The organism is Neobacillus rhizosphaerae (assembly GCF_050477885.1).
Lineage (GTDB): Bacteria > Bacillota > Bacilli > Bacillales > Cytobacillaceae > Neobacillus > Neobacillus rhizosphaerae_A.
Genome location: NZ_JBCNAC010000001.1, coordinates 1 through 40,463 on the forward strand (window position 1 = coordinate 1; position 40,463 = coordinate 40,463).

44 protein-coding genes and 1 pseudogene are annotated in these 40,463 nt (G+C 36.8%); 29 read left to right on the plus strand and 16 right to left on the minus strand.

Annotated features, from left to right (window positions below; all coding sequences use genetic code 11):
* Positions 1-217 precede the first annotated feature (217 nt).
* Positions 218-421, minus strand: a complete 204-nt coding sequence (locus tag ABES03_RS00005; protein WP_430114059.1) for a YbdD/YjiX family protein — start codon at positions 419-421, stop codon at positions 218-220.
* Entirely contained in the window at positions 414-2,489 is a 2,076-nt protein-coding gene (locus ABES03_RS00010; protein ID WP_430114062.1) for a carbon starvation CstA family protein, read from the minus strand. Before ABES03_RS00010 ends, ABES03_RS00005 begins: the two co-directional genes overlap by 8 nt.
* Before the next feature lie 244 nt (positions 2,490-2,733).
* Here ABES03_RS00010 and ABES03_RS00015 point away from each other — a divergent pair, with 244 nt between their 5' ends.
* Positions 2,734-3,285, plus strand: coding sequence for an N-acetyltransferase family protein (locus tag ABES03_RS00015; RefSeq protein WP_430114065.1), 552 nt, complete (start codon positions 2,734-2,736; stop codon positions 3,283-3,285).
* Between the two features lie 60 nt (positions 3,286-3,345).
* Here ABES03_RS00015 and ABES03_RS00020 read toward each other — a convergent pair whose 3' ends face one another.
* Positions 3,346-3,864 (minus strand): hypothetical protein, encoded by a 519-nt coding sequence (locus ABES03_RS00020; protein WP_430114066.1) that lies wholly within the window; start codon positions 3,862-3,864, stop codon positions 3,346-3,348.
* A gap of 239 nt (positions 3,865-4,103) precedes the next feature.
* Here ABES03_RS00020 and ABES03_RS00025 point away from each other — a divergent pair, with 239 nt between their 5' ends.
* The 4 genes from ABES03_RS00025 (at position 4,104) to ABES03_RS00040 (ending at position 7,560) form a co-directional block, all read left to right on the plus strand.
* On the plus strand, positions 4,104-4,679 hold the full coding sequence (locus ABES03_RS00025) for a DeoR family transcriptional regulator (protein ID WP_430114067.1): 576 nt from the start codon (positions 4,104-4,106) through the stop codon (positions 4,677-4,679).
* Positions 4,680-4,694: 15 nt separating this feature from the next.
* Complete coding sequence (locus ABES03_RS00030; RefSeq protein WP_430114071.1) at positions 4,695-6,350, plus strand: copper resistance protein CopC; 1,656 nt, start codon at positions 4,695-4,697, stop codon at positions 6,348-6,350.
* Positions 6,351-6,375: 25 nt separating this feature from the next.
* A complete protein-coding gene (locus ABES03_RS00035) occupies positions 6,376-7,005 on the plus strand; it encodes a YcnI family protein (RefSeq protein WP_430114073.1) in 630 nt (209 codons plus the stop codon).
* Positions 7,006-7,104: 99 nt separating this feature from the next.
* Positions 7,105-7,560 carry a hypothetical protein gene (locus ABES03_RS00040; RefSeq protein WP_430114074.1) on the plus strand — a complete coding sequence of 152 codons (456 nt, stop codon included), beginning with the start codon at positions 7,105-7,107 and terminating at the stop codon, positions 7,558-7,560.
* Between the two features lie 148 nt (positions 7,561-7,708).
* Here ABES03_RS00040 and ABES03_RS00045 read toward each other — a convergent pair whose 3' ends face one another.
* The gene (locus ABES03_RS00045; protein WP_430114076.1) at positions 7,709-8,440 is read right to left on the minus strand and encodes a YhcN/YlaJ family sporulation lipoprotein; all 732 of its coding nucleotides are present in this window, start codon (positions 8,438-8,440) and stop codon (positions 7,709-7,711) included.
* A 172-nt stretch (positions 8,441-8,612) separates the two neighbouring features.
* On the opposite strand from ABES03_RS00045, the gene ABES03_RS00050 reads away from it, so the two are divergent.
* Positions 8,613-9,401, plus strand: coding sequence for an alpha/beta fold hydrolase (locus ABES03_RS00050; protein ID WP_430114078.1), 789 nt, complete (start codon positions 8,613-8,615; stop codon positions 9,399-9,401).
* A gap of 135 nt (positions 9,402-9,536) precedes the next feature.
* On the opposite strand, the gene ABES03_RS00055 is transcribed toward ABES03_RS00050, so the two are convergent.
* Entirely contained in the window at positions 9,537-10,445 is a 909-nt protein-coding gene (locus ABES03_RS00055; RefSeq protein ID WP_430114080.1) for an MBL fold metallo-hydrolase, read from the minus strand.
* Positions 10,446-10,538: 93 nt separating this feature from the next.
* Positions 10,539-11,111, minus strand: coding sequence for a phosphatase PAP2 family protein (locus ABES03_RS00060; RefSeq protein WP_430114083.1), 573 nt, complete (start codon positions 11,109-11,111; stop codon positions 10,539-10,541).
* A gap of 169 nt (positions 11,112-11,280) precedes the next feature.
* Here ABES03_RS00060 and ABES03_RS00065 point away from each other — a divergent pair, with 169 nt between their 5' ends.
* The 5 genes from ABES03_RS00065 to ABES03_RS00085 all read left to right on the plus strand — a co-directional run bounded on the left by ABES03_RS00065 (position 11,281) and on the right by ABES03_RS00085 (position 15,858).
* A complete protein-coding gene (locus ABES03_RS00065; RefSeq protein ID WP_430114084.1) occupies positions 11,281-12,714 on the plus strand; it encodes an amino acid permease in 1,434 nt (477 codons plus the stop codon).
* Between the two features lie 704 nt (positions 12,715-13,418).
* Positions 13,419-13,883 carry an alpha/beta fold hydrolase gene (locus tag ABES03_RS00070; protein ID WP_430114086.1) on the plus strand — a complete coding sequence of 155 codons (465 nt, stop codon included), beginning with the start codon at positions 13,419-13,421 and terminating at the stop codon, positions 13,881-13,883.
* Positions 13,884-13,945: 62 nt separating this feature from the next.
* On the plus strand, positions 13,946-14,434 hold the full coding sequence (locus ABES03_RS00075) for a hypothetical protein (RefSeq protein ID WP_430114087.1): 489 nt from the start codon (positions 13,946-13,948) through the stop codon (positions 14,432-14,434).
* Positions 14,435-14,530: 96 nt separating this feature from the next.
* Entirely contained in the window at positions 14,531-14,920 is a 390-nt protein-coding gene (locus ABES03_RS00080; RefSeq protein WP_430114089.1) for a VOC family protein, read from the plus strand.
* A 116-nt stretch (positions 14,921-15,036) separates the two neighbouring features.
* Positions 15,037-15,858 (plus strand): STAS domain-containing protein, encoded by an 822-nt coding sequence (locus ABES03_RS00085; RefSeq protein WP_430114092.1) that lies wholly within the window; start codon positions 15,037-15,039, stop codon positions 15,856-15,858.
* A 27-nt stretch (positions 15,859-15,885) separates the two neighbouring features.
* Here ABES03_RS00085 and ABES03_RS00090 read toward each other — a convergent pair whose 3' ends face one another.
* Both ABES03_RS00090 and ABES03_RS00095 read right to left on the minus strand, forming a co-directional pair.
* Complete coding sequence (locus tag ABES03_RS00090) at positions 15,886-16,074, minus strand: hypothetical protein (RefSeq protein ID WP_430114093.1); 189 nt, start codon at positions 16,072-16,074, stop codon at positions 15,886-15,888.
* A 65-nt stretch (positions 16,075-16,139) separates the two neighbouring features.
* Entirely contained in the window at positions 16,140-16,685 is a 546-nt protein-coding gene (locus ABES03_RS00095; protein WP_430114095.1) for a hypothetical protein, read from the minus strand.
* Positions 16,686-17,370: 685 nt separating this feature from the next.
* Between ABES03_RS00095 and ABES03_RS00100 the strand changes: the two genes are divergently transcribed.
* A complete protein-coding gene (locus tag ABES03_RS00100; protein WP_430114097.1) occupies positions 17,371-17,769 on the plus strand; it encodes an iron chaperone in 399 nt (132 codons plus the stop codon).
* Between the two features lie 88 nt (positions 17,770-17,857).
* On the opposite strand, the gene ABES03_RS00105 is transcribed toward ABES03_RS00100, so the two are convergent.
* The gene (locus ABES03_RS00105) at positions 17,858-18,298 is read right to left on the minus strand and encodes an Rrf2 family transcriptional regulator (RefSeq protein WP_430114098.1); all 441 of its coding nucleotides are present in this window, start codon (positions 18,296-18,298) and stop codon (positions 17,858-17,860) included.
* Positions 18,299-18,507: 209 nt separating this feature from the next.
* Here ABES03_RS00105 and ABES03_RS00110 point away from each other — a divergent pair, with 209 nt between their 5' ends.
* From ABES03_RS00110 to ABES03_RS00120, 3 genes are all read left to right on the plus strand, one after another.
* Entirely contained in the window at positions 18,508-19,377 is an 870-nt protein-coding gene (locus tag ABES03_RS00110) for an SDR family oxidoreductase (protein ID WP_430114100.1), read from the plus strand.
* An 817-nt stretch (positions 19,378-20,194) separates the two neighbouring features.
* Complete coding sequence (locus ABES03_RS00115) at positions 20,195-21,184, plus strand: aldo/keto reductase (RefSeq protein ID WP_430114101.1); 990 nt, start codon at positions 20,195-20,197, stop codon at positions 21,182-21,184.
* A 371-nt stretch (positions 21,185-21,555) separates the two neighbouring features.
* Positions 21,556-22,002, plus strand: coding sequence for a YfmQ family protein (locus tag ABES03_RS00120; RefSeq protein WP_430114141.1), 447 nt, complete (start codon positions 21,556-21,558; stop codon positions 22,000-22,002).
* Positions 22,003-22,495: 493 nt separating this feature from the next.
* Here ABES03_RS00120 and ABES03_RS00125 read toward each other — a convergent pair whose 3' ends face one another.
* Positions 22,496-24,277, minus strand: a complete 1,782-nt coding sequence (locus tag ABES03_RS00125) for a multicopper oxidase family protein (RefSeq protein WP_430114103.1) — start codon at positions 24,275-24,277, stop codon at positions 22,496-22,498.
* 467 nt (positions 24,278-24,744) lie between these two features.
* Complete coding sequence (locus ABES03_RS00130; protein ID WP_430114104.1) at positions 24,745-26,181, minus strand: PLP-dependent aminotransferase family protein; 1,437 nt, start codon at positions 26,179-26,181, stop codon at positions 24,745-24,747.
* Between the two features lie 107 nt (positions 26,182-26,288).
* Between ABES03_RS00130 and ABES03_RS00135 the strand changes: the two are divergent.
* A pseudogene (locus ABES03_RS00135) lies at positions 26,289-26,447 on the plus strand (DUF4440 domain-containing protein); the annotation flags it as partial.
* A 135-nt stretch (positions 26,448-26,582) separates the two neighbouring features.
* Here the strand turns inward: ABES03_RS00135 and ABES03_RS00140 are convergent.
* Together ABES03_RS00140 and ABES03_RS00145 are read right to left on the minus strand one after the other, a co-directional pair.
* On the minus strand, positions 26,583-27,152 hold the full coding sequence (locus ABES03_RS00140; RefSeq protein WP_430114106.1) for a dihydrofolate reductase family protein: 570 nt from the start codon (positions 27,150-27,152) through the stop codon (positions 26,583-26,585).
* Between the two features lie 56 nt (positions 27,153-27,208).
* Entirely contained in the window at positions 27,209-27,934 is a 726-nt protein-coding gene (locus tag ABES03_RS00145; protein WP_430114108.1) for a MurR/RpiR family transcriptional regulator, read from the minus strand.
* 228 nt (positions 27,935-28,162) lie between these two features.
* On the opposite strand from ABES03_RS00145, the gene ABES03_RS00150 reads away from it, so the two are divergent.
* Together ABES03_RS00150 and ABES03_RS00155 are read left to right on the plus strand one after the other, a co-directional pair.
* Positions 28,163-29,599, plus strand: coding sequence for a glycoside hydrolase family 1 protein (locus ABES03_RS00150; protein ID WP_430114110.1), 1,437 nt, complete (start codon positions 28,163-28,165; stop codon positions 29,597-29,599).
* Between the two features lie 232 nt (positions 29,600-29,831).
* Complete coding sequence (locus ABES03_RS00155; protein ID WP_430114112.1) at positions 29,832-30,386, plus strand: GNAT family N-acetyltransferase; 555 nt, start codon at positions 29,832-29,834, stop codon at positions 30,384-30,386.
* 56 nt (positions 30,387-30,442) lie between these two features.
* On the opposite strand, the gene ABES03_RS00160 is transcribed toward ABES03_RS00155, so the two are convergent.
* Complete coding sequence (locus ABES03_RS00160; RefSeq protein ID WP_430114114.1) at positions 30,443-30,616, minus strand: hypothetical protein; 174 nt, start codon at positions 30,614-30,616, stop codon at positions 30,443-30,445.
* 153 nt (positions 30,617-30,769) lie between these two features.
* Here ABES03_RS00160 and ABES03_RS00165 point away from each other — a divergent pair, with 153 nt between their 5' ends.
* Positions 30,770-31,330 (plus strand): class I SAM-dependent methyltransferase, encoded by a 561-nt coding sequence (locus ABES03_RS00165; protein WP_430114116.1) that lies wholly within the window; start codon positions 30,770-30,772, stop codon positions 31,328-31,330.
* Between the two features lie 128 nt (positions 31,331-31,458).
* Positions 31,459-32,325 carry a D-alanyl-D-alanine carboxypeptidase family protein gene (locus ABES03_RS00170; RefSeq protein WP_430114118.1) on the plus strand — a complete coding sequence of 289 codons (867 nt, stop codon included), beginning with the start codon at positions 31,459-31,461 and terminating at the stop codon, positions 32,323-32,325.
* A gap of 85 nt (positions 32,326-32,410) precedes the next feature.
* Here the strand turns inward: ABES03_RS00170 and ABES03_RS00175 are convergent, their stop codons facing one another.
* On the minus strand, positions 32,411-33,052 hold the full coding sequence (locus tag ABES03_RS00175) for a hypothetical protein (protein WP_430114120.1): 642 nt from the start codon (positions 33,050-33,052) through the stop codon (positions 32,411-32,413).
* Between the two features lie 481 nt (positions 33,053-33,533).
* On the opposite strand from ABES03_RS00175, the gene ABES03_RS00180 reads away from it, so the two are divergent.
* Together ABES03_RS00180 and ABES03_RS00185 are read left to right on the plus strand one after the other, a co-directional pair.
* Entirely contained in the window at positions 33,534-34,370 is an 837-nt protein-coding gene (locus tag ABES03_RS00180) for a pentapeptide repeat-containing protein (RefSeq protein ID WP_430114122.1), read from the plus strand.
* A 144-nt stretch (positions 34,371-34,514) separates the two neighbouring features.
* Positions 34,515-34,784: a DUF3949 domain-containing protein gene (locus ABES03_RS00185; RefSeq protein ID WP_430114124.1), complete on the plus strand. Its 270-nt coding sequence runs from the start codon at positions 34,515-34,517 to the stop codon at positions 34,782-34,784.
* A 43-nt stretch (positions 34,785-34,827) separates the two neighbouring features.
* On the opposite strand, the gene ABES03_RS00190 is transcribed toward ABES03_RS00185, so the two are convergent.
* Positions 34,828-35,796, minus strand: a complete 969-nt coding sequence (locus ABES03_RS00190) for an NAD(P)-dependent alcohol dehydrogenase (RefSeq protein WP_430114126.1) — start codon at positions 35,794-35,796, stop codon at positions 34,828-34,830.
* Between the two features lie 251 nt (positions 35,797-36,047).
* Here ABES03_RS00190 and ABES03_RS00195 point away from each other — a divergent pair, with 251 nt between their 5' ends.
* The 7 genes from ABES03_RS00195 to ABES03_RS00225 all read left to right on the plus strand — a co-directional run.
* Complete coding sequence (locus ABES03_RS00195; RefSeq protein ID WP_430114129.1) at positions 36,048-36,593, plus strand: GNAT family N-acetyltransferase; 546 nt, start codon at positions 36,048-36,050, stop codon at positions 36,591-36,593.
* Positions 36,594-36,870: 277 nt separating this feature from the next.
* Positions 36,871-37,908, plus strand: coding sequence for a threonine aldolase family protein (locus ABES03_RS00200; protein WP_430114132.1), 1,038 nt, complete (start codon positions 36,871-36,873; stop codon positions 37,906-37,908).
* Positions 37,909-38,363: 455 nt separating this feature from the next.
* Positions 38,364-38,801 carry a VOC family protein gene (locus ABES03_RS00205; RefSeq protein ID WP_430114134.1) on the plus strand — a complete coding sequence of 146 codons (438 nt, stop codon included), beginning with the start codon at positions 38,364-38,366 and terminating at the stop codon, positions 38,799-38,801.
* Between the two features lie 69 nt (positions 38,802-38,870).
* Positions 38,871-39,158 carry a hypothetical protein gene (locus ABES03_RS00210; RefSeq protein ID WP_430114135.1) on the plus strand — a complete coding sequence of 96 codons (288 nt, stop codon included), beginning with the start codon at positions 38,871-38,873 and terminating at the stop codon, positions 39,156-39,158.
* 147 nt (positions 39,159-39,305) lie between these two features.
* The gene (locus ABES03_RS00215) at positions 39,306-39,464 is read left to right on the plus strand and encodes a hypothetical protein (protein WP_430114137.1); all 159 of its coding nucleotides are present in this window, start codon (positions 39,306-39,308) and stop codon (positions 39,462-39,464) included.
* Positions 39,461-39,880: a hypothetical protein gene (locus ABES03_RS00220; RefSeq protein WP_430114139.1), complete on the plus strand. Its 420-nt coding sequence runs from the start codon at positions 39,461-39,463 to the stop codon at positions 39,878-39,880. The genes ABES03_RS00215 and ABES03_RS00220 overlap by 4 nt, the downstream gene beginning before the upstream one ends.
* 96 nt (positions 39,881-39,976) lie before the next feature.
* The coding region (locus ABES03_RS00225) for an AraC family transcriptional regulator (protein ID WP_430114140.1) at positions 39,977-40,463 on the plus strand (487 nt) is incomplete at its 3' end.

Consider the following 40,463-nt stretch of genomic DNA (forward strand, 5'->3'; position numbering starts at 1 on the left):
TGAATGAAGGAACACTGTCAGAAGTTGGCTCATGTTCTGACAAAGAAGCCCATGAATGAAGGAACACTGTCAGAAGTTACCTTTGGTTTGATTGCCATGATTTTGCCAAACGAGCAGAAGCTGGCTCAGGTGAGAAAGTTGCTATCACTTATATAAAACATAAATATTAGACTGTAAAAATAAAAAGCCCATATCCATAATGGATATAGGCAATAAGCTAACAGCACCTCGATACTTTTCCACCCTTACCATTGTACCGGGCTTCCTGTGCTTCACAAAAGAATTCCTTCCTTGATTTAATCGGATCCTTTGGATGGTGTGTTCTCATATGTTCCACGTACTTTTCATAACTTGGGACACCAACCAGCAGGGATAAAAATTGCTTTCGGTATGAAAAAACCTCTCTTATTATATTAAGCATAATGCTTTATGTCTCCATCATCCCTAGGAACATAAGGGGATTCATGTAAATCCATTTTGTGATTTTTTAATACCTTAATCCAAATTCGGAAGGAAGCAATAAGCACGGCTATAACCACTACCATAAAAAATCCACACAGGGCAGCATCAATATAGTCATTGAGCAAAACCTGCTTCATTTGCTCTTTATTTGCCGCTGGGGCCAGGACTTTACCAGCATCTAATGATTCCTTGAAAACCTTCGAGTGTGCCAAAAAGCCAATTTTGGGATTTTCGTGGAAGAGCTTTTGCCATCCGGCAGCCATTGTAACAATCAAAATCCAGGTGGTTGGAACGAGCGTTACCCATACATATGCTTTTTTTCCCATTTTTAAAAGGACCGTCGTTCCAAGGAGCAGGGCGATTGCTGCGAGCATTTGGTTTGCAATCCCAAAGAGAGGCCATAACGTATTGATTCCTCCAAGTGGATCAATAACACCTTGGTAGAGAAAATATCCCCAACCAAAAACACAGAGAGTTGTTGCGATAATATTTGGTATAAGTGCCTCTGTTTTTGCGAATGGTTTATAGGCAGTGCCAAGAATATCCTGAATCATAAAGCGTCCTACTCTTGTTCCAGCATCAATTGTTGTTAAAATAAACAAGGCTTCAAATAGAATGGCAAAATGGTACCAGAAGGCCATCAAAGTCTTGCCACCGATTACATTTGAAAAAATAACGGCCATTCCAATCGCAAGGGTAGGTGCACCACCAGTCCGTGAAAGAACGGTTTGTTCCCCAACATCATTGGCCAGCTTGGTCAAATCATCAGGTATAATAGTGAATCCCCAACTAGAAACAGTCTGGGCAGCCTGGACTGCATCCGTTCCAATAACAGCAGGGGGGCTGTTGATCGCAAAGTAAATACCCGGGGTCAGTACACAGGCAGCAATCATGGCCATTACAGCAACGAAGGATTCTGTTAACATGGCACCGTATCCGATTGGTTGGGCGTGAGACTCTCGCTCGATCATTTTTGGCGTTGTTCCTGAAGAAACAAGTGCATGGAATCCTGATACGGATCCACAAGCAATAGTGATAAATAGGAAAGGAAACAGATTTCCTGCAAATACAGGGCCAGTACCATCAATAAACTTTGTCATGCTTGGCATTTGTAAATCAGGAGCAACAATGATAATCCCTAAAGCAAGTCCAACAATGGTACCGATTTTTAAGAAGGTACTTAAATAGTCACGAGGTGCAAGAAGCATCCAGACGGGAAGAACTGAAGCAATGAATCCATAAATAATCATCATGATGGCAATGGTTTCACCTGAAAAGGTAAACATCTTTGCTAACTCGACGTGCTGAGAAACATATTGTCCGCCATAAATAGAGAGCAGGAGAAGGACTACCCCGATTAGAGAGGCCTCACCGATACGACCAGGACGAATATAACGCATATAAAATCCCATCAGGATGGCAATAGGAATCGTTGCCGCAATCGTAAACATTCCCCACGGGCTACCGGTAAGCGCTTTCACGACAACGAGTGCTAAAACGGCCAATAAAATAATCATAATACCTAATATGCCAATCATTGAAATCAAGCCAGTGATTGGTCCAATTTCTTCCTTAATCATTTCACCAAGTGATTTACCATTCCGACGCATGGAGCCAAATAAAATGATAAAGTCCTGAACTGCACCGGCAAGAACTACACCGACCACAATCCAGATTGTTCCAGGCAAATAACCCATTTGCGCTGCAAGAATAGGTCCGACTAACGGTCCTGCCCCCGCAATAGCTGCAAAGTGATGTCCGAAAAGAACCCATTTGTTTGTAGGAACATAGTCTTTACCATCATTGTTGATTTCTGCTGGTGTTTTTCGGTGGTCATCCAGTTCAAATACTTTCCTAGCCATAAACTTGCTGTAAAACCGATAGGCTACGGCATAAACACAGATAGCGGCAGTAACGAGCCAGATGGCATTAATGCTTTCACCGTTGTTCAAGGCCATGACTGCAAAGCCTGAAGCACCGAGTGCAGAAACAATCCCCCAGATAATAATAGATTTTAATGCTTTCATAATAACTACCCACCTTTTAAAATTTTTGTATTTCTCTTGAATTATATTTTAATAGTCCCATTATTTGTATAAATAGTTATTCGATTTTTCTGAAAAAGAACAAAATGATTCTTTTTACTTATGCTAAGATATGGAAAATAGAGACTTTTAGAGTGGTTGGGAAATTTATGTAGATTATATTGGCATTTCCAGTCGGAATAAAGTATCCTATTTTGGTGTCAACTTTTTCCAAGGGGGAATTGGAATGATTGTGAATCCAAAAGAATTTGATGTTAATAATTTACGTTATATTGTGAGGTCTGCAGAAGAGAAGGATGCCAAAAACTTATCAGAAGTAAGATTACAGATTGATGGTGAAACGGAAAACCTTGAGAGAGAAAGAGGCGAGGCATACATAGATGAGGCGGGGTTTAAACAAATCATTAAAAATGATACAGAGAGTAAGAATAACCTGTTCTTAGTTGCTGAGGCCGATGGTAAAATTGTTGGTTTTTCAAGATGTGTAGGAAGCATTTTAAAAAGGAATGCTCATAAAGCTGAATTTGGTGTTTGTGTGTTAAAAGAGTATTGGGGTTATGGGATTGGAAAGAGATTTTTAATTGAATCGATAAATTGGGCAGATTCAATAGGAATCAAGAAAATCACCTTGAATGTTCTTGAAACGAATGATAAAGCGATCCAGTTATATGAAAAGTATGGTTTTGAAGTAGAAGGGGTCCTTAAGAAAGACAAACTTCTGTCAGATGGAAATTACTATAATATGATATTGATGGGACGGTTTAATGAATTAAATTAAGATATATTAACAGTTTAATAATTGGCTACCAAAACAAGAAAACCGGGTAGCCAATCATCTTCAATTAAAAAGGAAGAGGAAATTTAGCCAAACAAGAAGGCCAATCAATACCAATACGAAAATGAATGGTAACAACTTACTTATAGTTTTACTTGAATTGGTTTCCTCAGCTATTACACGAAACAGGACTATGTACACCAATAAATACACAACATCAATAAAGCATACAATAACCTCAGTATTATTGGGCGGTACCATAACCCCTAACATGGCTCCCATCATCCCACCCATGACCCCAGCAGTCATTCCCTCTAACGAAACAATCAGAGAAATGGGTCTTCCTGTGATATACCCTATAAACATCCCAATGGATACAGCTATTATGGTGGGAAGCGTTAAATCCTTTTCAAGTATATAAATCCCTAAGAATGTTCCTAACGCCACACTCGTCAACATTGAACTGGTCATGCTGATGACCATCGCAGCCATAGGACTTAGGCGTTTTCTTAATAAATATGTATTGTAGACAATTAAACTAGTAAGTAGAAAAATGAACATAATACTAACACAAAGTAACATAATAGCTCCGCCTCCTTCTTCATTTCTTTATGAAAAAAGAATCTAATTTAATGTAATACTTTTAGCAATATATGAAAAGAGGAGCCTGTCTCATACTATTACGTGTTATTTTTTGTGAAAAACTGTGAAAACGATAAAAAATTTCACAAGAAATTCACATTTGTATCTTGTTAATGTAGTTTAAATATCTTAATGTATTCTTGTGAAGGAATTATTAAGGAAGAAGAGGAGGGCCTAATTTGCTTCCAATTGAAAGACAGAATCAAATATTAACTTGGCTGAATGAAGAAGGAACACTTTCAATTGCCGACATTAGTAAGCGTTTAAATGTATCTGAAATGACTGTGTACCGGGATATTAAGCCCTTACTAGAGGAAAATAAGATTAACAAGACATCTGGCGGGGTATCGTTAGTTAGCATGGCGAATGTTTCACCAAATGCTTGTACCTACTGTTTAAAAGAAATGAACAACCGACACCCAATGCAAATCATCACGAATTATCAAGTGGTCGAGCAATTTTGTTGCCCACACTGTGGGTTGTTACGATACAAAGATATTGAAAAAAATGTATCTCAAATCATTTGTCGTGACTTCCTTCAAAATACAACGATTAGTGCAAAATTGGCTTATTTTCTACTTGATGCAGATTTTAATTTGAACTGCTGTCAACCACAAGTTCTCACCTTTGATTCAATAAAATATGCTCAGCAATTTCAAAAAGGTTTTGGGGGAACAATATTTCGCTTTGAGCAAGCAGTAGAAGAGATTTCGAAAAGAATGAGTGGAGAGTTTGGCTGTGGATGCAACAAATAGAGAGGACGTGCTAAATTGAGTTTTAAAAAAAGCTGCATTGTTTTTGCTCTCATATTTTATCTTTTTCTATTTTTGCATCCTTCATTTCCTTCCGCTCATGCATACATAAAAAAATCAACACCTTCCGAGAATGAAACACTCTCAAAGCAACCTGAGAAAGTAATGATTGAGTTTGATGAACCAATTCAGCCGGCCTATCATTCGATAGAAGTGTTTGATTCAGAAGGGAATCGTGTAGATCAAAAAAACGGGCATGTTGATACGGAAAATTCATCGGTTATCGAATGTGGCCTTAACGATCATCTTCCAAACGGTACGTACCGGATACAATGGAGAGTTGTTTCTAGTGATGGTCATCCTGTTCAAGGGGTGATTCCCTTTCAGATAGGGGACTTAGAGAGCAATCAAAAGAGATCCAATATCAATCAAGAGTCAAAGGGTTATACGCCTAAATGGGACCTTCTTAGCATTCGCTGGCTTCAATATGTAAGTAATGCATGTTTGGTTGGAGCACTCTTTTTTTACATGTTTATTTTACATAAGGAATTAGTAACAGATTTATGGGTAAAAGCTGCAGTTAGAAAAATAGTCAAGTTTTCGTTCCTGATTTTAAGTTTAAGTATTCTTTTGAGTTTACCGTTACAAGCCACTATAGAATCAGGTTTACCTTGGAATGAGGTTCTAAGTATCCAAGTATTAAGGGAAATGATAGAGAACACTCTCTTTGGAAAAACATGGATCATCCAAATCGATGGGGTGTTTTTGCTTTCTATTTCCACCTATCTGGTTATAAAGAAACGATTGGATAAGCCAATATTACTTTGGATGACGCTTATACTTGGAATAGGACTTTTATTATCAAAGTCCTTTACCAGTCATGCGGCATCATCCACAAATACGTTTTACAGTATTTCCTTGGATTTCGTTCATTTATTATCCGCCTCCATTTGGATTGGAAGTTTACTGCCTTTAGCAACTTTGATCCCTTTAAGCCAAAAGAAGGAATCAAAGACTTTGTTTATAGCAACCATAAAAAGGTTTTCAAAATGGGGAATAGTGCTTGTAATTGTTCTAGCAATAACAGGCTTTATGAGTAGTCTTTCATACGTTCCTAATCTTAGAACGCTTGTTTCCACTGATTACGGAAGAGTATTGTCAGGTAAAATCCTACTATTTGTTTTGATGATCATTTTTGCAATGGCAAACTTTTTTAAAGGAAAGAGTAGTAGGGAAACAGGATGGAGTTCAACCTTATGGGGTGAGTTAACACCAGGACTACTTGTTTTGGGACTTTCTGTTTTATTAACAAATCTACCAACTGCTATGGCATCTCCTGGACCTTTTATAGAAACAAAAACTATTCAACAAGGAACTAGAATGACATTTGAAGCGACTCCGAACGTTATTGGAGAAAACTCTTTCGTAGTAGGTTTGAAGGACGAAAAGGGTAGGCCCATAACGAATATTGAACAAGTAACACTTACTTTTACTTCATTAGAAATGGATATGGGAAAAGATTCTAAGATATTAGAGAAGGTCAAGGATGGAAAATATGGAACAAGAGGGTTGAATTTTAACATGTCCGGTCAATGGGACGTCCAAGTTCATGTCCTTACCAAAGACTTAGAAACCCTCGATACTCATTTCAATGTCCTAGTAGGAAGTAATTAAACAACAACATAGAGGAGAAAGTATAATGAAAAAAATCTCAAAAGTATTTCTACCAACTATTTTAGGGTTATTTTTGTTCACGAGCGTGGCCAGTGCACATGTCACGGTGACACCAAAGACATCAACAACAGGGGCATGGGAAACTTATACGGTTAAGGTCCCAGTTGAAAAAGATATTCCAACAACTAAATTCACTTTAAAAGCACCTGAAGGGGTTGAAATTATGTCCTATCAGCCCGTACCAGAATGGACTTATACTGCTGACAAGGATGCGAATGGAAAAGTTAAATCAATCACATTTGAGTCTACTGGTGAAGGAATACTACCAGGACAATTTCAACAGTTTACTTTTGTTGCTAAAAACCCAGAAAAGGCAACAAAGGCTGCATGGGATGCGTTTCAATACTACAAAGATGGTAGTATCGTTGAATGGACAGGGGATGAAGGGGCAGATTCCCCACATTCTATTACAAATATTGTTGTAGGGACATCAACAGCGGATCATCATCAAGCTACAACTGAAGACACTCACAAAGACGACACAAAAACAACAGATGTTGAGACTACGTCCACTAATCTACCTTTAGTTTTATCGATTGTATCAGTTATTCTATCACTAGCTGCATTTGTATTGGCATTACGTAAAAGGAAATAAATATTAAAAAGAAGCGCTGCAATGAATGCCAAACTATTGTCAATTTTATTTGCAACAATAACAATATTACATCGTCTATTTCTATAAGGGGGGATGTAATTGAGGAAGATAATAAGTTTATTTTTCATTTTTCTAATCGGTTCTACTTTTCTTATAAGTACAACTTATGCAAGTTGGGCATATGCCTTTGTTGTCTACGATGGTAACATTTATATTATTTCAGAAGCTCATATTGAACCCAAGCAAATTGGTAAGAAAATAGGTAAGGTAACTAAGTATTCTGACATAGAAGGTACTTATAGTGGTAATTTTTCAAATCAGTTTCCAAAAGGAACTGAATACTACGAAATCAAAGGTATAACAACAAAAGAAGCAATCGCCATTAAAGAAAGCAAAGGATCATTTATTAAAGCAAAATATGATGGCAAATATGCTGGTTTCGACGAAAGTGACCATAAGAAATATATTGCAAAAAAATTATCATTATACTTTTTTGTAATCATTTTGTTTTTTGGTAGTATTTATTTATTTAATAAGAGAAGAAGAAAAAAATGAACCAAAAAGGATGTCAAAAGACATCCTTTTTGGTTCATTTATTTTTAGCAATCGCAAAAGTACTGTCAAATTAATTTTTCCACCTTCTAACTGAACCCGTTAGAATATGAGGCAGTGCTTTTTTTATGTCTACTGCGTTCGGTCATAATCAGAAGGAACGTTTAATCGAATTCGTTATGTCGTTCCAAAGTCCATCCCTGTTTCGAGCATTGCCAGTGTCGGTTGTGTAGTCTGTTAGTCGATTAAAGAAGTCTACATCGTATGTTACATATACATTGTTAACATTTTTTTCAGCTGTACGAACTTGTTTCGCAATTTCTCTTTCTAGGTGGTTAGATGCCTTCCTGAAGTTTGCCCCACCGTTAACACCAGTATCCCGAACGCCGGTCGTACCGCCAATGTTGGTCCCATTAGTAGTGCCGGGATTTAGAGCGTTGCCTGTATTGTCAGTACTAGTCACGCCTGTTGTACTTGGGTAATTACCATTTCTGCCTGTACCTGCCCCACGGGCGCTGATATCATTTGCGCGAGTCGTATCAACAGTGCTCATGCTGGTGCCGCGTGTAGTGCCCATACCCATATTTGTTTGGTTCGTTCGATTGTGTAGTTTCACCGCCACATATGCATCATGATTGCGGATGATAACATGTGCCAAATCAACGGCCTGTAATTTCTCTACACTTTTTCCTGCGCGATTAGAAACACGGAAGCTTTTATTGGAAACATTCGTTAAATCAAGACCATCATTGTTATTGTACCTAACATTGTTAGTATTTAAATTGTTTCTAGTTACATTATCTGTTCGATCGTTCATTCCACAGCCTGTTAAACCTAATAAGGTAGTTGCTAAAACGAAAGTTGCTAAACCTTTTTTCGTCAAAATTTCCACTCCCTTAAAAACATTGTCTTACATACATATAGTTGCCTTTTTAAGTTGAACTATTCGAGATTTTGGACAGGTAAAATATGTTCAATTCGGTATGAAGGAGTATAAGCACCTGAAGTGGTGTTAAGCTAAAAATAAAATACAGGGATTGTGAGGTGGCTGAACTATGGCAATTTTAACAACAGTTGGGAACGGCCTTTATTACAGTGAAAAGGGTGAAGGAACATCGATTATATTTGTTCATCCACCTCTTCTCACAAGTGCTAATTTTACGTATCAAGTAGAAGAGTTATCACGTGATTTTAAGGTGATAACATTTGATATTAGAGGTCACGGTCGGAGTCCTTATTCCGAGCAGACCTTAACCTATCAGCTCATTTCAGATGATATGATGCATCTTTTGGATCATCTAGGCATTGAAAAAACGTATCTTTGTGGCTATTCCACGGGTGGGGCGATTATATTGGAGTTTTTGCTGCGACATCCTAATCGTGCTTTAGGAGGCATTATTGTAAGTGGAATGTCAGAAGTGGGGGACAGTTATAACAAAAGAAGAATATCAATAGCAAGGTTTTTGACAAAAACAGGGGGACTTCCTATTTTAGGTCTTTCTGTTTCATGGAGTAACTCAGATACAATTCGTAATTTCAAGAATATCTATCGCGAAGCACTAAAGGGGAACAGAAAAAACATTGAGCAGTATTATCATGCTTGTTTAGAGTATAACTGTACAAATCAACTACAAACCATTGATAAACCGGTTTTGTTGGTATATGGAGAGGAGGATAGACACTTTCAACCTTATGCGAAGCTTTTACATAAAAAGCTACCGAATAATGAATTAAAGTTTATCAATGAAAAGCATCGCATTCCGACGAAATCGGCAGAGGAGTTAAATCAATTTATTCGGGAGTTTATCGAGGCTAGGCAGCAGAATTCGCTCATTAAAGGGTAACATTCGCTCATAAAAATCGAAATTCGCTCATATTACATTATGATTCGCTCATAAAACTAAAAAATTCGCTCATAAGCAGTTGGTCCGATAAAAAAAACTGGGGATCATCCAATTAAAATGGATGTCCCCAGTTAATTACATTACCGTTTCACCAAGCAATAACACCTTTAATTGTTCTTCAGGAAGATGTTGCTTTTTCCATTCCTTCAAGAGTCGTTCTAATGCTTCCGGCCCCGTGTCATCCGCTAAACGATACGCTCCATAATGCATCGGGACAAAGGTTTTTGCCTTTAATTCAACAAAAGCTTTCACACTATCCTCTGGTGAGATATGTGAATCCGCCATAAACCATTCTGGCTCATATGCGCCGATTGGCATAAATACCGTGTCAATGTCAAATCGTTCCGCAATTTGTTTAAAACCATCAAAATAGCCGGTATCCCCAACAAAATATAATGTATCTTGCTCTGTTTGGAAGATCCAGCCCCCCCAATGGGAGGTGTTCATATCCCTCAGGGACCTTCTTGTCCAATGCTGCGCGGGAACGAAATGGACAGTTAATCCATCATGTGTGGTACTTTCCCACCAATTCATTTCCGTTACTTTTTGATAGCCCTTTCTGTTAAAAAGGGACTTTAAGCCGGCAGGGACATAATATTGAGGGCTTCCTTTTAGTTTTTTTAACGTAGGGAAGTCCAAATGATCATAATGACCATGAGAAATCACAACGATATCAATCTCTGGAAGTTCTGAAAAAGAAAGCCCCGGTTCCGTTAATCGTTTTTGAAATCCCATCCGCTTCGCCCAAACAGGGTCAGTTAAAATATTGATTCCATTTAGCTGAATCAAAAAAGTAGAATGGCCAATCCAAGTATAAGAAGTATGGCTTCTGTTGGCGTTAATTTCTTTTATTTTTTTTGCAGGAAATTGTTCAATATTAACAGATAAATCCTTTACTTTACTTCGTCTTTCTTTCTGCCATTTCCTCATATCATTGAACGATTTGTTGTTTGTGACATTATTCAAGTTTACGTATCTTTTCATATTCACCTTGTTCTCCTCAAATACACTCTATTCTAATGCTGAGTATAGCATTTAAACCGATTATCCAGCAAAAATGTGGAAATGATTCCCGGTTTAATCTTTAATTTGTCGGGAAGAAAGACGGAAATGAGTATAGGAGCGAAGGGTCCTTTCAAGAAATGGCCTCCAATACTTTTCAGTAATCTTGACCACAAATGCGGTAAGATTTCCAAGGATGGCGCTCCCTACAATATCAGAAGGATAATGCTGACCCATCCAAATACGAGAAATGCCAACTAAAAGGGATAACAACCACAGACCCAAGCCCCAAGTCCGATGATAAACAAAAACAAAAGCGGAAACTGCAAATGCAAGAGCAGTATGTTTACTTGGAAACGAAGAATCCTTTCCAGAAGGTACTGGTGGTAATAAATGAACTGCTTGCTTCAAGAAAGGCCTAGGTCTATAAAAAAATCTCTTCATTAACATGCTAAGTAGATAGGTTACACTTATGGTTACCCCAGCAATTAGAGTTTTTCTTTTATTAAATTTAGCTTGAAATAATAGTAAGATTAATACATAAAGATAGACATAGCGCGTTCTCGTGGAAAGGGTAACCATGATGAAATCTACCAGTCGAGAATACCCGGACCATCTGTTAATGGACTTGAAAATCCGATCATTCATAAAAATACTCCTTTATTTGACCTATATAGTAATACTATTTTTCTCCTCTAGAAACCTAAATATGTACTTGATAAAGCCGCTTTATTCCCTGCCATTCAATACAGAATCATTTTGTAAAGCATAGTAAATAATAATCTCACCAAATACATGTTATAGGAGATAACATTTAATGGAGAAATCAAGCAAAGGGCTGTCAGCGTGGCAGCTTACTATGATGGCATTGGGAAGTGTGATCGGGGGTTCCTTTTTTCTAGGGTCGTCCATCGCGATTCATGCTGCAGGCCCATCAATTTTACTTTCATATATTATTGCGGGTGTACTGGTTTTTTTCATTCTTTATGCACTGTCAGAAATGACCGTGGGAAATCCTACTGTCGGTTCCTTTAGTACATACGCAGCACAAGAACTAGGTGAAGGAACGGGATTTGTTGTTGGATGGCTTTATTGGACAGGCATCGTACTTTCCATGTCGAGTGAAGCAACCGCTATTTCCATCCTATTTCAAGAATGGTATCCGAATGTATCAATAGCCATACTAGGAAGCGCCATTCTAATTGGAGTAACGTTGCTTAATCTTTTGGGAGCAGATAAGTTGGGCAAGTTGGAAAGCGGCCTTTCAGCAGTCAAAATATTTGCCATAATCTTCTTTATCCTAACGGCTATAGTGCTTATTTTCGGAATTATGCCAGGGAAGCCTGCTATCGGGTTAGGTGAATTAGCAAGAGAGCCCTTAATGCCTGGAGGGATAAAAGGGATTGCTGGAAGTATGTTAATTGTCATTTTTGCCTATGCAGGCTTTGAGATTATTGGATTAGCGGCTTCAGAAGCCAGTAATCCAACAGAAACCATACCTAAAGCGATTCGCTACACGGTGTTTTCACTCGTAGGTTTGTATATCCTTTATGCGTTAGTATTACTTCCGTTAATTCCAACTTCAACACTGAATGAAACCATAAGTCCGATGGTGGCATCCCTTGATCGCTGGGGGATAGGTTGGGCTGGTACGGCTCTAAACATCGTGTTAATTTCGGCCATTCTTTCTGCCATGCTGGCTGCTATCTTTGGGCTGGGAAGGATGATTCGATCTCTTGCAGATGAAGGGCATGCGCCAGGATGGTTGAAGGATTCAAAGGATGTTCCGTATCGCGGAATCTTATTTTCGGGGTTTGCCATGCTCGTGGGGCTTGGTTTTGGTCTATTGTTCCCGAGGGTGTACCTGGTTTTGATCACGTCGGGTGGTTTTGCCTTGATCTTTACCTATGCCGTGATAATGGCTAGTCACATCCGGTTTCGAAAAAGAAATGGGTGTCCGCCAGGGGGAATCTGTCAAATGCCCGGCTTTCCGTATACTTCTTGGATTACCTTAATCAGCATGATTATTGTTTTGGTAAGTATGCCATTCATTCCAGGCCAAGGAACAGGGCTTGTTGCAGGGATAGGGATGGTTGTCATTTATTCACTTATTTATTTTGCGATGAGATACCGGACTCGTTCGCGTTCGCAAGCGAGTGATAGCGGCGTACCAACAATTGATTATCGATCGGGAATGTTAACCGAATTCGCAGAAGAGCTGACAGATAAAGTGAATGATGAGGAAAAATAAGATACATTTAATGGGGTTGCTTGAAAGCTTTACCGGTTATGAAGGACAAGTATCGGTTGGATTGCAAGTAAAATGTCCTTCATTGGGGTAATGAAGGACAAAAACCGGTTGGCAAACAAGAAAAATGTCCTTCATTCGGGTTATGAAGGACAAAAACCGGTTGGCAAACAAGAAAAATGTCCTTCATCCGGGTAATGAAGGACAAAAACCGGTTGGTAAACATGAAAAATGTCCTTCATCTGGGTTATGAAGGACAAAAACCGGTTGGCAAACAAGAAAAATGTCTTTCATTCAGGTAATGAAGGACAAAAACCGGTTGGCAAACAAGAAAAATGTCCTTCATTCAGGTAATGAAAGAAAAATCCTACTGTGATTTTTCCTGCGAATGACCCGCACCATTAAATTTTTCACAAGAAAAGAAGGGATTCTATAATGATGAAACGAAAAGATAGTTACCTAACACTCTTATTAACGGATTAGTGCCGTGGGGTCTTTATCTCATTTGTGTTCGCACTAACTACAGCCAGCTATCTAGCGGTTTCGAGCATCGTGTTATATGGATTTATTGGTAGACTGCTGTTTTTCTGCACAGAAATTAAAAGTTATCATAAATAATAAAGTTTGCTAGTCTTACGAATTGTTAAACATGAATATAAGTAGATTAAGTTTTTTATTTTTGAAAAACAGGAAAGCAGGAAAAAGCAATGGTAGTTATCTATATTGTATCAGCAATTGGTCTCTGTTTGATTCTTGGGAGCCTCTATCAATGGCTGGCCACTAAGTCTGATGAAAAACAGTACCCAGCACCTGGCCAGTTTGTGGAGATTAACGGACGGAGGCTTCATTATCAAAGTTTCGGTGTGGAAAAGGGACCAATAGTTATCTTTGACCATGGATGTGGAATCGGCTCATCTTCACTCATTTGGAAACTGGTTACGGATAAAGTCTCACAGTTTGCGAGAGTCATTACGTATGATCGAGCAGGCTATGGCTGGAGTGACCCGGGGTTCTACCCGAGGACAAACGAAGCAGCGGTTGAAGATCTTCGTATTCTTATAGAAAAGGTCAATATGAAAGGACCGATTGTATTAGTCGGTCACTCTTATGGAGGGCTAAACGTTCGTTTATTTGCAAAAAAATACCCAACCTGGCAGCGGGAATCGTCTTAGTTGATGCCACCCACGAAGCCGAATTAACAAGTCGATTTCCGGCTAAATATGTTAAGGGGCAAATGATGGGAAGGAAAGCATTTAAGCTTCTTAAGTATATGTGTTATTTTGGTGTTTTAAGAATCATGGGTAAACTGCATGCCTTTTCCCAGATTGAAGAAATACTTAAGAGGTTTCCAAAGCAACTACAATCAATCTATCACTCTACACTCTTTTTAAATAAAACCGCAAAGGCTGTTGCAAGCGAGTTTTCAAATCTAGATGCTGGATATAACGCCGTAAGAGGTTCATCTCTTAGCCATGTCCCTTTAGTGGTGATTAAAAGTGGAAATGTTGAAAACCTAAATGGATTTTCAGAGATAGAAGTGGTTGAAACGAAAAAAGCCTTGCAAGAAGTAGCAGAAGAAATGTCTAAGTTATCAACAAATGGAGAACTATGGATTGCCGAAAATAGCGGTCACAATATTCATGTCGAGGATCCAGATCTTGTTGTAAAAGCAATAAATAAAGTTTGTCAAAATCAAGTTGGTGCCTTCCCCTTTGTTCGATAAACTGGGGTAGGTGTTTTTTTTTGTAAAAAAAAGGTTTTAACTTTTTAGAATAGAAATACTTAATATGGAAATGAAGGACAGGAAAGGATGATGGTAATGAATAGTTCGAAGGTAACCCCTATCAAAAATGAGATGGGAGCTGTATTTGTACACGTAAGTGATTTGAAAAAATCAGTGGAATGGTACAGTAGATTATTAGGAATTGATGTTGAGTATAGTGAAATAACATCACCGGTTTATAATATACCCATTCGTGGGACAACTGGATTAACCTTGGATGATCACACATTTGATCCTAACTTTAAGCATCAACCAGGATCAGGTCCAATCTTTAATTTCAGGGTCGAAGATATTGATATGGCTTATAGTTTTATACAAGCAAGTGGCATAGAAATTGTAAGAGAAATTGAGAGAATTGGGGAGCAATTTGCTTGGTTTAACTTCGCTGACCCTGATGGAAATGTACTTATGGCTTGTACTTGTTAAATAAAGAAAAAAGTTTTTTAAAAATATATGTTTATTTGTCAAAATAGTGGGTATTAACAAAGTGGGGTAATAACTTAATGGAGCTTTAAATAATTTACATAGGGGAGGAACTATCTTTGAGTACCTTTTATGACACAAGAAATATTTCGGAATATCTTATCAATAACAATGGGGATTTTCAAAAGAAACTTTTATCTGAGGCAGTTAATGTTGCATCAAATATCGAAAGTATTTTAAAAGCTGGAAATATTGATCTATTAAAAAATGCTCAAAGGCTAGCACTTTATGTTGTGGAAAATACTAAAGATGAACTCATTATTTTTGCTAAAGAAGAGGGTGTCGCTTGGGCGAAACATTCTTTAACCCTTTCTTTTAAACTAGAATGGGTACATGCCATAAGACGTGCTTTATGGCATTTCATAAAATTATATGATGCGTTAGATGAAAATGATAGTTATATTGATGATTTTTACGAAATGGAAAAGAACGTTAATGACGGGATAGATGAATTTTTAAATACCTTTTTTATTAGCTATTCAGAGTATAAAGATGAATTAATACGTTCTCAAAGGAAATTAGTTGAACATCTTTCGGTACCCATCATACCGGTTAGTGAAACGGTAGCTGTCTTACCATTAATTGGTTCGTTTGATCCGTATCGAATGGAAATTATTGAAGAGAAAGTATTAACAGATATTTCAAAGCTAAGAATACTAACATTGATTATTGACCTCTCTGGAATTTCGGACATGGATGAATTAACCATTTCTCATTTTCAAAAGGTTTTGATTGGTATTACGTTGATGGGGGCAAAATCAATCATAACTGGATTACGTCCAGAACTTGTTAGAAAAATGGTTCATTTAGGAATTGATCTTCACACTTACACAGAAACAAAAGCAACGTTACAGCAAACATTAAATACTCACCTTGTTTAGCAAGCACAATAAAGGAATTCTATCAATTTAGTACTGATAAATAGTATTAATCTTTATTTCTGCATCAAATACATATGGCTGCTGAGGAATATCAATTTTGGAAATCTGATTTATTTTTAACCCAGAAGCATCCACTGCACAGCAAGTAATTCCAAATAATTTTATAGTAATAGGAGCACGTAAAAATGACATCCATGGAAGGAATGTCTTTTTCACGTGCTTTATTTTTTGTAGTTTATATTTGTTCCGTCTCAATAATGAGCTGTATTTTTGTAAAGGTTTTAGTCTACATTCCCCGAATTTGCATGTGACGAAGCCTTAAGATATTCTTGATTACTTTCAGTATTCTTTAGTAATTTTAGAAGGTAAATATTGGTGTAATAAACTAACAAATATACTGGAATGGAATAATATACTTTCCAACCATTATATTCATAGACATTTAACAAGACTGCTACATATTCAAAAACTGTATTTAGGAGTGATATGAATAAAAGATATAAAACCTTTTTTATATATGATTTTTGGTAAACCCATTTGTCGTAAATGTAAATAAAGGAATAGGTGGCAGGTCCATAGATAAATATATATATAATTAAATCGAACAACTCGAATTCCTTTAAATCCATAACATCATATAAATCAAGTGGAGGGCCTGCAAGAAAATGATCAACGGTTATTCCAATTGAAATATTAAACAAAAATAATATTATGCTGGTTGAATAAGTAAATCGTTTAGGAAGTAATTTTACAAAAATAAAGGAGTAAAGAACACAGAGAATGAGTATAAAAATCTCATTTTCATCAAATTTATTTGGTAGGGGCATTGTTTATACTACTCCTTGTTAGCTTATCAAATGTATATGACATGATAAGGGACAAAATAATAATGGAGCTTCCCATATATGCTGATTTATAAAGAGTCCATTTATTTAGCTTTACTATATTAAACTGTTCATTTAAGGTTTCAAGATAATAACAGAGAAATATCCATCCAATTGATAACAACATTTTCAAGAATAATGCCCGATAAATCTTCTGTGAAAAAAATAAAGATAAGGGTAAAAGAAAACTTCGATCAATAATTTTATGTATAAGATTTCCCGACGAATCCGTAAATGTAATTATTTTTTGATTAAGTGCGAAAATATCATAAAATAAAGTAACAATAAAAAGGATGAAAAAAAAGTTACCTAGAGTTTGAATTAAGTCCTTTTTACAAGCTCTAAGCCAAAATAACATTAGGACAGTACATATTAGAATTTTAATAAATAAAAACATACGTCCCTCCTTAACCAAGGAATATAACATGATTATTCCCTAATTTTTTAAGAATTATCCTTTTCGATCATAATGATGAATCCATCAATTGGATGGTTAATTATCAATAAATTTAGGTTTATGATTAAATTAATTAATAGACAAAAAGACTGATGTTCATTCAAAGCTGAATGATTAGGAGGTTACGCATCTTGATAAGAAAATGATGAATGATTTGTGAAAGGAGAAATCATGGAAGAAATCAAAAAGAAGTTTAATTCAATTGACGAATACATACTACAATTTCCTCTTGAGGTTCAGGAAAAACTGCAAGCCTTAAGAAAGGTTATAGTGGAGACTGCACCAGATGCAAAAGAAAAGATAAGCTATAAAATGCCAACTTTTGTTTTACATAGAAATCTAGTGCATTTCGCTGCCTATAAAAATCATATCGGTTTTTATCCAACTTCAAGTGGAATCGAGGCTTTTAAACATAAAATTTCTGATTATAAAAGTTCAAAAGGAGCGGTACAATTTCCTTTAGATCAGATACTACCATATGAATTAATAAGTGAGATCGTTAAATTTAGAGTTGCTGAAGAAATAAAGAAAGAAGCAGAAAGGAAATTGAAAAAGAAAAAAATATATTAAAATAAGGTCTTTAAATTATTAGTTCAAAGAAATAGTTTTAGCACATAAAAAAACATCCCGAAAAGGAATGTTTTTTTATGTGCTTATTTTAAGTAATGTTTAATTGGTCTTTCTCTTTAATGCCGTTTACAACATCTTCAATTGTTACATTTGCAAGTGTTTTCTCCAAAGCTAGTTGAGCAGCTGAAAACAGTGGAACAATAGTGTTTTGGATGTTCCTGCCAACTGGACACGATGGATTTGGATTATCGTGCACACTAAACAATTCTTTATCTTGTACAACATTTACAGCTTTATAAACGTCAAGTAATGTAATTTCAGATAAATCCTTAGCAAGTTCAGCACCTGCAACCCCAGGGCGAACGGTAATTAACCCCGCATTTTTTAGCATTCCCATTAGTTTTCTAATAACAGCTGGATTTGTATTTACGCTTCCAGCTAAAAATTCAGAAGAGCTTACTCCATCTTTATTATACTCAATAAGAGATAATATATGAATTCCCACAGCAAAGCGACTGCTGATGGACATCGGTGATCACCTTCCTTCTGTCATTCTCAAGCTTTATGATGTAATTAAAATGATTACAACCTTATTATACCTAAAAATTTGATAAAAATATCAAAATAAATTTCGTTTTAATTGATTGACAAAAACACAAGAAGTAACTATTATAGTTACAGGTAATCAAAATAGTTACAAGATAATTGAATCACATAAATAACTTGGAGGAACAGAATATGAAAATGTTAGTAACAGGCGCCACAGGGAAATTAGGAACGAAAGTTGTTGAAGCATTATTAAAAACTGTACCCGCAAGTAATCTTGCAGTCAGTGTCCGCAATCCAGAGAAAGCGGAAAGGTTTAAATCTCGTGGTGTAGAAGTTCGACGAGGAGATTTTGATCAGCCGGAAACCTTAGATTCTGCTTTTGCAGGTATTGACCGTTTATTAATTATTTCTGCAGATGGGGACAATGAAACAAGAATTCGTCAGCATACAGCTGCAGTAAAAGCGGCAGAGCGTGCTCAAGTGAAATTCATTGCCTATACAAGTCTAGCAAATGCAAGAGAAACTTCGATGTTCCTTGCACCACCACACCGTGCTACTGAAGAAGCCATTTTAAAAAGTGGCATTCCATACTCCTTTTTACGAAACAACTGGTACTTGGAAAATGAAGTTAGCAGCATTCAAGGTGTATTGGCTGGAGCTCCTTGGGTTACATCAGCTGGAGTAGGCAAGGTGGGATGGGCACTTCAACAAGATTATGCTGAGGCAGCGGCAGCTGTTTTGGCTGGTAATGGACATGAAAATACAATCTTTGAGCTTTCAGGTAAACTACTATCTCAAGATGAACTAGTTTCTGCACTTGCAACTGTATTAGGTAAAGAAATAGCGGTACAGCATGTCGATGACGCAACATATGCGGACATCATGAAAGGTGCTGGCGTACCAGAATTTATCATTCCGTTTCTTGTAGATATCCAGAAAGGGATTCGTGATGGTGCATTAGAGATTGAAAGCAAGGATTTCGAAAAACTGCTTGGTCGTCCTGCAACGCCAATTAGCAAGGCATTGATTCAAATTGTTAATGGAATCTCAGAAGCATAAGATTTGGTTAAAATAAAAATATAAAACTATTTAATTAAAGAACAGCTCAATGGAATTCCCATGGGCTGTTCTTTATTAAAGGCTCTTTTCGTAAACTTTGTTGCTCTTTGTACTTTATTGTTCCTGATTCAAAAGCAACTTAGGACAGATTGAGTGTTTGGACTTTAGATCTATCTGAACTTGACGCAACTTCGGACAATTTAGGCGGAAAAGACAGAAACATTGTCAGAAGGCAGGGCGACTTCGGACCGTTTAGGTGGAAAAAACAGAAACATTGTCAGAAGGCAAGGCTACTTCGGACTTGTTTAGGTGGAAAAAACAGAAACATTGTCAGAAGGCAAGGCGACTTCGGACCGTTTAGGTGGAAAAAACAGAAACATTGTCAGAAGGCAAAGGAACTCCGGACAGAGTAAGCGGAAAAAACAGAAACATTGTCAGAAGGCAGGGCAACTTCGGGCAACTTGAATGAAATTAATAGTAATCAAGTCAAAAGATGTGAGACTTTAATAGAAAACATAAGTATGAATAACAACAATCTTTGCAAAAACAGCATTATTAATAAAAGGAGGAAAATGATGGAACAAGAAATCAAAATATGAGATAATATTGTTAATTGAGTAAATAATTCTGTTGGTTTGACTTTATATTTTTGGCCTGTAGTTACTTCCAAGATCAATCGTAAAACTTAATTCTAAATTTTCGTCAAGGACTAATCTTTTAGGTTAGTCCTTTGTTGTTCTTGCCCTAATTTTTTTAGGAAGAGATTAGAGGGTGAACACACTTAGATTGGCTTCACAAAAAGAAGGAGGATATGAAAATGAAAAAAAGAACAATTGGTGTCAATGGTCCATTAGTTTCTGAGATTGGCCTTGGTTGTATGGGGATGTCGTGGCTATATGGTACGACGGATCGGAGCGAAAGTATAGCTACAATTCACGAGACACTTGAGGAAGGTATTACACTTTTTGATACCGGCGACCTTTATGGTGATGGTCATAACGAATTACTTTTACGTGAAGCTTTACAAGGATCACAACGAGACAATGTTTTCATTGCAGTAAAATTTGATGGGAAGTTTCACTCGCCTGATAAAAATAATGTGGAAGTTGATAACCGTCCAAGTACAGTAAAGAATTTTCTTAAGGATACGTTACAGCGCCTAGGTGTCGAGTATATAGATCTTTATCAGCCTGCTCGTGTAGATCCTAATATACCTATAGAGGAAACTGTTGGTGCCATTTCTGATTTGGTAAAGGAGGGATATGTTCGACACATTGGGCTTTCCGAAGTTGGGGTCGATACCATCCGCCGCGCTCATGCTGTCCATCCAATAAGTTGGCTGCAAATAGAATATTCTCTTTTTAATAGAGGGATTGAATTAAATATCCTTCCTACTTTGCGGGAATTAGGTATTTCCCTATCGGCTTATGGTGTTCTATCAAGGGGGCTGCTAAGTGGTAATTGGTCAAAAGAGCGTGTAGTAGGTTCCGAAGATGTCCGTGGTAAAGCACCGCGGTTTACCAGCGAAAATATTGAAAAGAACTTAGCCCTTGTAGAGGCATTGCGTGAAATTGCAAAAGAAAAGCAGGCAACAGTTGCCCAGATGGCTATTGCATGGGTTTTATCTCAGGGGGAGGATGTGATCCCGTTAATTGGTGCGAGAAAGAGGTCACAACTTTACGAATCACTCGGTGCAGTGGATCTAAAATTAAATTTAAACGACCTTTCACGAATAGAGGAAGCAGTTCCTTCAGAATTAGTCTCAGGTGAATACTACGCTAAACCACGGAAGAAATGGTTTCATTAATGTATTACAAAGTGGATGGTCTATTTTTAAATGAATTGGATGGTTCATAATCTATAAAGGTAGGTTATTATAAAATTTATTAATAGACAATAAGAATGCAAGAGGTGTACTATGAATATTATGTTTGGGTTGGTTATTTTGATATTAATTATTTCGGTGGTTTCCACCTTGTTGTTAACGAAAAAACCAGATGAAAACTATAGTAGTTCTACAAAAAGAAATACAACTAATTTAACACTAATATATGTATTTATTATTTTTATTGCGTTAACTTCACTTGGAATATATATATGGCTAAATTAGTCGGGACTCGTCGTTATTGATTAGTGCTGACTCTTTTACGGCTATTATGATAACGGAGATGATGAATGATGATGTGGACAATAATTTCGATCATTGTAATAAGCTTGCTGAAGATCTTAATGACCTGTTTGCCAACTGGTACGGTGGAATGGATTATCAAAAAATTTGATGTCCATTCTAAACTGATTGATCAAGAGGTAACGGTAACCCTTGACGGAAAACTCATAGAAGGGGAAGAAAAGAAACAGATTATTCATGATTTTAATAAAGCTGTTTTCTTAGATAAGCAGTATATTTTCCCAGGAACAGAGGAGTTATATTTACATCCAGAAAACAGTGGACCTCCAATAGTCATTGATTCGCAAAAAGGTAAACATGCCACTAGGTTGTTTGTATTCCGTTACGAAGATCATGTGGATGTAGTGAAACAGTATAAGAAGAAAGTAGCGGCGTATAGTATTTTATCAGACAGCCTCCAAAAATGTTCTTTTTCAGTAACGAGAGATGCAGTTTAAAGATAGTTAAAAAGTCAGTAATTAACACTATCGGGTTTCTTTTTCATCGCAAACAATTAAAAATGTAAAGGAAAATGCCTATTAAATGTTAATTTGATAGGCATTTTTAATTGATATATAGCGATTTCTATGTGAAAGAAGGAGGAGCCCCATTTGCAGAAAAAGAACTTTAATAATGCACCTCATCTTAATATCATCGCTATATATTTCGTGCTGTTCATTATTAAGCGATTCTTCAATAACGAAGAATAGCATTTTCCTTATTGAAGTAAAGAAGCGGGTTAGTAGAATAAGAAATATGAAGAGACTAGCTCTTGATTTTAAGCATTTTTTAGGATCTGTTAAACTTACCTGTTGATTTCCGCTCCAAACGCGAGCGGTTCGTGGGTATTTCGGTAAGCCTCCTCGGCGCTTGCGCCTGCAGTGTCTCCCCTGAACCATACTCTCCCATAAGAGTCTTAAAATCAACATTGTTGTTTAACATAGCTTAATTTTAAGAATGGTGATAATAAGGACCTGATTCATCATGGGAACTTGACTCATCATGGTGATGAGAACTGGATTCATCATGAGAACTTGACTCATCATGGTGATGAGAACTGGATTCATCGTGAGAACTTGACTTATCATGGTCATGGTCATCCTTACATCCACAATGTTCGTTGTCCTCATGACAGCATTGAGTAAATGAATCATCTGGACAGACACCTGGAATCGGGATGCATGGGTTAAAGTTTGGATTTTGAAGGACTTCGAATGGTCTCATCATATCATGGTCTTCATGTTCAAGGATATGGCAGTGCCAAGGATAAATGCCAGTGAATGGTCCGAAGCGGGCAATAATCCGGGTAACTTGATGTGGATTTGCACGGACGGTATCCTTCCAGCCTCTCTCATTTGCGGCAGGCGGGATCTCAGGACCGACAAGCATAAAGTGGCCTGACGAGTCTACTGTGAACTCTTGACGGTTAAGAACTTGGAATTGAACTAAGTGCAAATGAATGGGATGCGTATCTACGGTTTGGTTATAGAGATCCCAGACTTCAATTGTGCCGTTTACTGGAGTTTCGGTAATGGGTGATTCTCTCCATTCCATATGATTTAATAATAGCAGTAGTCGTCCAAAATTATCGGTTTCTTCATTTAATGTATTTTGACGAATCGGTGTATTTTGAGTAGGGGTTAAACGCTCGAAACAACTTAGGATGTCCGGAACATCACTAGTATCTTGTTGAGATAGATGTTTTTTTACACGAAACTGCATTACTTGTGATGTATCCGCAGTTGGTGACTCGCCACTTGGAAATGGTGCGTTTGCACTATTTGTAAGAATAATTTGCTGACCCTTATACATTGAAAAATCAATAATCACATCTGCACGTTCTGCAGGTGCAAGGATAATTTCGTTGACATATACAGGCTCTTCAAATAAGCCACCTTCTGATCCAATCTGTACAAATGTTTGACCTGAGCTTAATTGTAATTGATAGAATCTAGCATTCGACCCATTATAGATTCGGAAGCGATATTTACGGGGCTCCACTTCAAGATATGGCCAGACCTTGCCATTCACCAAAATCGTATCTCCGAAAAACTCAGGTACAATTGATGGGTTTGGGAATGGTGATACAGGTGGGAGGGGATCTGGCTGTGAAGGATAAAATAATTCCCCGTCCGGGTAAAAGGAGCGGTCTTGAATCAGTAACGGTATTTCAAATTTGCCACTAGGAAGATTTAAGCTCTCTTCATGTTTATCACGGATAAAATAAAGACCTGCCAGTCCAGCATATACATTTAAACGTGTAATCCCAAGAGCATGGTCATGATACCAAAGAGGGGCAGGGGTTTGGCAGTTTGGATAGTAATATACTTCATGTAGAAATTTTGGCCCCCTTTTTTTAAAATCTTTAGTAAACCAAGCTTCCGGAAACCCATCATTTTCAGGACGAACTCGTCCTCCATGTAGATGAACAACTGTTCGGACGGAAGGCTGTTTCGGTTCTGCACCTTCAATCGAGCGATCAACAGGTAATAGATGTTCAAATGGCAGATTGTTGATCCATTTAACCAAGATAGGATGGTCCCGTCTTGTTTCAAAGGTTGGACCCGGATAGGTTCCATTGTACCCCCAAACAGTTGTTGGCGGTAAGTCTCTGTGTAGCTGTTGTTTCACCTGTTTCATCGTTACCTCAAAGTATGGTATTCCATTTCGATGTCCAACAGGTTGAATTACTGAAGGGAGAGGTAAAGCATCAACAAACTTGGCTAATGCCATATTATTTAATTCCTCCTTTTCCTATGGAACAATTTTTATTAAGTTGTACTAGCAGTATATGGGGAAGAAAAGGGATATGTTAGGGGCAGGGGTACAAAAGGAAAATTAATCGAGGCATTAGCAGGCCGCTGATCTGAATGCAAGATTGTGAAGAGATGTATATAAAGAAAAAGGGGCTTGAGCTCAAGATTGTTCGCTACGGCGATCTTTTTCTTTATTGAAGTAACGGGTCAGGTTAGAACAAGAAGGATAATTTTTTACTAATCTTGAATACAGATTAAAAGTGCTGATTATTTTGGGGGAATAGATAAAGGAAATGGCTCAGTATAGAGAACTGAGCCATTTTATTGTTATTAACAAATCCCTATAAAAAAGACGGTACAAATTCGGTTACATTTTCGGGTATTACCGATAGGTAACGGAACCCGTTACAAAAAAACAAGCTATTTTTAAGTATTTTTTGAAAATTAACTGGTAACAGCATTCAGAGCATCAGCAAACCGTTTGATTCCTCCATGAATATTATCTTCATTTTCTCTTGAAAAGGTAAAGCGGACAAATCCTTTCTCAGAGCCCATGGTTGAGCCAGGTACAAATATTATTCCTCTTTTGATAGATTCTTCAAGTAATTGATTTTCATTGAATTCTTTTTTTATCCGGCACCATATATGGATTCCACCTTCAGGAACATGAAAATCTACCTGTTCATTTAAATATGACTGAAGGCTGAGAACTATTTGATTTCTTCGACTTTCTAATTGCCTACCTAAATAATTTAAATGGTTTTCAAAATCTCTAGATTCTAAAAAATCATTTGCTATCCATTGGTTATAACTTGCATGCCCAAAATCAACTTGCTGCTTGGCATCTGATAATCTCTCAATCACTGCTTTTGGACCAATAATCCAACCTATTCTTAAACCTGAAGCAATAATTTTGGTAAGTGAGCTTATATACAAAACATTTCCATAACGATCTAATGATTTAAGAGTCGGTATCTTTTCCCCTGAAAAAGAGGTTAAACTGTACGGGTCATCCTCCACAACTGGAATTCCAAATTCAGAAGATAACTCTAACACCTTTTTTCGATTGTTTTCAGACATTAATGTGCCAGTAGGGTTTTGAAAGATTGGATTTAAAAAAATCATCCGTATTCTATGTTTTTTGTATAAATCGGTTATGTCATTGGGGTTAATTCCGTCCTTACCCACTTTTAAAAAATAAGTTTTAATACCTGCAGATTTAAATACGGGCAAATTGTAATGATACGAAGGATCTTCGATTGCTACTGCATCACCAGGTTTTAACAAACATTGAACAACTAGATGTAATGCTTGCTGTGCCCCTGATGTAATTAAAATGGATGATGGATCCGTTTCTATGCTGCGAAACTGTTCAACATGTTTAGTAAGGGTTTCTCTTAGAATCGGATTTCCTTGAGGATGGTCATATCCCAAGGTTCCAATAAAAGATCGATTAGATGTAATCTCTCTGAGAGAGGACATGGGAAAAAGATCTTGTGATAATTCTCCACTGGCCAAATTTATTAGTTTTTGCTCTGCCGTCTCTTTATGTAATCTTTGGGTTACCGGCAAATTGGGTAAAAACGGACCTGCCTCAATATACCTGTTCCAACTAGGAATTCGTTTCTTAGTGATTCCCCAAATATCTTTACTAACTGTTGTTCCACTGCCTCTATTTCTATTAATCAGACCATTTGATTCTAATAGGTCATAGGCAGAAACCACTGTGCTTCGATTGATACCAAGCTCTTTGGCCAACCCTCTTTCAGAAGGTAAGGGTTTATCAGGCGGAAAAGAGCCATCTGCAATACCTTTTTCTATATAATCCGCTAGTTGTTTATAAATGGGTTTTTTAGATTCTCTATCTGGTTTCCAATCCATTTGTTACATCCTTTGAATCGATTTAAGTTTCTTTAAAGTATTGTATCCTTTTTCTAATTAAAATTCATTCGACACGTCTTATTAGGAAGAAGGGAATCAAAGGCAATCTAGGGATTTCCCAAACGCTCCTCGAAGCCGAAAGCAAAAATGATAAGGAGTATTCTATGGAAAGAAAAGCAACCTATGTGTTTAAGAAAAATGTTCAAGGTAAATGGCTTTGTGCCATCGATAATTCATATGGTACGGATTTATTAAGGCTCTATTAAACAACAATGTTGATAATCGGTCAATATTAAGGGAAACCCTAAATAATTGGTTCCCCCTTAGTTCAATAGGTGAAACCACTGTCGAGTATTACCTTAAAATATTTATTACAATATATCATTGGAATAAAAGATATTTTAGTTACCATTCCAATGATAGATTATTTGCACAACACCAGAGGAGAATGTTCTTGTATTAACCGTTTTTAAATTTATCCTCTGTTTTAAATCAATAAATAATGGTTTTCCTTCTCCCAAAACAACAGGGTGAATAGATAATCTAAATTCATCAACAAGCCCCAAATTTATAAAAGTTGTAATGAGACTTGCTCCACCATATAGCCAAATGTCTTTACCAGACTTTTTCTTCAATTGATTTACTTCTTCAAGAATATTATCATTTATAAATTTTGCTTGATTATCAGTCTCTTTTTGTGTTTTAGAAAAAACATATTTCTTTTTACTATGAATCAATTTCCAAATTTCCTTTTCGGTATCAGAGTCTTCAAATTTTGGAATATATTGTCCCCATAAATCGTAGCTTTTTCTACCATATAAAATAGTATCAATTTGATTTAAGAAATCAGTGAACCCCATATCAGAGTCCATAATGCACCAATCAACTTCTCCATTTGTTCCTTCAATAAAACCATCTAAAGTAACTGCTAAATCTAAAATTATTTTTCTCTGTTTTACGTTATTTGTCATAACTCTTCATCCTTTTATCATTAATATGGTGGCGGTTGGTTAGATTAAAATATAAATCATTGATTCAGTTTATGAATTTCTCGGGCCATAGACTCCAAAATATAAACAACAGGTACTTGTGTCGTAATATTCGCTTCTTCTACAAATTCTTCAGTTACAAAATAAGGAATATTGATATCCGAGATTTTTGCAATGGTTGAGAGTCTATTATTTGTGATACTAATAATTTTACTACCTTCTTGTTTTAATTGATTTAAATGTGTGACGGTGAAATTATTCTCTCCTGAAACTGACAATGCAATGGTCACACTGTCATTGCGGAGCTTGGTGTGAATCGGAAAATGCGGGTCTTTAATATACAACGAAAACTTCCCTAAGCTCGAGAAGTACCTCGCCCCATATTCCGCAAGAATGCCTGAGCTGCCTATTCCGATAAAAATCACATTTTCTGCTGTGTTAACTAGACTGGCAGCCTGTTTAATTTTTCCCTCTAGATCACCTTTTAGCGTCCGCTCAAAAAACTCTACGACTGAATGATGAGCACTTTTTATAACAGTCTTTTTATTTCCTTCTAAATGTATTTTTAACTTCACTTTAAATTCGGAAAAACCCTCACAATTTACTTTTCTACAAAAACGTAAAATGGTTGCAGTTGATACATGTGTTTCATCGGCCAGCTCACGTATACGCATATAAGCAACCTTATCACCGTTTTGGCAAATATAATTGTATAAAGAAGCTTCTAATTCATTGAAAGAAGCGATTACCTCATTTGAAAACATGTTTTATAATTCTCCTTAATCTTCATTAATCTATACTCCATTTTAGCACAAGAAAACACAGTGTTACATCTATGAAACAAATGACTAATTTCGTTATTAAAAACAAGATACTCCTCCTTTATTTACTATCTAGATAAAGGTAGTTATTATACTTTTATACTTATTTATAGAATGTAACCATCTAACAAATAGTAATGATTATGGAAAAAATATCAGGAGGTAACTCTTATGAATAAATATCAATTCCCTAAAGGTTTTTTATGGGGAGGAGCAACGGCTGCCAATCAGATGGAAGGCGGATTTGATGAAGGAAATAAGGGATTAAATATTGCCGATGTTCTTCCTGGTGGAAAAGAACGACTAAACATTCTACAATCCCCAGGCTTTAATTTTGAAATCGACCGCGAGAAATACAGCTATCCGAACCATGAAGGAATTGACTTCTACCATCGTTACAAGGAAGATATAGCTTTATTTGCAGAAATGGGTTTCAAAGTGTTCCGTATGTCAATTGCGTGGACAAGAATTTTTCCAAATGGTAATGAACTAGAAGCGAATGAAGAAGGTCTGGCATTCTATGACCGTGTCTTTGACGAATTGCATAAACATGGAATTGAGCCTGTAGTGACGATTTCTCATTATGAAATGCCTGTAAATCTTGTAAAAGAATACGGCGGCTGGAGAAATCGTGAAGTTGTTACATTCTTTGAAAGATATGTAAATGCGATCTTAAATCGCTATAAGAACAAAGTGAAATACTGGATGACATTTAATGAAATTAATAGTGGATTAATTATGCCAATCATGGGTCTTGGTTTCGCTATTCATAAAGAAGAAGACAAGTACACGCCAACCTTCCAGGCATATCATCATCAATTTGTTGCCAGTGCTATTGCTGTTAAGGCTTGTCACAAAATTATTCCAGATGCTCAAATTGGTTGTATGATTCTATATGCACCTGTTTATTCGTACGATTCCAATCCGGAAAATGTCATGTATGCCCTTCAAGAAGAACGCTTTTTCAACTATTTTTGTGCGGACGTTCAGGTACGTGGGGAATATCCTACATTCATTAAGCGCTATTTCAAAGAGCATAATATTGAATTAGATATTCAGGAGGGTGACCTGGAATTAATTAAGGAAGGTACTGTCGATTATATTGGACTTAGTTATTATATGTCCCGAACCGAGAAAAAAGAGAAGTCAGATCTTGAGAATGCACAAGGAAATCTTATCGGCGGAGTGAAGAATCCTTTCCTAAAGGCAAGTGATTGGGGCTGGGAAATCGACCCTGTTGGTTTGCGGATAGGCTTAAACCAATTGTACGATCGCTACCAAGTACCATTATTCGTTGTCGAAAACGGATTAGGAGCCTATGACAAGGTAGAAGAGGATGGCTCGATTAATGATGACTATCGAATTGATTATCTTCGAGATCACATTATAGCTATGGGTGAATCCATTGAAGATGGAGTTGAACTGATGGGATATACAACCTGGGGATGTATTGACATGGTGAGCATGTCTTCAGGTGAGTACTCTAAACGGTATGGATTCATCTATGTAGACAAACATGATGATGGAAGCGGCACATTGGCCCGGAAAAAGAAAAAGTCCTTCTTTTGGTATAAAGACGTTATTGAAACAAATGGGGAAAAACTATAAAAAGTAACGTGTGCGTCTCTGTTTTATACAGGGGCGCATTTTTAATGTGAAAAAATGGTGGGGACTAGTTGCCCGTGAAAGAGGGAAAGTGAGGAGAACGGTAACTAGTGGGTGTGACTAGTGCCCGTGAAGGAGGAAAAAGAGAACTAGCGGTAACTAGTCATAGAAAGAGGAGAATTTTAGGTACACCTAGAAATCTAAGTTAATAATAGAAACAAGGAGTGCTTTTAAAGTGTTAAACATAGAAATAAGAAGGCCCAGAATAGAGGACACAAATGAGTTAAATCAACTCTTTGAAAAAGTCATAATTGATACGTTTACTAAAGAAGGTATTGGAGAGAAATGTGAGGACATCGAAGCAGAAATTAATACGAAGAAAAAATACTTACTAAGTGATTTTGCTAGCAATGGTGTAAATCGATATTTTTTGATTGCATGGCATTCCGACAAAATTGTGGGCTCTATCGAATACGGTCCGGCTAGCAACCTCATATGTAAATGTACAAAGAATGCTTTTAACGGGCTCCACGAAGTAGGGACTGTATTTGTTCATCCGGAGTATCAAGGAATGGGAATAGGAAGAGCGTTATTGAATTCCATATATTCCGAATTACAACTTAAAGGCATAGAAGAATTTTGCTTAGATAGTGGGTATGCTCGTGCGCAACAAATCTGGAAGAAGAAATTTGGTGAACCTGATTACTTGTTAAATGATTATTGGGGCGAAGGCTTTGACCACATGATTTGGAAAATTAATATCAGCGATTTGACCCAAGAAATCAGCTAGTTTTCAATAACTAAAAAAACAACTCCAATTTGAAGTTGTTTTTAGTTTCTGTACATTTATATTGCTAGTTTCATATCTTTTTTATCATTATTCTTCGCTGTCTTTTTAAGTTGAGATTGCAATTCAGCTATGTCAAGTTGATCCTTTTCTTTGAGTCCATTAATAATAACCGTTGTTGCATAGATACACATCAAAAATAAACCAATAGTAATTAACCAAGCTACTAACATTTTAAATCCCCCTTAGTATTAACTTAAATTTAGTTTAATTGATTTTAAATCAATGAAATGTGACATAAATCACGATTGATTTTGTAGATTGTGAACATTTTTTGTATTTTAAAAGTGAATATAGTGAAAACGAATTTTTTAGGAGGAGAACCCTTGGAAGAAAAACAAAAAGAGATCAAACTGGTGATTGGGGCAGGGGAATATAATAATAATCCAGGTTGGCTTCATACCCAGGAAGAGGAACTAAACTTGCTAGATGAAACAACATGGACTACTCGGTTTAGTCCAGCTTCTTTAACCGCTATTTTAGCGGAACACGTATGGGAACATCTTACATTTGAAGAGGGAGTAGAAGCGGCAAAGCTTTGTTATAGGTTTTTAAAGCCATCTGGATACATTCGTTGTGCGGTCCCAGATGCATTCTTTCCAGACGAAAACTATCAAAACATCGTTAAGGTTGGGGGACCTGGTCCATTAGACCATCCCGCTGCGAGTCATAAAATTGTCCACAATTATAAAACCTTAACGAAAATGTTCCAAACAGCTGGATTTGAAGTTCATTTACTTGAATATAGTGATGAAAATGGTGAATTTCATTTCAATAAGTGGGAAGGAACAAAAGGAGTAATCTTTCGGTCAAAAAGATATGATCCAAGAAATCAAAGGGATAAACTAGTCTTCCCATCCCTAATTATTGACGCAATAAAACGCTAAAACGGGGACAGTCCCTCACCGCTTTAAAGCAGTGAGGGACTGTCCCCATTTTTTATGTAGTAATTCTGTTAAAACTGGAACAAAATAAAACGGATAATAATTGAGGTTCGTTCAACTGGAGGTACATCATGACAAACATCGGGAAAATTGTTGCAACATCACTATTAGTTCTTATGATATTGAATGGAATGCTCATAATGAAGGGCAGTTCGGCGGAGGTTGAGATACATTCACCACCAACTCCACAAATTGAAGGTGAGTATGGAGTCACCATAGATGCCAAGACTGGAGAGATTCTTTACGACAAAAATGCTCATTCTAAATCGTATCCAGCAAGTATGACAAAAGTTTTAACGGCCACAATTTTAGATGAAAGAATGGAGGATGGAGAATGGTTAACGGTTAGTCCGCATGCAGCAAATCAAGAATGTCTCTGTTTGGGTCTTCGAGCAGGTGAAAGGATGACGAAACAGGATGCAATGAAAGCTTTGTTATTGCTGAGTGCGAATGACGTCGCGGTTGTTATTGCTGAAAACGTCGCAGGAAGTGAGAAAGGTTTCGCAAATCTCATGAACCAAAAAGTGCAACAATGGAATCTCAAAGACACCCATTTTGTTACGGCTAACGGTCTGCATCATCCTAACCATTATACAACGCCCTATGATATGGCGATCATTACAAAAGAAGCGATTAAACACCCGATGGTACTCAAAGTCATGTCGACACAAACCACGGACATTAAAACGAGCAGACAAGAAAAAATCATCCGGAATTTAGTCAATATTGGTGCTATGCCTAACGTAGTCGCGGGTAAACCTGGATTTACAAGTGCCGCTCAGCATACACTAGTGGAATATCTAAAAAAGGGAGACAAGGAAATTATCTCGGTGGTCATGAAATCAAAAAACAAAAGATCAAAATACAAAGATATACAAACGATGGCAAACTATTCTTTTAGTTATATGAAAAATGCGAATCCAGTCATCCAAAGGTAATCCTACCTTTGATTAGTCAATAGAAAGAGCGTCTTTGCTCGTTGAGCAGAGACGCTTTTATTACGGTTTAGGTAAATGAATCCTTTTAGGAAGAAGAACCGGGTCTTACACCTGTTGCTTGGTATTCCTTGGTGGGTTTTTGCATTTGTTTTAATACATTATACCAATGCTCATTGTCTCTAAACCTCTCGACGTACTCACTTAACTTATCATTTTGGATTAAATCTACTGCTGTAGGGAATTCCTTTTGGATAGATTCTTGCCATTGTCTAAGGTAAGTTTGAGCGTCGTGTAATTCTCGTAAATCATTTTCTGTCAATTCTTTATTAATAGAGATGCCAGCCGTATCGGAACATAATGTTAGTGAAGCTTCAGTCAAATCATAAATTAAAGCAGAAGATTCCCTCTTTGAAAACCACGGGTCACTATATATTAAGGAACTGTGCCCTTCTTTAAAATGGTAGTGTATTGCTAATAATCCGTCTCTTAATGCGTCATATTCATCCTGATTGATTTTCTTTTGTTCAAGTGTACGCGAGATAATTGCTTCGCTTCTGTCAATATTCTGGACAATTTCTGCCATTTGAAGGTGAAGATTTTCTGATATAGCATAATCGTAATTATTAACTTTATCCTCAAGACCTAAAATTTGTTTTTCTTGATTAACTCCCCATACTAAGCTTGCTATTGTTGTAAATAGAAATACGGTACCCCATTTTATTTTCATGCAGTTACCTCACTTTTAATTAATCTTCCAAATTCTATTCTACTAAACTATACAAAATATTCCAATTAAATATTGGACTAGGTGAACTATATTTATTAATAAACAATTATTTATAACAAGGTTTTTAATAACAATAGTAGAATACTTTAACAATGTATAGGGGGATGAGCATTGAATAAAAAATTTCTTTAATTGATATTATTGGTTTTTATCGGTAGTTTTGCATTTTATTCTTAGTATTGGGTAGAAATCCTGAATTGACTTTTGATCATATTGAAGAAATAGTCGACTACACTAATACATTTAGTTATCCTATTAATGTATCAAAAAATGAGATTTATTTTCATTACAAGAAGATTCCTAAGGATTTAGATATACGTCCTAAAATTTTTTAATATGATAAAACAAATAAGGAATTTACAGATGATGAACTACGAGGAATGTTTTAATTTGTTTAGCTAGTAAAAAGGAAGTGAAGGTTTTGTCCGAACAACAAAGGGGAAATCAAAATCATTTACGTGCTGACTGTGAAAGCTGTTTTGGATTATGTTGCGTAGCTTTACCTTATGCAAAATCTGCAGACTTTGCCTTTGATAAAGAGGGGGGAACTCCTTGTAAAAACTTGCAGTCAGATTATCGTTGCAGAATTCATAGTCATTTAAGAGATAAAGGTTTTAAAGGGTGTACAGTATATGAGTGCTTTGGTGCAGGTCAAAAGGTATCCCAATTCACGTATATAGGAAAGGATTGGCGTGAAAATCCAGAGTTAGCCGAGGAAATGTTTGACGTATTTCCCGTCATGCAGCAACTCCATGAAATGCTCCTTTATCTAAACGAGGCAATAGGTAATGAAAAAGCTCGTCCAATTTATGACGAATTACTACAAGCTATAGAAGATACTGAACAATTAACCCATCTAAGTCCAAACGAACTATTAAATCTTGATATACCAAACCATAGAGCGGTGGTAAATAATCTATTGCTCCAAACAAGTGAGTTTGTACGTGCAAAAGTGAAGAAAGACAAGAATCGATCTAGTAAGGTCAAAAAGGGAATCGGTCTGATTGGTGCCAATTTAAGCGGAAATGATCTTAGAGGAAGCAATTTTAGAGGAGCATTGCTTATTGCAGCTAACCTTCGAAATTCTGATTTGAGAATGTCTGATTTTATTGGAGCTGACCTAAGGGATGCAGACTTAAGTGGTGCGAATTTACATGGCAGTATTTTCCTGACCCAAGCACAAGTCAATGCGGCAAAAGGTGATCGAGATACTAATTTACCAGCTTCATTACACGTTCCTTCACATTGGCTGGTATAGAAATATATGAACATGGCCTTCCTTGAATGGAGGGTTTTTCTTTTGTAAGATAATGTTAAATTATTCCATAAAATGAAACTTATATATTTTTTAGACGTATAATGTATTAAGGAAAATTTTCTTATAGAGAGGGGAGAATTTCATATGGGTCTATATACTACTTTAGGGATTATTGGAGCATACCTCTTGTTATCGCTCATTCTCTTACCCGTTCAATATAAGTACGTTAAACATCTAAAAGAAGAGGATAAGAAACGTAAGGAAATTGGTCTCAGCCAAGCAGAATATTATGATAAAATGAGTTTCGAAAATCAGGAGCTGCATTATAATGCACAAGGAAATATTCTGTTTATAGGCGCAAACCTGCTAGCTACTCTCTTGTATAAATGGAAACATAAAAAGCTGGAATACTAAGAAAGGTGCCTCATTCGAATTGAAATGAGGCATCTTTTTCATTTTATACAGAAATGACCACTTTCCCTTGCGCATGGCCTTCTGCAAAATAGCTGAAGGCTTCTTTCACTTCACTTAATTTGTACCTTCGATCAATCACAGGCTTTACTTTGCCGTCTTCAATTAGTTCTTTCATAAGAATCAGGTCCTTTTGGTTCGCTCTTTGTAAAAAGGTACCCATTTTCTTTTTTTCAGTCAGAGAAATCCAAGGTCCTAAAGCCATCGCTTGGAACATTTGAGAGCCGGAACCACCAACGTGAACAAAAGTTCCATTAGGATTTAACAGCCGTTTGTAATCTGAAATGGAGTGATGTCCGTTAACACCAACAATCAGGTCATACGTCTTCGTTTTTTTCGTAACATCTTCTTTAGTATAGTCAATGACATCGTCTGCCCCAATGGATTGCAAGATCTCTATGTTCCTAGTACTACACACACCCGTTACTTCAGCCCCGAAAGACTTGGCGATTTGAACAGCAAAAGTCCCTACACCACCAGATGCGCCATTGATTAACACCTTTTGGCCAGATTGAATCTTCCCTTTATCCCGTAGCCCCTGTAGAGCAGTAACCCCCGCCATTGGTACAGCGGCAGCTTCCTCATATGATAGATTAGCAGGTTTTAATGCTAATGCATGTTCAGGAACCGCTACATATTCTGCGAAACCACCCCAACCACACCCGGATAAGTCACCTAACACTTCATCGCCTGGTTTAAATTGTGTAACATCCTTGCCGACTGCTTCCACACAACCTGCAATGTCACCACCGGGTATACGGTATTTCGGTTTTGTCAGTCCGAATGCAAAGCGAGCTAAGAACGGTTCTCCTTTTAAAAGAACAAGATTACCAAAATTCAGTGACGTTGCATGAACTTTTACAAGAACTTGATTGTCTTTGGGAACAGGTTTATCCACTTCTTGCAATTGAAGTACATCGGGTGGACCGTATTGGTCAGAAACGACAGCTTTCATATAATTCCTCCTACATTTCCAAAATTCTCCAAAGATACAAGGATGTATGCATGAAGTAGTACAAATGACTCAAAAAACTCTAAGTAATACATATTCCAATTAAAAGGCATTCAAAACCAAAATCCATTAACATTGCCCTAAATAAACTTTGGAAATTGAAGGTTTAAAAATAATGTAGGTCACATCTTTAAAAAGGAATAATGATTTAGATGTAGAAATAGTAAGAGAAATTAATCAAACCGGAGGGACCTGTGCATTATAAAATAGATGATTTAGTTATTCGTCCAATTGTAGAAAAAGATTTGCCGGAACTATGGGAGTTGATTTATAACGAGAAATTACCTGAATGGAAAAAATGGGATGCTCCTTACTTTGAACATAAGCATGTTCCATATGATGAGTTTGTAAATGAAAAAGAATCTTATATCGAACAGGAAAATCGATGGGCTATTGAAGTAGCGGGGGAGCTAATCGGCACACTAGGGTACTATTGGGAGCATAGACCTTCTAATTGGCTAGAGATGGGGATCGTCATTTATAAACCGGAATTTTGGAGTGGAGGATATGGAACACAAGCACTTCGTCTTTTGATCAATCATCTATTTAATACCTTACCATTGGTACGGGTAGGGTACACCACCTGGTCAGGAAATAAACGAATGATTAAGGTGGGGGAAAAGCTTGGGATGACCTTGGAAGCGAGGATTAGGAAGGTCCGATACTATAATGGAACATACTATGATTCTATTAGGATGGGACTTTTACGAGAAGAGTGGGAAGCGAATAAAATAATATGATTTCGAGATATTCGGTAAGAAAATGGCGTCTCATTGATCTAGTCCTTATTATTGATTCGCTGATAAAATCATAAATTCGCTGATAAAAACTGAGATTCGCTGATATATTTTAATATTCGCTGATAAAAGACTAAAATCCGCTGATAAATCGTGAATCTCTAGAGAAATGTGTAATTTTACACCGAAAAAGAGCGTGGCAATATTGTAGGGAATAGTAGATAGTTATGGTACGATAGAAATATAGTAACAATTCATGAAATTAGACGGAGGCAACGATATGTACAGCTTTAAGAACGACTACAGCGAAGGCGCACATCCTAGAATCCTGAACGCATTACTTGAATCCAACCTTGTCCAAGCAGATGGCTATGGGGAAGATCAATTCACCCAACAAGCGATAGAGTTATTAAAGGAAAAATTGGGACGGACGGATGTGGATATCCACCTACTTTCAGGCGGGACACAAACAAATCTAACCGCTATTTCTGCATTCTTAAGACCACACGAGGCGGCAATGGCCGTTAGTTCCGGACATATTTTAGGGCATGAAACGGGTGCTATTGAAGCAACTGGACATAAAATCATTTCCATTGATGGTGTAGATGGAAAACTGAATCCCACCCATGTGAAGGCTGTACTTGAAGGTCATCCAGATGAGCACATGGTAAAGCCGAAGCTGGTTTACATATCGAATTCCACTGAAATAGGATCTATTTATACAAAAACGGAACTCGAGCAGCTACGAGATTTCTGTCATGAGAACAATCTCATTTTATATATGGATGGTGCGAGACTTGGTTCTGCGCTATGCTCTGATGAAAATGACTTGAAATTGAGTGATCTCCCTGAACTTGTTGATGCTTTTTATATTGGCGGAACTAAGAACGGTGCTCTTATAGGAGAGGCGCTAGTCATTTGCCGCGATTCTCTCAAAGCGGATTTCCGCTATCATATTAAGCAAAAAGGGGCGCTTCTTGCTAAAGGAAGAGTAATGGGTATTCAGTTCCTTGAGCTATTCCGGGATAATCTGTTTTTTGACTTGGCTATGCATGCAAATAAGCTGGCAGGTAGACTTAGAGACGAAATAAGCAAGGCGGATATTCCGTTTTTAATCCATTCTCCATCGAATCAAATTTTCCCGATTCTCCCGAATTCAGTCATTGCCGAATTAGAAAAGAAGTATGCTTTTCATGTGTGGGAGAAGGTCGATGAGAAGCATTCAGCCATTCGCCTTGTTACTTCTTGGGCAACACAAGAGGACCAGGTAGAAGAGTTTATTGAGGATTTTAAGATGTTAGTAAACTTGAACTTTTAAAAATTTTATTGGCTCTTGAGAACTGTTGGAAAAGAAGAAAGTTCTCAAGTAACAGGTTCCGTTTCCTATCACAAACATTAAAAATGTAAGATAATGAGTGTCAATTTGCATATGAAATTGACACTCATTTTTTATTGGTGTAAAGCTATTTGTGCGGAAATTTCATAAAAATTTGTATGGGAAAATGCACCTCAAATTGTAGGGGTACAATGGCTGTTGTACCCCTACAATCACAACCATAATTTGATATACAAATTGACTAAAAAAATGCATAGACTAGACGTTATTGCTAGATATATATGTTAAGTAAATAAAGTTTGTGAAAAGATGTACTTACGCTAACGGGGCTGGTTTGTTGAAGAAGGATAATTTCTGTTTTAAGCGAATTAGAAATTCAAACAAACCTTACACTAAATACAGGTATTGAAAATAACAGGATATAGGAGGTATGAGATATGAAGATCAATAGAATAGATCATGTGAGTATTAACGTAAATGATCTTTCAGAGGCTAAAGCGTTTTTTGTTGATTTAGGACTTGAAGTGCAAGCGGAATGGGAATTGGATGGAGAACAGTTGGACAGAATAGTTGGGCTTAATGGTGTTAAAACGGCATGTGTAGGAATGGGGATGCCAGATGGTCAGGCATGGATAGAGCTAGTTAAATTTTATACGCCGTCAGATGAAGAAGGTATTCAGCAACCTTTTGCAAATACGCTGGGTATTCGACATATTTGCTTTGCTGTTGAAGATCTTGAAGCGATTGTTGCAAAATTGAAAAAGAAGGGCACGGAAATCTTTAGTGAGATAGAGCAATATGAAGAAAGTTATAAGTTATGCTACGTTCGTGGTCCAGAGGGAATTATTTTAGAGTTGGCGGAGAAAATCAGATAAATATTGAATGGGGATGGAATATAATTGGAAGAAGATTAATATTTCGTTTGGGAAAATTGGAGGAACTATATGCAACTATTATTTTGGCCTTTTATGCTTGCTTCTCTTTTGGTCTCAATTTTTGCTATTAGCTTAAAAAAACCTAATTTTCTTGTAATATCATCAATACTTATATTACCTTTATCACTTTATCTTGCCGCTACACCCCGTTTTTTAGTATGGGGTTTAGTATTTCCACTTTTTTTTGTTGGGTCAGCGGTTGCCCTGTCTAAGAAGTTTATATGGTTAACCGTCTTGTTGGTATCTCCCAATTTTTTACTGGTTGGATGGCTTGGAGTTTCTGTTATAAATCAGTAAATAATAAAGGTACAATCGTCCTAAATGTCGTCTTGTACTAAAGTGGCTCGATAGAAAAAGTCCATAGCTGATTGAACTAATGGGTGCAAGATAAAAGACTTGGATGGCTGCTGCCACGATCCATATTTTATTGCACGAACGGGGGCGTTGATCCAAGAAGGATTAAAGCTTATTTTTGTTGAAATAAATACGCAACATCGAACTGCAGGATTATTAGTAATGGAGCTTGGGGTACTGGCTTATGGGAAGATGATTTATCTTTACACACTAATTATCCTAATTAAAAGAGAAGTGATTTTGATTTGAAATATCAACAAAAGGATATTACAGAAGACCTAAAGATAAAGATTAAGAATACTGAAGCGGAATTAAAAGAAAATACAGAAAAATTTTTAACAGTAAATAAATCTGTTTTTGCAAAGAACAACTTAGAATTAGATGCTGATTTCGATAAAGAAGGCGACGACTCTTTTAAGCCAAGGTATAGTTCCTCAGTTGCAATTGGAGTATCAGATCAAACTGACAAAAATGGTGAACTTATTGACTTACATATAATAAAAATTTGGGAATGTGAACGCACTCTCTTAGGAGTGCCGATTTCAAAAAACATACCAGGAAGCAAGATTATCGGTGAACTACTTGATGAATCAGTGGAAGAAGTAAAAGAGGAATTGAAGGAATATATGAAAGGATTTTTAAATGAAAAGTTATCCTTGTGTTAAAAGTTAAAGCTAGGAACATACCGACAAAATGGTGCACATAATGTCGGTTGGTCACATTCAAATCCTGTTATTCTATTGATGAAAGGAGGTCATTTAATGGATTCGCTAAAGAACATGAATGATGCAATGAGGTATATCGAGGATAACCTCACTAACGAAATAGACTTCAAAGTGGTGGCAAGAATCGCTCATTGTTCGGAATATCATTTTAAAAGAATGTTTTCTTTTCTTGCAGGTATTACATTATCAGAATACATCCGTCGTAGACGACTTAGCTTGGCCGCATTGGAGCTTATAAATAGTCATATAAAAATAATTGATGTGGCGATGAAATATGGATACAGCTCGCCGGACTCGTTTACTAGAGCTTTTCAAATTTTACATGGGGTAACGCCGTCAGAGGCAAGAAACAATGGCCAGCAATTAAAAGCCTATCCACTAATGACCTTTCAATTATCCATTAGAGGAGGATATGAAATGAATTACCGAATGGAACAAAAAGAGGCATTTAACATAGTTGGTATCATGAAAAGAGTTCCCATTATTTTTGAAGGAGAAAATCCGGAAATTACAGCCATGTGGA

Coding starts and splice junctions, on each gene's coding strand:
- ABES03_RS00005 (WP_430114059.1), bottom strand. CDS start 421: ATGCTTAATATAATAAGAGAGGTTTTTTCATACCGAAAGCAATTTTTA.
- ABES03_RS00010 (WP_430114062.1), bottom strand. CDS start 2,489: ATGAAAGCATTAAAATCTATTATTATCTGGGGGATTGTTTCTGCACTC.
- ABES03_RS00015 (WP_430114065.1), top strand. CDS start 2,734: ATGATTGTGAATCCAAAAGAATTTGATGTTAATAATTTACGTTATATT.
- ABES03_RS00020 (WP_430114066.1), bottom strand. CDS start 3,864: ATGTTACTTTGTGTTAGTATTATGTTCATTTTTCTACTTACTAGTTTA.
- ABES03_RS00035 (WP_430114073.1), top strand. CDS start 6,376: ATGAAAAAAATCTCAAAAGTATTTCTACCAACTATTTTAGGGTTATTT.
- ABES03_RS00050 (WP_430114078.1), top strand. CDS start 8,613: ATGGCAATTTTAACAACAGTTGGGAACGGCCTTTATTACAGTGAAAAG.
- ABES03_RS00055 (WP_430114080.1), bottom strand. CDS start 10,445: ATGAAAAGATACGTAAACTTGAATAATGTCACAAACAACAAATCGTTC.
- ABES03_RS00060 (WP_430114083.1), bottom strand. CDS start 11,111: ATGAATGATCGGATTTTCAAGTCCATTAACAGATGGTCCGGGTATTCT.
- ABES03_RS00065 (WP_430114084.1), top strand. CDS start 11,281: ATGGAGAAATCAAGCAAAGGGCTGTCAGCGTGGCAGCTTACTATGATG.
- ABES03_RS00070 (WP_430114086.1), top strand. CDS start 13,419: ATGGTAGTTATCTATATTGTATCAGCAATTGGTCTCTGTTTGATTCTT.
- ABES03_RS00075 (WP_430114087.1), top strand. CDS start 13,946: ATGATGGGAAGGAAAGCATTTAAGCTTCTTAAGTATATGTGTTATTTT.
- ABES03_RS00080 (WP_430114089.1), top strand. CDS start 14,531: ATGAATAGTTCGAAGGTAACCCCTATCAAAAATGAGATGGGAGCTGTA.
- ABES03_RS00095 (WP_430114095.1), bottom strand. CDS start 16,685: ATGCCCCTACCAAATAAATTTGATGAAAATGAGATTTTTATACTCATT.
- ABES03_RS00100 (WP_430114097.1), top strand. CDS start 17,371: ATGGAAGAAATCAAAAAGAAGTTTAATTCAATTGACGAATACATACTA.
- ABES03_RS00105 (WP_430114098.1), bottom strand. CDS start 18,298: ATGTCCATCAGCAGTCGCTTTGCTGTGGGAATTCATATATTATCTCTT.
- ABES03_RS00110 (WP_430114100.1), top strand. CDS start 18,508: ATGAAAATGTTAGTAACAGGCGCCACAGGGAAATTAGGAACGAAAGTT.
- ABES03_RS00115 (WP_430114101.1), top strand. CDS start 20,195: ATGAAAAAAAGAACAATTGGTGTCAATGGTCCATTAGTTTCTGAGATT.
- ABES03_RS00120 (WP_430114141.1), top strand. CDS start 21,556: ATGATGTGGACAATAATTTCGATCATTGTAATAAGCTTGCTGAAGATC.
- ABES03_RS00125 (WP_430114103.1), bottom strand. CDS start 24,277: ATGGCATTAGCCAAGTTTGTTGATGCTTTACCTCTCCCTTCAGTAATT.
- ABES03_RS00130 (WP_430114104.1), bottom strand. CDS start 26,181: ATGGATTGGAAACCAGATAGAGAATCTAAAAAACCCATTTATAAACAA.
- ABES03_RS00140 (WP_430114106.1), bottom strand. CDS start 27,152: ATGACAAATAACGTAAAACAGAGAAAAATAATTTTAGATTTAGCAGTT.
- ABES03_RS00145 (WP_430114108.1), bottom strand. CDS start 27,934: ATGTTTTCAAATGAGGTAATCGCTTCTTTCAATGAATTAGAAGCTTCT.
- ABES03_RS00150 (WP_430114110.1), top strand. CDS start 28,163: ATGAATAAATATCAATTCCCTAAAGGTTTTTTATGGGGAGGAGCAACG.
- ABES03_RS00160 (WP_430114114.1), bottom strand. CDS start 30,616: ATGTTAGTAGCTTGGTTAATTACTATTGGTTTATTTTTGATGTGTATC.
- ABES03_RS00170 (WP_430114118.1), top strand. CDS start 31,459: ATGACAAACATCGGGAAAATTGTTGCAACATCACTATTAGTTCTTATG.
- ABES03_RS00175 (WP_430114120.1), bottom strand. CDS start 33,052: ATGAAAATAAAATGGGGTACCGTATTTCTATTTACAACAATAGCAAGC.
- ABES03_RS00185 (WP_430114124.1), top strand. CDS start 34,515: ATGGGTCTATATACTACTTTAGGGATTATTGGAGCATACCTCTTGTTA.
- ABES03_RS00190 (WP_430114126.1), bottom strand. CDS start 35,796: ATGAAAGCTGTCGTTTCTGACCAATACGGTCCACCCGATGTACTTCAA.
- ABES03_RS00200 (WP_430114132.1), top strand. CDS start 36,871: ATGTACAGCTTTAAGAACGACTACAGCGAAGGCGCACATCCTAGAATC.
- ABES03_RS00205 (WP_430114134.1), top strand. CDS start 38,364: ATGAAGATCAATAGAATAGATCATGTGAGTATTAACGTAAATGATCTT.
- ABES03_RS00210 (WP_430114135.1), top strand. CDS start 38,871: ATGCAACTATTATTTTGGCCTTTTATGCTTGCTTCTCTTTTGGTCTCA.